Raw genomic sequence first — 56,285 nt, forward strand, 5'->3', positions numbered from 1 at the left:
AGGATGACTGGCGCGATCGAGGCATAGAGCCCGGCTTCCGGCGGCAATCCCGCCAGAAGCGCATAGGCCAGCGACTGAGGGATCAGCATGATCGTCACGATCACTGCCGCCAGCAGGTCGCCCGTCAGGGCGTGACGGTCATAGGTCCGGCCCCATTGCAGGATCGGAAGATAGCGGGCGAGCGATATGGCGGACATGGGACGAGACTTTTCTGGGTTCTTCATGGTCCAAGAGAGGCGGCTTCAATGCGTCTGCAGAAAGGGGCAGACTGTGCCGGGTTCATCCCTGGATCGCGGCAAAGAGGCTCTGCGCCCGGGCGCCCGTACGGCAATAGGCCAGAACCTTGCCTTGAGCCGTGGCCACGGCGGTGTCGAAAGCGACAACGTCAACCCTGGTTGCTTGACCTGGCGTGACCGGAATGTGGAACGCTTCAAGCCCTGCGACCTGGGCGGCGGCTTTGATCTCGGCAAAGCTTGGCTGGCCTGCATCCTCGTGATCGGGGCGGTTGCAGATCACTGTTGTAAAGCCCGCGGCCTTCAGGTCGGCGAGTTGTACAGGCGCAATCTGCGGGCTGACCGCGAAATCCGGCGTGATGTGTTTGATGTCCTGCATTTTCTTGTCCTTGAATGGAGGTCAGAGGTCAAAGCGCGTTGATGGGTACTTTGAGCATTGGCCGGCCGTCCTTGTCGGTCGGCACCTCGCCTGCGCGCATGTTCACCTGGAGCGACGGGATGATGAGTTTTGGCATCGCCAGCGTTGCGTCGCGTTCGGTGCGCAAATTCACGAACTGCTCCTTGGTGGCTCCTTTGCCGACATGGATGTTGTGTTCTTTTTCCGCGGCCACCGTGGTTTGCCACTGGATGTCGCGGCCATTGGGACCGTAGTCGTGGCACATGAACAGGCGCATCTCGTTTGGCAAAGCCAGCACCTTCTGGATGCTGTCGTAAAGTGTGGCGGCATCGCCGCCAGGGAAATCGGCGCGCGCCGATCCGCCATCGGGCATGAACAGTGTATCTCCCACGAAAGCCGCGTCACCCATGACATGAACCATGCAGGCCGGCGTATGGCCGGGGGTGTAGATTGCCACCGCCTCCATGTTGCCGATCTTGTAGGTGTCGCCATCCTCGAATAGGGCGTCGAACTGGCTGCCGTCGCGCTGGAACTCGGTGCCTTCGTTGAAAATCTTGCCGAACGTGTCCTGAACGACCATGATCTTGTCGCCGATGCCAATCTTGCCGCCGAGAGCGCTCTGAATGTAGGGCGCGGCGGAAAGGTGGTCGGCATGCACATGGGTCTCGATGATCCACTCCAGCTTCAGGCCGTGCTTGCGGATATGGTCGATGATGGCGTCGGCATGGTCATAGGTGATCCGGCCCGCCGCATAGTCGATGTCCATGACGGAATCGATCACGGCACAGGCGTTCGAGGACGGGTCTTTCACCACATAGCTGATGGTATTGGTTGTCGGGTCGAAGAATGCCTCGACCTGTGGTTTGACGGACATGTTGATCGGATAATCTGTCACGGCAGTCTCCTTTCTGGTTCAGGTTTCGCGGCGCAGCACGCGGGCTGCGCGCGCACCGCTCAGGGCCATTAGGCCCTTGGCGCCAAAGATGCCGGCGATCAGCGCCGCCACGAAGGCGACGACCTCGATCCGGCCAGTTCCCAAGGCGGGGAGCGCGGCCCCCGGGCAGAACCCGGCGATGCCCCAGCCCACGCCGAACACGGCCGAGCCGACGAGCAGACGGGCGTCGATGCGCAGATTGTCGGGCAAGTGGAATTTCGCGTCGATGATCGGCGAGGTCCTGCGCAAGACAATGCGATAACCAAGGAAGGCGATGATAACCGCCCCTCCCATGACGAAGATGAGGCTTGGGTCCCAGTTGCCTGTCACATCGAAGAAGTTGAGCACCTTGGCTGGGTTGGCCATGCCCGAAATCGAAATGCCCACGCCAAAGACAAGGCCGATGAGATAGGACGTCAGAAGTCGCATGTGTCAGGCCCCCAGAACATGACGGATGACATAGACGGTCACCCCGGTGGTCAGCATGAAGGTCAATGTTGCCGCAATGGACCGGCGCGACAGGCGCGCCACCCCGCAAACCCCGTGTCCCGAGGTGCAGCCGGATCCGTAGGTCACGCCGATCCCGACCAGCACGCCGCCCACCAGAAGCATCGGCATGGACACGGTTACCTCGACTGCGGGCATCTGCCCGGTCACAGCCAGCGTAACAAGCGGCCCGCTGATCATCCCGGCCAGCAATCCAAGCCGCCAACCGGTATCTGGATGCGCGGACGGCGTCAGAACACCTGCCAGGACGCCGGTGGCTCCCATGATCCGGCCAAGGGTCAGCATCAGCAGCACCGAGGCCAGCCCGATCAGAATGCCGCCTGAGAGGGATTGCCACGGGGTGAAAAGGGTTTCGATGGTGGTCAGTTCCGGCACGTCGTGGCCCCCAGCACCGCGTAGAGTGGGCAGAAGCGGAACATGGCAGTCGCCAGCATCACAATGCCCACGACCACAGCGCCATATTCTAGTGCAACGCTGTCAAAGACGTCCCAACTGCTGAACAACGCCGCAGCGATCAGCCCCACGCCGAGGACAAGACGAAGAGCCCGGTCTATGGTTCCTACATTGGCAATCATTGTCCTGATCTCCTGTTGAATACGGGACCTGTCTATGCCCTTTCGATCCGCCGTTCAGTGACGATGTCACCAAGCGGAAGTGAATGGCGGGACTTGCAGGCTGACGGGGCGGCGAAAGGGGCGATACCGAGGCTGCGCTTGCCTGTCTCCGCTGTGCTGGTATCAAGTTCCTTGGTAATCTTGGCGGAGCATTGGTCGCGGCTTGGCGTGGTGGTCGGCTCGCGGGCCTTGCCGGGCGATCAGATTGGGTGCGAACTCGGGCGTGGGAGAGCCCGGCTGGCGCCCGCGCGGGTACTGCTTCCAAGTCGTCCGGAGGCCATTTTGACCCTCAGGCAGCCCGTGTTCTTCACCGGTGTGCGCCTAGCCCTCTCTGGCCTTTTTGAGTTCTAGCGTTGGAGCCCTGAGCATCAGCGATAGCTACTGTTCACGAGAAACCATGAGATCTATCCCGCATCCAGGGCGGCTAGTCTTTCTAACCCGGCAATATCCACCAGATCGATCGTCCCGCGCGACTGCCGAATCCATCCCCGTCGCTGAAACTCGCCTAACTGGCGCGAGACAACCTCGCGCGCGGTGCCCAGTTCGGCTGCCATCTGCTGATGCGTGGCTTTGATCTGTCTTGCGCCACGTTCCAGATCGATCAGCTTCTGCGCCAGCCGGATATCGACGCGCTGGAACGCGATGTCTTCGATGACCTGAAACAGATCGGTGATCCTTTTGGAATAGGCGGTGAATATGAAACTGCGGAAAGCGACCGACTGGGAGACCAGGTCATCGAAGACCGCGCGCGGGATGGCCACGGCGCGCACGTCGGTTTCAGCGATGCCCTGGGCGGAATAGTCTTCGTGGGCCAACAGGCAGGCGGTCGTCAGTACGCAGCTTTGTCCAGCCTCGACCCGATAAAGGACTATCTCGCGGCCACCTTCCGAGACCTGCTGCACCCGCACCCTGCCTTCCAGCAGCAGAAGCAGGTTCTCGGGTGACTTGCCAGGACCGAAGATTACAGTGCCTTGCGGGACCGCAATTATGGCGCTCTTTCGGGTCAGCGCGTCGCGTACGGCCGGCTCGATACGGGACAAGCCCGGAAACTGCTTGATCCAGTCAGTCAAAAGTATCGCTCCCACATTCCAGGGTCCGGGTCCAGGTTACCCTGTTTAGACAGATACGTATGAAGAAAGATCAGCTCTCAGGCAGGCGCATCCTCCTTTTCAGGAGCATTGCGGTGAAGTTTGCACACACTCCGAACTGCCAAGAGCGGGAATTTGGTGTTGATTGCCAGCAGCGCGATTGGGAATTTTCGGAGTTCAATGGAGATTACCGTCGCATCGCCACGGTGCCCCATCTCCAGGCGATAATCGAAGCCCACTCCACCGAATTGATTGAGCCGGTCGCAAGACGCAGGCGTCAGGCGACCACACGATCAAGGACGCCATGGCCGGCCTGCTTTCGAACGAGATTTCGATTGGGCCCTCGTCGAGCCTTCTAGGTATCGACCGGATGACACCCCTGGGCGGTTTGCCAAATAATCATCCGCCCGCAAGTGCTTTCTCGACATCCGCCTGCGAATGCCCTGTCAGGTCTTTCGCAATCTCGCCCAGAAGGATGGCAGACAGCGCCTTGTGGTAATGTTTGCGCATTTCGCCAAGAGCGCGGGGCGCTGCCACGATCACCACATGCTCGATCTCACCGCTCAGCGCCTGCTGATTGAGATGCTGGACAATTCCCGCTGAAAACTGATCCTCTCCAGCCTGACCATGGTCGGGGTTGGCAGCGCTTGCTTGCCGTCCCATGCTCGTACCTGCGTCTGCAGCGACAGCTTGGTGGGGCATTGCGACAAGCTTCAGACCTGCCTCGTCCCCTGTGTTGCGAAACAGATTGATCTTTTCGCCATCGGCGACGGCAACGACTGTACCTTTGGGCAGCAACATGTGCGGTTCTCCTGGTTAGGCGAGTTGCGTACTTGGAAACGGGAAAGTGCCGCTCAGGGGAGCAGCCTCAGGCGACGCTGATCGGAGGAAAAAGCCTCAGCCGGCAAATAGCGGCATCGGACACAACAATTTAACTCTAGCACGCCTGGGATCCCCGTGCTCGGATGAATGCCCGATTTCGCCGAAACAGCAATCCGGCACCCGATTTGGGACGATTGCCGGGAATGGCTGAATCAGGACCATTGCCTGCTCACAGGCTGGCTACGCGCGCAGCTTTGCAGGGCGACTTGATGAGCATAGCCGAGATGCGGATGATGGAGGCGATGAACTGGGCGCTTGTATGGTCCGTTAAGCTCGTTAGGTGCTTCACTCGTCGGCCTGGCGTCCGACGCTGCCACTCCGGTTCAGCGTTTCCAAAGTCGCTCAAGCCGCTCGAACCGCGGTGGCGCGATGCTGCAGAGTGGAAGCTATCGACATTTTCCTTGATCCAGATCAGCGACAAGTCACTGCAGGGAGCTCAATCTCTTCAAGAGCACCCGGATAGCGCGGTGCGAAAGGATGTCAGATGACAAAGTTCTTCGCCAATGCCGCAGTCGTGATTGCAATTGGAGCCGCATTCGTCTCGCCGTCTAATGCCCAATCCCAACAAGGCATGATGGGAATGATGGGCGGCGGGTGCCCGACCGTTGGCATGATGGGACACGGACGCATGGGCCAGGGCGGATGGGGCGAAGGCAGGTTTGGCGGCCTGATGGGTCGCCAGCCGAAGATGGGCGCCATGGTCGAAGGGCGCCTAGCTTACCTCAGGGGTGAACTGAACATCACCTCAGATCAGCAGCCGGCATGGGACGCCTATGCGACTGCGGTGACGGAGCGCGTCGAACTCATGCAGGGCATGCATGAGGGCATAGCGAAGACCATGGAAACGGGGACTGCGCCGGAGCGCATGGATGCAAGAATCTCCGGCATGGAAGCCATGCTGGAGTCAATGAAAGCCATGAAGCCCGCGACGGAGGGGCTCTATTCTGCGCTGAAAGATGAGCAGAAAGCGGTTGCCGATGAACTGATTGGCGGCGATTGCGGTGCCTTCTGACTGAGGGGGAAAGCTCATTGAGCTTCACTTTCGGCAAGCCGTTTAGCGTTGCCGATGGAAAGAGCGATTGAGCATGTGACTGCCGCCTTTGCTGCCAAGGGGCTTCGGCATTCTGACGACGATCGAAGTTGCGGCGACGTCGGGGAGAAGCCAGGCGTCGAAGCCTCTCAGTTCGTCGGCTCGGTGCGCTCTGGACGAACTATAGGAGAGGGGTGTCGGGTATCGGGCTCGCCCGGATTTGGCCATTCACTCAGACTGCCGTACCGCTCAGCGCGCCAATGCCAGCAGTCAACGCCATCGCAAAGTCGCCCCAGAAAGAAACCCGCAACATTGCCTTCATGACGTTGGCTCCGCCTGCCTTAGCGCCGATTGCGCCCAGCAACGCAAAGGAACAGCAGTGAAGCAGCAGACACGGCCCAGACCAGAAGCAGCGGGCGCCACAAGCACCATCATCGCTAGCGGCATCGCAGCTCCGACCGCAATGTAGCTGCTGACGTGAGGGCTGCCTGAATCGGTTCGCCATCAAACTGGCCGGCGACTTGATGTGCAAGGTCAGTCGTCAAGCCGCGCTTGATGTCGAACTGCGCCAACTCCAGCTTGCGCACGCCGTCGAGAGCACTTCTGATCTCTGGAAACAGATCTCGGTATATAGCTGCCCTCGACGTATTGGCGACCATGCCTGACCCACCGTGACCGGGGCCGCAGATAGATTATGTTCAGGTCGCGCATCCGGATAAGCTATATAGATGGGCATAGATGAGGTTGAGGCCGGGTGTCGTGCCCAAGTGACTGAGTAGCCTAATGGCTTGACATGCTAAGGCTCTAGCGGCTCGCGCGGCAAAGGATTTCTGCCGACCGAAAGATAATTCGCTGCCTGCAAGTAGCGGTGGAGCAGCCCAATTTCCCCATGGCGTGCGCCCGATCGTTGTCGTCTAGCTTTCCCATGCGCATTTTTTTCCCCGGTCGTCAGAAACTTGGCAATCGCTAAGGAAGAGGTCGCTCCCCGCCATGAGTCAGGTCAAAGAGCGTCGTTGGAACCCCAGACGACAGGGAGGCACCTTCACATTTCTTTACACTTCCCCGTCACTCGAGAAACGTTGGTCCTCCAGTCTGGCGTTATCGCGGCTGCAAGTGCCGCCTAACCAAGGAAGCGATCATGGACAACGACAAGCAGGATATGCAGGCCTCATCGGCTCCGAACACCGCAACTGGGTCGCGTGGCTGGGGACGGCGCATCGTTATCGGCGGCCTTGCTGCCGCAGCAGTCGCTGGCATTGGACTTGCTGTGGCCAACAGTGGCGAGTTCGGAGATGGGCACGGAATGCTGCATTTTGGCAAGGGACACCAGATGATGGATGCTTCTATGGGCCGCGGTGGCTTCTCGGAGCGCCGGATGGAGCATATGATGGAAGATATCGATGCCACACCGGAACAGTCGAAGAAGCTGAAGGAGCTCTTCGGTTCTGCCCGAGATGAGATCGCTCCGATGCTCGACGACTTCAGGGACACGCGCAACGCCGCAGCCGACATTCTGGGCGCGCCGACTATCGACCGATCTGCGATCGAAAAGTTGCGCAGTGAGCGCGTTGCCGCGATCGATGCCGCCTCGCGGAAAATGACGGCCACTCTTGTCGATGCGGCAGAAATCCTGACGCCAGAACAAAGGGCAAAGATTCTGGAGCGTTTCAACGCGCGCGGAGGCCACGGCCGGTGGTAGGATTTCAACTGCAAGGTTGAAATCCGGAGAGTCCCGGCCATGGCGGAACAGGTGCTGATCATCGATGACGACACACGCCTGTCCGCCATGATCGCGGACTATCTCTCGGGAAATGGCTACATCGTCCACACTGCGGCAACCGGGCATGCCGGCCTCGCTGATGTGCAACGGCGTTCGCCAGACGCGGTAATTCTCGACGTCATGCTGCCCGACCTGGACGGCTTCGAGGCCTGCCGCCGCATGCGCGCCGTATCTGACGTGGCCATTCTTATGCTCACGGCGAAAGGGGATGAGACGGACCGGATTATCGGGCTGGAGTTGGGCGCAGACGACTACTTGCCAAAGCCGTTTAATCCGCGCGAACTGCTGGCGCGTCTCAAGGCTATACTGCGGCGGCGCCGTGGCGGCGATCTGACCGCATCACGCATCCTTCGGTCCGGGCGGCTCGAGATAGATCCCGGTTCTCGTTCAGTCCGTATCGATGGCCGCGATTGTCCGATGACCAGCTATCAATTCGACCTTCTCGTTGCATTGGCGGAGAATGCCGGACGTGTGCTGTCGCGCGAGCAACTGATGGACCTTGTCAAAGGCGAGGAACTCGAAGCGTTCGATCGGTCGATCGATGTGCATATTTCTCGGATCAGGGCGGCAATCGAGGATAGTCCCAAACACCCGCGTCGCATCGTAACCGTGCGCGGCGCCGGCTATGTTTTCGCTCGCTTTCAGGACGATCAGAAATAAGTCGGGGCGAAACTGTGGTGCGCAACAGCCTCTTCCTCAAGGTCTACCTCACGCTGCTGGCCAGCTTGGCCGTAGTCGCATTCACGAGTGCGTTCTTTGTCCGGCTGGGGCTGGACGAGCTGGACCGGGGATGGGGCGGCCGGCGTGACAAATTCATCGCCACAATGTTACCAGTGACCGACGATCCGGCTATGCTCAAGATCACGCTTGACCGGCTTGCGGACGCCTTCGCAGCCGACTTGGCGCTATACAACCCGCATGACCAATTGATTGCCAGTGCTGGAGAACCGTTCAAATTCGACGCGCCCGGCTCGCGTCAGTCGCACGATGGCAAACGGCCGTTTGCAATTCGACTGGCGGATGGACGGGTCATACAGGCCCGCATGCCCCTGGGTCCGGGTGGACGAAATCCCCTTGGCTATCTGGCAGTCATCGCCGGTGTCATCGGCCTTGCAGCCTATCCTGTGGTTCGTCATCTGACGCGGCGGTTGGAGCGTCTGCGCCGCGGCGTGGAAATTTGGGGGGCAGGCGAGCTTGGAACCCGGGTTGCGGCGAGTGGCAGCGATGAAGTCGCAGTAGTCGCGCGGAGTTTCAACATTGCGGCCGATCGCATCGAACGTCTGGTCGACGCGCACCGATCCCTGCTCGCCAATGCCAGCCATGAACTGCGTTCGCCGTTGGCAAGGCTTCGCATGGCCATAGATCTCTACGAGCGTTCGGCCGATCAGGCAACGAAGCGAGAGATCGTGCAAAGCCTCTCGGAACTCGACAGCCTGGTCGAGGAAATCCTGTTGGCCAGCCGGCTCGACCATGTCCAAAAACTGGACCATGTGGAAGCCGTCGACATGCTTGCACTTGCAGCCGAAGAAGGTGCGCGCAACGACGTTGCGGTCACCGGCTCGACCGCCATGATCTCGGGCGATGTGCGGTTGTTGAGGCGCCTGGTTCGCAATTTGATGCAGAATGCGTTGTGCCATGGGGCTCCGCCGGTGATCGCCGAGGTCGAGACCGATGGGGCAATCGTGCGCCTGTGCGTCAAAGACCATGGCGAGGGCATTGCAGACGGCGAGGGCACACGGGTCTTCGAACCGTTCTACCGTCCGACGGGACGAAGCGAGAGCAAGGGCGGTTGGGGGCTTGGACTATCCTTGGTCCGCCAGATCGCTACTCACCACCGAGGGTCCGTACGCTATGAAAGGGTGCCGGAGGGTGGGGCCTGTTTCATCGTGGAATTCCCTGCGTCGAGTGTGGCGCAGCCAGTCGCAAGACCAGCGCCGACGAGCGGTTGATCTGTCCCGTCAGCCCCGAACTTCCAGTGCTTAGCCCATCAACCGGGATGTCTTTGCTGCGCTTGTGTGCGTCGAAACAGGTGCGGTCCCGTGTCCGTAAGACACGCTCACTCATTGCGTTTCCCAGGATGCGTCGACTGGCAAGACGGCGTTCACTGCTGGCAGGGGCACTTGTGGCGGTATCAGTTGGTCGCTTGACAAAGATCAAGGCCGAACTGGTGAGGAGGCCGTATATCACAAGCGTTCGGCGGCGCTGAAACAACGGTTTGTAGCGTGCGCGAGGGCATCACAGCGGGAGGAATGCATGGCGCATGTTGTCGTTCTCGGTGCCGGGCTTGGCGGCACGATCATGGCCTATGGGCTTCGCAAAGGTCTTGGGAAAGAACACAAGGTTTCGGTTGTTTCCAATGGAGACCGCTATTCGTTCGTGCCTTCCAACCCTTGGGTTGCGGTCGGTTGGCGCGATAGGGAATCGATCGAAGTCGACCTTGCGCCGGTGTTTGCACGCCACGACATCGCGCTGCATCCACAAGGCGCCAAGCGGCTGAAACCGGCAGAGCGTCGCATCGAACTCAACGACGGATCTTCTGTTGCCTACGACTATCTGGTGATTGCTACGGGTCCCGAACTGGCTTTCGATGAGATCGACGGGCTCGGACCTGACCACAACTCGCAGTCCATCTGTCACATCGACCATGCCCTCAAGACAAAGAAGGCGTTCGATGCGTTGGTCGACAATCCAGGCCCAGTGGTCATCGGCGCTGTGCAGGGCGCTTCGTGCTTCGGTCCTGCCTACGAATTTGCATTCATCCTCGAAAAGGCGCTGCGCAAGGCCAAGGTTCGCGATCGGGTGCCGATGACTTTCGTCACCTCGGAGCCGTATATTGGTCACCTTGGCCTGGACGGTGTCGGCGACACCAAGGGACTTCTCGAAAGCGAGTTGCGTCAGCATCACATCAAGTGGATCTGCAATGCCAAGGTTGACCGCGTCGAGCCGGGTAAGATGTTCGTCTCGGAAATCGCCGACGACGGGTCCTTGAAGAAGGCGTACGAACTTCCGCAAGTCTTTTCAATGATGCTTCCGGCGTTTCGCGGTGTTGCGGCCGTATTTGGCATCGAAGGCCTAACCAATGCTCGCGGCTTCATTGTCGTCGACGAACATCAGCGCAGCACCTCCTACCCGGATATTTTCGCAATCGGCGTGTGCGTCGCCATCGCGCCTCTCGGAAAGACGCCGGTCCCGACCGGCGTTCCAAAAACGGGCTTCATGATCGAATCCATGGTGACTGCTGCAGCCCGGAACATTGGCCGCTTGGTTACGGGCGCCGAGCCGGATGCTCAAGCAACATGGAACGCGGTTTGCTTGGCCGACCTGGGCGATTCCGGCGTTGCTTTCGTCGCCCAGCCGCAAATCCCGCCGCGCAATGTCAATTGGTCGTCCTCCGGCAAATGGGTTCACACAGCGAAGGTCGGCTTCGAGAGGTATTTCCTGCACAAGGTCCGGACAGGCAAGGCCGAGCCGTTTTACGAGCGTCTCGCCTTGCAGGTGATGGGCGTCGACAAGCTGAAGGAAATCAAGATCGATGACGGCGCGGCTACGCCGCATGTCTAAGTGCTCGATGCTTTGCCGAGCAGGACATGCGGCGGCACGTTCCGGCTCCGTATCCAAGAGTTATGCAGGCCTTTTCCAGACAGATGGAGGTTACCAATGACGCTTGACCGTTCCGTTCTCGCATTTGCCGGCATCATGGTGCTGCTTTCGGTGGTGCTGACGATTTGGGTTTCGCCCTTGTTCGTTTGGCTCACGGTCTTTGTTGGCCTGAATCTGGTGCAATCCGCGTTCACTGGATTCTGCCCGGCAGCGGCCGTCTTCAAGATGCTCGGCGTCAAGCCGGGCCGCGCCTTTTAAGGTTTGCCGAAATGCGATCCTTGCCACTGTTCGCCGGGCTGCTCGCGTGTGGCCCGGCATTGGCTGGAACCGTGACGCTCGCTCCCACCCCGGTGATCGAGTGGAAGGCGGTCTATGGCCGGGTCGAGGCACGCGACACGATTCCTGCGCGTGCCCGCATTGGTGGGGTAATCGTCGAGCTCAATGTGAGCGAGGGCGATAATATCAAGGCCGGGCAGAAGATCGCTACCGTTCGCGATGACAAGATCGCTTTTCAGATCGCCGCGATCGACGCGCAAATTCGCGCGCTTGAGGCGCAACTTGTCACGGCAAGATCCGAGTTGGCCCGCGGCCAGACCCTGGTCGATAGGGGCGTGATGACCGCGCAGCGTCTCGACCAGCTTCGGACCGATGCGGATGTTACACAAAACCAACTGGCTGCGAGCGAGGCGCAACGATCGGTCATCGTTCAGCAAGGCGCTGAGGGAGAAGTATTCGCGCCCGGCGCTGGCCGCGTGCTCACCGTGCCGGTGACGCGGGGCGCCGTCATCATGGCCGGCGAAGTGGTGGCCACGATAGGCGGTGGCGGCGTTTTCCTGCGCCTGGCGATGCCTGAACGCCATGCTCCGCTGCTGAAAGAGGGGGCCTCGATCCGTATTAGTGCGAACGGCGCGGACTCGACCGGCCGTCTCGCAAAAATTTACCCGCAGATCGAGAATGGCCGCGTTCTCGCCGACGTCGAGGTCGAAAAGCTGGAAACGGCTTTTATCGGCGCCCGTGTGCTCGTCGAGGTTCCGGTTGGCGAGCGCTCAGCGCTGCTCGTACCGGTCGCATCCGTTGAAGCCCGGTCGGGCATCGATTTTGTCCGTGTCATGGTTGGTGGCGTCGAGATTGATCGGGCGCTTGTGCTGGGCGAGCGGATCGCACGTTCTGACGGGGACTATGTCGAGGTCCTGACTGGACTCGCCGTCGGCGATGTCGTGGTCACGCCATGAAGCTCCCGACTAGTTTTGGTATTGCGGGGGGCTTGACGCGAGCTTTCATCGCCTCGCCACTGACGCCGCTGTTGCTGGTCGCTGCCTTCGCGTTCGGACTCATAGCTCTGTTGACATTGCCACGTGAGGAAGAGCCGCAGATTTCGGTTCCGATGGTTGATATCCTTGTGCGCGCTGACGGCCTGAAGGCCGATGATGCCGTCAAGCTGATCACCGAACCGTTGGAAATGATCGTCAAAGGAATAGATGGCGTGGAGCACGTCTATTCGCAAACTGACGACGATCAAGTGATGGTAACCGCACGCTTCATCGTCGGAACTTCATCCGACGCCGCGGTGTTGCGTGTCCATGACAAGGTCCGCGCGAACTTGGACCGCATTCCGTTCGGCGTCCCCGAACCGCGCATCGTCGGCCGCGGCATTGACGATGTTGCGATCGTCACGCTGACGCTTTCGTCCAACCCACTCATGGCCGATCGCATAACAGCGAACGATTTGACGCGCATCGCACGCGAATTGCGCACCGAGATTGCCAAGATCGACGATGTCGGCCTGACTTATCTCGTCGGCGAAACGGCAGAGATCATACGGGTGGCGCCGCGTCCCGAAAAGCTCGCCCTCTACGGCGTCACGCTGCAGCAGCTTGCCGCGAAGGTTTCCGGAGCCAACAAGGCCATTCCTGCTGGAGGGGCCAGGGATGATGGTGAGCAGATCGCCGTCATTGCCGGCGAGACGCTGAGTTCACCAAACCAGATCGGCAATCTGTTGGTGACGACGCGTGATAACCGTCCAGTCTATGTCCGTGACGTGGCCGACGTTGCCTTCGCAACCGACACGGGGGAAATTCTGGTATCGACGGTCCTACGATCGAAAAATGGAGTTTCGCGCGTTCCTTCGGTCACGTTGGCCATTGCCAAACGTGCGGGTTCGAATGCGGTGACAGTTGCGGAATCGATCCTGCACCGGGTCGAAATGCTCAAAGGAAGTCTCATTTCGGGCGAGGTGTCGGTCGAAGTCACACGCAATTATGGCGAGACCGCCAACGAAAAGGCGAACGAGCTGCTTTATCATCTCGGGCTCGCCACGGTCTCGATCATCCTTCTTGTCTGGCTGGCCATCGGGTGGCGTGAAGCCGTAGTCGTCGCTGTCGTTATTCCCGTAACGATCCTGCTTACCCTCTTCGCTTCGTGGTGGATGGGCTATACGCTCAACCGCATATCGCTTTTTGCCCTCATCTTCTCGATCGGCATTCTCGTCGACGACGCAATCGTCGTCATCGAAAACATCGCGCGCCACTGGGGCATGGGCGACGGCCGCGAACGCAAGGATGCTGCAATTGAGGCGGTTGCGGAGGTCGGCAATCCGACCATCGTCGCGACACTTACCGTCGTCGCTGCGCTTCTGCCGATGCTTTTCGTGTCGGGGATGATGGGACCCTATATGAGCCCGATTCCTGCAAATGCGTCGGCAGCGATGATCTTTTCGTTCTTCGTCGCTGTCACGGTAACACCTTGGTTGATGCTCAGGATCGCCGGTAGGGCAACCCCGATCAGTCACCACCAGGGGCATGGCGGGCTGCTTGGCCGCACCTATGCCGCCGTGGCGCGTCCGATCCTGTCGTCGAAAATCGCAAGCTGGTCGTTTCTGCTTGCAGTCGGCATTCTTACCCTCGGTTCCCTTGCGTTGTTCTACACCAGGGATGTGACCGTCAAGCTGCTTCCCTTCGACAATAAGTCAGAGCTATCGGTCACGATCGACCTGCCCGAGGGCTCCTCCGTCGAAGCAACCGACGGGGTTGCGCAGGAGGTCGCGCGCATAGTTCTGGCCCTGGAGGAGGTGATGTCGGTCCAGACGCATGCCGGGGCTGCGGCACCTTTCAATTTCAACGGCCTGGTTCGCCATTCCTTCTATCGGACGGAGCCGCAACAGGGCGATGTCGCCATAAACCTTCTGCCCAAAGCGGAGCGCATCCGCTCCAGCCATCAGATCGCGCTCGAGATTCGAGAGCGCATCAAGGCCGTGTCCATGCCGTCGGGCACCAGCCTAAAGGTCGTCGAACCGCCGCCTGGGCCACCCGTCATGGCAACGCTTCTGGCAGAAGTCTACGGACCCGATGGCGAGACCCGGCGAAAAGTCGCGGAGAAGGTCGAGATGGCCTTTCGGTCGGTTCCATTCATCGTCGACATCGACAATTCCTATGGGCAGCCCGCGCGTCGCCTGCGTATGCGGATTTCAACCGACGACGCAGAGTTCTTCCATGTCGAAGAGAGCGACGTCTTCGACACGATCGCGATCCTCAACGGCGGCACGACGGTCGGCTATTCCCATCGCGGAGGCGGCCGGCAACCAATCCCCATCCGCATCGAACGGCCGAAGGGCGATAGGGTTGTCGACGAGCAGTTCTTGGCGACGCCGCTTCCAGCCAACGTACTGCCTGGTGATCGCGGCGTTGTCGAACTCGGCGACGTTGTGCGGGTTGCAGAAGAACGTGCGTCGTTTCCGGTATTCAGGCACAATGGCCGCGCTGCCGAAATGGTAACGGCTGAACTCGCTGGAACTTTCGAAGCCCCCCTTTACGGCATGCTTGCGGTGCGGGAGGCCATCGATGTGCAGGACTGGACGGGGCTTCCGAAGCCCGTCATCTCGCTGCATGGCCAACCGCAGGATGAGGGTTCCTCGACGCTCCTTTGGGATGGCGAATGGGAGGTTACCTGGGTGACCTTCCGCGACATGGGCGCAGCATTTGTGGTCGCGCTGCTTGCCATATACATTTTGGTCGTTGCGCAGTTCGGCTCCTTCAAGCTGCCGCTTGTGATCCTGACACCGATACCGCTGACCTTCATCGGCATACTGGGTGGCCATTGGCTGCTTTCCGCGCCGTTCTCGGCGCCCTCTATGATCGGGTTCATCGCGCTCGCCGGCATCATCGTGCGTAACTCAATCTTGCTTGTCGATTTTATCCGTCATGCCAACACCGGCGAACTGCCTCTGACCGAGATACTGATTGAAGCTGGTTCAATTCGTTTCAAACCGATCCTACTCACCGCGCTCGCAGCCATGATTGGCGCGGCGGTAATTCTGTCGGATCCGATCTTCCAAGGGCTCGCCATCTCTCTGCTGTTCGGTCTTGCTTCGTCGACATTGCTCACGGTGCTCGTCATCCCGGCGATCTACAGGGTGCTGAGGACGTAGATGAGAAATGAACAAATGACCCTGGCAAGTCCCGCTGAAAGAACTCCAACAGACATGCAAGGTCGGGGAGGGTAATGCGCATCCGCTCGAACAAGATACCGGGCCGCCTGGCAAATCTGATCCTGCTGGCTGCGTTCGTCACCGCACTTGTTGCCAGTGGGTTCTTCGCGATTCGCCTGACCGTCCATGCGGTCTATTGGTCATCGCACCGCGACGAGCCGATCGAACCATGGATGACAGTGGGCTATGTGGCCCACTCCTACAATCTGGAGCCGAAAGCGCTGTTCAGTGCGCTTGATCTTCCGACAGGTGTTTCGGACAGGCGGACCCTTGGCGACATAGCATCGGCCAAGGGCGTTTCGTTTGAGGCGCTCAAATCCACCATCGAGGCGAGCATAGGCAGGAGCCGGCAGCAATCGAACGGCGGTCTGTCCGATAGAATGAGCGGCAGCTAGGCCCATGAGCGATGCGGCGATGGCTTTTCTCGCGGACTATGGTGCCTTTGCGTTGTTCGCCATCCTTGCTCTCGGTAGCCTCGGCGTACCGCTTCCTTCGTCGCTCGCCCTGCTCGTGGCCGGTTCGCTGGTGGCGCGCGACCAGTTGGATTTGGTCTCCATCTTCGCGTGGGGGATTGCCGGCGCTGTGTTGGGTGATCAGGTGGGCTACCTGATTGGCCGCCTGGGAAGCGAGGGGCTGGCCGAAAGGCTAGCCGAGAGGCTGCATATGGCCGACACCCTTAGCCATGCGCGGACAGCAACTGTCCGATGGGGTGCAATCAGTGTCTTCCTTACCAGGTGGCTGCTTAGCCCGCTCGGTCCGGGAGTCAACATTGTTGCCGGTATGATGGCCTATCCTTGGTCACGCTTTACCGTCTGGGGTGTCTTCGGCGAAGCTGTCTGGGTGTTCCAATTTGTTGGGTTGGGAATACTTTTCAGTCGCAGCATTCTGGCTGTTGCCGACATCCTCGGCGATTTGACGTGGTTCCTTGTGTTTGCGGTAGTTGCCGGTTTGCTTGGCCTGAAGATTCTATATCAAAGGCGGATTGGCTCGGCTTCGTTGCAGTCGCATTAGGCTCTTGGCGAGGTTATCCTCGCCGGCCGGAGCCTGTCGGATTACCGGTGGCCCCCAAACGGTCTGCTGTCATTCGTCGGTTGCGCCGAGCCCTGACAACCGAACGATCGTGAGGCATCGAGCGAGACGGTCTGGAACGCTCGGCTGCGGGACTAGTTGTTTGGTCGAACTGACAGCCAAATCTTGGGCAGATGTTCCGGCCTGGCCATCGCAAGTCCGAGGGCCAGCGCCTCTTGCAGGTCAGTTGTGTATTTCGCGCTTCCTTCGAAGCCACCGAAATAATTGACCCGGATGACGCCGCCTCGCTTGCTGATTGCTACGCCCACCGCACGCAGGCGTTCCTGCACTTCGCGATACTTCATTGGCTGTCCCCGCCCGAATGTCCCGGAGCCGCAGCAGCGGTTCGCTTCAATCCTAGAAACGCATCAACGGCAACGCTTTGACTTGGGTCAACAGCGTGGGATCAGTTGGGTCGCGCCGGGTGCCGACTTGTCAGGACTGAAACTTGGACATCTGTCTGGCAATGGACAGTTCCTCGTTCGTGGCTATCACACGAACCTCCACCTTGCTGTCGGGATGGCTGATCACGTCGCCGTCGCGCGATGGATCGAGTTTGACCCCCAACCACTGGAGTCGCCGGCAAATCGCCTGCCGTATTTCTGTTGCGTGTTCGCCGACCCCTCCAGTGAAAACCAGATGCTCGATGCCTTCGATCGAACTGGCAAGAGCCGCAATGGCCCGTGAAATGCTGAACACGAACAAGTCGATGGCCTCGGTCGCCCGTGGATCGCTGCTGGAAAGCAGGGCGCGCATGTCGCCCGATATGCCCGACACGCCGAGTAGGCCCGATCGACGATACAGCAGGTCCTCGACCTCGGTGACCCCCAGCCCTTGCGCTTTTTGCAGATAGAGCAGGATGCCGGGATCAATCGAACCACAGCGTGTGGCCATCATCACCCCATCCAGTGCGGTGAAACCCATGGTCGTGTCCTGGCTCTTCCCGTCGACCATGGCGCAAAGACTGCAGCCGCTGCCCAGATGGGCAACAATAGTCCTCTTCTGCAAAAGCCGAGGTGAGATCTCGCCCAGATGGTGGGAAACATATTCATAGGACAAGCCGTGAAAGCCGTAGCGACGCACGCCATCGCTTTCTAACTGACGGGGAAGCGCATATCGGGTGGCGGGCGGCCGCATCGAGGAATGAAAAGCCGTGTCGAAACAGCCAATCTGCACGAGGCCCGGCTGTAGATCAGCCAACGCCCTGACGGGGGCGAGGCTCGCGGGCTGGTGCAACGGGGCGATGGGGGTGAGTTCGTCAAGCGCGGCGATAACGTCCGTCGACAGGCGAATTGGTGTCACAAAGCGGCTTCCGCCATGAACTATGCGGTGGCCGACCAACTCCAGCGGCCGGCCGTCTAAGAACGGTTGGAGAAACTCGATAAGTCCCTCCAGCAACGATGCCGTTGATCTCGCGGCAACAGGTCGGCCGTCGACGAGAACTTGGCCCGACGAGTGCTTTGCCGAAAAACGGGGAGATCCGCCAATGCCATCGAACACGCCGCGTAACAACTGGTCCGGGCCAGCAGGCGACTGCGTGAACAGCCCGAATTTCAAGCTGGAAGATCCTGCGTTCAGTGCCAGGAGAGCCATGTGGTTCTTCCTTTCTCAGCTCCGCCATGACCAGTTGCGCACCTCGGGCATGTCTTCTCCATGATCTCTGACGTACTGCCAGTGTTGTGAGAGACAGTTCTCGAAATAGGCTCGCGCTTCTGCAGCCTTGGGCCCAAGGTTGCGCACGCGGTCGATCGCCTCGATGGCGAGATGATAGCGGTCCATCTTGTTGAGCACGGTCATGTCGAAAGGCGTAGTGGTGGTACCTTCTTCCTGGAAGCCGCGAACGTGGATGTTCTCGTGGTTGTTGCGGCGATAGGTCAACCGATGGATCAGATAAGGGTAGCCGTGATAGGCGAAGACGACCGGTCGGTCCGCAGTGAACAATGCGTCAAAAGCTGTATCTGTGAGGCCGTGGGGATGCTGACTGATCGACTGTAACGTCATGAGATCCACGACGTTGACGACACGAATCTTCAGGTCTGGCAGGGCTTCTCGCAGCAGGCCCACTGCGGCAAGTGTCTCCAGCGTGGGTACATCGCCGGCGCAGGCCATCACAACATCGGGGCCGCTGTCGTCTTCGGAGCCGGCCCAATGCCAGATGCCTGCTCCAGCTTGGCAGTGGGCGATCGCGTCGGCCATGTTCAGCCATTGTTGCTGGGGCTGCTTTCCAGCCACGATCACATTGATCCGGTTAAAAGTGCGCAGGCAATGGTCAGTCACCCAAAGCAGGGTGTTGGCATCGGGAGGCAAATAGATGCGGACTATGTCTGACTTCTTGTTGGCCACGAGGTCGACGAAGCCCGGATCCTGATGGCTGAAGCCGTTGTGATCCTGCCGCCAGACGTGCGAGGTCAGAAGATAGTTGAGCGAAGCGATCGGTTGCCGCCAAGGCAATTCTCGTGAAACCTTTAGCCATTTGGCATGCTGGTTGAACATCGAGTCAACAATGTGAATGAAGGCTTCGTAGCAAGAGAACAGTCCATGCCGCCCCGTCAGTAGATAGCCTTCCAGCCAGCCCTGGCAGAGATTTTCGCTCAAAACCTCCATGACACGCCCATCGCGGGCAAGGTGCTCGTCATAAGGCTCGATGTCGGCCATCCACACCCGGTCGGTGGATGCGAACACTGGATCAAGCCGATTGGAAGCAGTCTCGTCGGGTCCCATGATGCGGAAGTTCCGAGCCTCGGCGTTCAGCTCGACGATTTCCTTGAGCATCCGTCCCATTGTCCGCGTCGCCTCCCCGTTGACGGAACCGGGTGATGGCACATCGATCGCAAACGACCTGAAGTCGGGCATGACAAGGTCGCGCTTGAGGCCACCGCCGTTGGCGTGAGGGTTGGCTCCCATCCTTCTGATCCCCTTAGGAGCCAATGCCGCCAGCTCCGCGCGCAGCCTTCCCTGATCGTCGAATAGATTGTCAGGGTCATAGCTCCGCATCCATTGTTCCAGGATGTGAAGATGCTCCTCGTTTTGGCGTGGATCAGTGATCGGGACCTGATGAGACCGCCAGAACCCTTCGGTCTTCTTGCCGTCTATCTCTTTGGGACCAGTCCAGCCCTTGGGACTGCGCAATACGATCATCGGCCAGCGGGGGCGTTCGGCGCGACCCTCCCGCCTTGCTGCCGTCTGGATCGCCTCGATGCGATCACATGCAGTGTCGAGCGCCATGGCCATCTTGCCATGCATTTCGACAGGGTCTTCACCCTCGACGAAGATGGGTTCGTGCCCGTAACCTGTCAGAAGGTCATGCAGCTCGGACTTGTCGATGCGGGCAAGCACCGTCGGATTGGCGATCTTGTAGCCATTGAGGTGCAGGATCGGCAGGACGGCGCCGTCATGGACAGGGCTCAAGAACTTGTTCGAGTGCCATGAGGCTGCAAGCGTGCCAGTCTCAGCTTCGCCGTCGCCTATCACGCAGGCTACGACGAGATCGCGATTGTCGAAGGCAGCCCCATACGCGTGAACCAGTGCATAGCCCAGTTCTCCGCCTTCGTGGATGGAGCCGGGAGTTTCAGGCGCAGCGTGGCTGGGGATGCCGCCGGGGAAGGAAAACTGCCGGAAGAGCGCGCGCATGCCGTCGGTGTCGCGGCCGATCTCGGGGTAAATCTCGGAATAGCTGCCCTCGAGATATGTATTGGCCACCATTCCCGGTCCGCCATGGCCTGGCCCGCAGACATAGATCATGTCGAGGTCGCGGTTCCTGATGAGGCGGTTCAGATGTGCGTAGATGAAGTTGAGTCCGGGTGTGGTGCCCCAGTGGCCAAGCAGGCGTGGCTTGATGTGCTCGGGCTTCAGCGGTTCCCGCAGCAGAGGGTTGTCCAGCAGATAAATCTGCCCAACCGACAGATAGTTCGCCGCCTGCCAATACCGATGAAGCAGATGGAGTTCTTCGGAATCGACGAATGCGTCGTCGATTTCGGCGAGTGACTTCTTGGCGCTCTGCATTCCGCGTTCCTTCCCAAGATGGAAATGTCTTCGGGAGCGTAGTCAATGTGACTCAGCATGCGTTGAGCCATGTCAATTGTATGTCGAGTTGGAGTGCACTCTTCCGATTGTCGAGGGGAGACTGTGTGACCGCCTGCTATTGGCCACGCCTGGATGGCTTAGCTGTGTGCCGCCAAGAACAGCAAACCGACCGTCAGCGCGCCAAGGCAGACGAGCAACACGCCGGCAGCCGCCATGTCCTTAACAACGCGAATCTCCGGATGTACTTCCGGATGCAGATGATCGACGAGGGCCTCAAGAGCCGAGTTGAACAGTTCCGCGGCCAGCACAACGGCAATCGCCAGCCCAATGACGGCCAGCCAGATACCAGAAATGCCGAGCAGGGCAGCGCCTAGGACAACGATCAGGCCAATCAGCGCTTGAGTGCGGAAACTGCGCTCACGTCGCCAGCCGTCTTGCAGTCCCTGAATGGCAAAACCAAAACGATGGAGAAATGCCTTGTTCTTCATTGTCGTGTCCTTGGAGGCAATCGTCCCGGGGCGGGCGCATCGCCACTATAAGCCAAGCTAGCCTGGGACCACTTCAGCGATCTTGCCGTCGACAAGATGGATGCGGCGATCCATGCGGGCTGCCATTTCGAGGTCGTGCGTAACCGCCACGATGGACTTGCCGCGTTCACGTACGAGGTGCTGGAGTATCTCGAAAACTTGCTCGGAGCTTTTGCTATCCAGGCTTCCCGTCGGTTCATCGGCAAGGATGATCGGCGGGTCGTTTGCGAGCGATCGCGCCACGGCGACCCGTTGTCGCTGGCCGCCCGACAGTTGGTCAGGCCGTTTGTCGAGATGCTCGGCAAGCCCCAGGGATATGAGCAACTCGCTGGCCCGCTCGCGTATCTGGCTTCGTTCGAGGCGGCGCAGCTTGCGCATTGGAATCTCCACGTTCTCTCGCGCGGTGAACTCTGGCAGGAGAAAATGGAACTGGAAGACGAAACCCATCATCGAAAGCCGTGTACGGGAGCGCTCCTTCTCGTCCATGGGTCCGGTGTCGCGTCCACCGATCTTCAGTGTGCCACTGGTGGGGCTGTCAAGGAGCCCGAGCAAGTAGAGCAGAGAAGACTTACCGGACCCAGACGGTCCAGTAACGGCCACGAATTCCTTTTCGCCGATGCTCAGCGTGACATCTTTGACGAGCGTTACCGGAACTGTTTCCGGCAAAATACGCGTCAGTCGTTCGGTCTCGATCAGCGGGCTCATGATGCGCCCCGGATTATGTCGACAGGATTGAGACGGGCCGCACGGCGGGCGGGCAAGTATCCAGCGACCGCTGCAGAGCCCAGTGCAAAAGCTGAAGCGCTCAAATAGTGCAGAATGCTCCACGTGATTGGCAGCCGGGTCATTTCCTGACCGGTCGCGGCGATTTCGAAGCGAACCTGCGATAGAGCGTAGGTCATTGCAAGGCCGAGGAGCCAACCGAACGCGCAGCCGGCAGCGCCGATTGCCAAGCCTTCCATCAGGAACATGCGACGCATGTCGGCTTCGGGGAAGCCGAGCGACTTCATGATGGCGATGTCACGCGCCTTCTCATGCGTGATGGTGGAGATGATGTTGTAAATGCCGAATCCGGCGACCAGCATGATCGCACCTACCACCGTGTACATGATGACGTTGCGGACAACGAGGGCCTCGAGGATGGATTCGTTCGCTTCCTGCCAAGCAACAGCCTTGTAGCCAAGCTCAGTCTCAGCCCGGTGCGCCACCGCAGGTGCGCTGTCCGGATTGTCGAGCTTAATTCGTATCTCGTTGATGGCGTTCGGGCGCGCTGACAAGATTTGAGCATTCTTCAGCAGAACGTAGGCCTCGCCTTCGTCACGAATCGTTGTCCCGGTATGGAACAGGCCCACAATTCTGAACGCGCGGGTAAGCCCGTCTGAGGAAACGGCCGTTATCGTGTCTCCAAAGCTGGCACCTAGCCGAGAAGCCATGGTGTCTCCGATCACCACGTTGTTGCCGCCCGCCGCGAGCGCTGCGAAGCTGCCTTCAACGAACTCCTCGATGATCGGCGAAACAGCGGATTCTCGCATCGGATCGATCCCGATGACCGCGGCGCCAGCTTCTCGATTGGCATAGCGGATAACACCTTGCGTCTTCAGGCTCGTCGAGAAGCGACCGGGAACCCAGGTGTCGAGCCAGGCTGCTGCAGCCGTCGGATTGATGATCCCACGCCGATCATCACGTGGCCTCAGCCCGGAAATGGCGGCAGTGGCAAAAACGTCCTCCGCAGGCTGCCGGGGGGCTGTGCGCATTTCGTCGGTGATGGCAACGTGAGGCATGGTATTGATGAGCTGCCTGACGAAATCGTCCTGCCCACCCTGCATCAATGCGGCCATGGCAATTGAGAAGCCCACGCCAACAGCAACACCCAGGATGGCCACAACTGTCTGTCGCCCGCGTCCGGCGATATGCGTGACCGCAATGTCGAGAATGAGGGGCATGATCTACTCCTCTGGGCCAGAGATGATCACACGGCTACCGTCGGCGAGGTCGGCAGGATAGGGAGTGACGACGAGGGCCTTTTCGTCGAGGCCAGCCAGAACCTCGGTGCTGCCCGTGCCGCGGATGCCGATACGAATATCGCGCCGTCGTGACCTGCCGTCCTCGACTACGAAGACATGGTTCTGGTCAACCGCAGCAGAGGGAATGAGCAGGGCATTCTTCGAGACTTGGACGACGATGTTGATGTCTGTCGACATCCCGATGCGCAGCGGTGTTTCATCGGGCAGCCGAAAGCGGACGCGATAGGTCTTCGTCGCCGGATCGCCTTTTGGCGTAATGCTGTCGACTTGAGCCTCGAGTTTTTGCTTCGGAAAGGCATCGGCTCTAAGAAGGGCGCGTTGACCAACTTCGACGCGGGGAATGTCCTCTTCGTTGACATCTGCGACCACGAGCAGTGGTTTTGGCTCCCCGACCCAAAACAAAACCGTACCTAGCTCGGCGACCTCGCCCACTTCACCATCTTGCCTGAGAACGATCCCCGGACTGGGCGCTCGCAGAACATAAGTCTCGAGCCGGGCTTTCCGCCCAGCGACCAGGGCTTCAATTTGCAGAAGCTCGCTTTGGGAGCGATCGAGCGCTTGTCGGCTGGCAGCGTTCCGTTCGGCAAGTACGGACAAGCGCCGAAAATCCTCTTGGGCCAGCGAGCGTCGTGCCTCAAGTTCGGCCAGTGCCGCGCGCTCTTCGCTATCATCCAGACGAGCCAGAACGTCGCCTTGTGAGACCCGGGACCCTTCGCAGTTGCATTGTTCGACGATACGTTCGCGAACCACCGGGGCCACTTTCGCCCAGGTCCGTGGTTCGACTGTACCGCTTGCATAGACGATTTCGGCCGCGTCTCCGCGCGACATCGTCGCAACCGACACGCTTGGGGGGCGCCAGAAATGCCAGGCGGCAGCTCCTGCCACCGCACCGATAGCAACAAGGCTGTATATGTATCGTGCCAGCCGCACAGCATTTGCTCCTGCTAGGTCTTATGTCGCTGCCAGAAGGGAGGTTCGCTCGCCCGGTTGCTTCGCCCGCCTTCAGAAAACGGACTTTGTTCCATGCGCGCCTTGACCCCGGTCAAAGCGAGGTGGCGAGCACCGACTTATTCTCTTGCGACCATCAAGAACCACTCCGAAAGGAATGCGCCATGAAACGCAAGAAAACGTGGATTTTGGTAGCGGATGGTGCTCGTGCTCGCATCATTCGTCAAATGGAGGGCGACAACGAGGACGCAGCCTTGTTGGACGATCTGGTTTTCGAGGTGAATCACAAAACACTGCGCGAGATCATGTCGGACAGACCCGGACGCAGCTTTGCGTCCAAGGGAAGACGGCGCTCCGCGATGGAGTACGCGTCTGACCCAGTCCAAGAGCAAGAGGTGCAGTTCGCGATTACGCTCATTGAAGAATTGGGACGGCGCTACGCCGACCATGAATTCGATCATCTTGCGATCGTCGCCGAGCCACGCATGCTCGGGACACTGCGTCAGAACCTACCCGGAGTTCTGGTTTCCACACTGGTGAAAGAGGTCGCAAAAGATCTCACCAAACTGCCGAAGCTCCAGCTTATGCAAGCCCTGAACAAGCTCGATATCCAGGTTTGTTGAAATGCGGATCCATGCGAACAAACAAGCGAGGAGATGCGTCAGACAGCATGTGACATGCTGGACCAAGCGAGCGAATGCCGATCACAGGAGGCAATCACATGTACCGTTCCGTGGAGGCGCGAGTGCCCGCGAGCCTTCACGCCCTTAACCAGGGACAGAGAGCCAGAAAGCGAAAACCCGGACATCTATATGTCCGGGCTTTTTTCCCTATCGATCTAGGCGAGCCAACTTTGAGTGTCGGATGAGCCATCCATCTTGTTGCTGAGCAAGATACGGTGACGCGTCAGGGCATTTTCAACTTTGGGTGGCCGCCCAAGAGGCAGCTCTCAGGCATCCTCAAGCTGCGCACTCTTCGCAGCTTCCCTTACTTCTCATCGAGGAGCGGCCGTTTCGCCGCTCCAGGAACACAACATTGGCTTTCAGGCACACAACTTTGGGTGTCTGCCCACTGCTGGCCAGCCTCAGCTGCACCCTGATGTCGCGCCGCAGGTGTCGCACTTTTCGCAGGTGCCGTTTCGGACCATGGTGAAGTTCTGGCACTCGGAGCAGGAGTTGCCGGTGTAGCCCTGCAGCATCGACTTGGCGCGGCGGTCGGCGGCGACTTTCTTGGCGTCGGAGGCTTCCTGGGCGGCGGCGTCGGTGAACAGCGACGTCGTCACCGTTTCCTCCGTCTCCTCAACGGTGATTTCCTCGGCCAGTTCCTTGGCGCGCTCCTCGTAGTCGCGCTTGTAGGCGGTCGATTCCTCAGCTGAGATCGCAGCCTTTGGCGACAGCGACAGCACGTTGGAACCGGAGAAGGCGGTCACCGGTGTGGCGCGCGCCGGGGCGGTGGTGGCCGAACCCTTGGGGTCGTTGCCGGCGCCGGCCGAGACGACCTTGAGCGGCGAGGCACCGCGGGTCAGGCCCTTGGAGAAGGGCAGGGCCTTGCCTTCGGTGATGCCCTTGCCAAGTGCGGTCTTGTCGAAGTCCGACTGGTCGACATGGGCGAGGTCGTGGCGGCCGAGGTAGCTGACGGCGAGCTCGCGGAAGACGTAGTCGAGGATAGAGGTGGCGTTCTTGATGGCATCGTTGCCGATGACCATGCCGGCCGGCTCGAACTTGGTAAAGGTGAAGGCTTCGACATATTCGTCGAGCGGCACGCCGTACTGCAGGCCGAGCGAGATCGCGATGGCGAAGTTGTTCATCATCGCACGGAAGGCAGCGCCTTCCTTGTGCATGTCGATGAAGATTTCGCCCAAGCGGCCGTCGTCGAACTCGCCGGTGCGCAGATAGACCTTGTGGCCGCCGACGACAGCCTTCTGGGTGTAGCCCTTGCGGCGGTTCGGCAGCTTCTCGCGGTCGCGGTAGAGACGCTCGATGACGCGCTCGACGATCTTTTCGGTGACCTGTACCGCCTTGGCGGCGGCAGGTGCTGCGATCAGCGCCTCGACGACCTCGTCTTCATCCTCGTCCTCGTCAGCGATCAGCGAGGCATTCAGCGGCTGCGACAGCTTCGAGCCGTCGCGGTAGAGCGCGTTGGCCTTCAGCGCCAGCTTCCATGACAGCATGTAGGCGCTCTTGCAGTCCTCGACCGTCGCCTCGTTGGGCATGTTGATGGTCTTGGAGATGGCGCCCGAGATGAAGGGCTGGGCTGCCGCCATCATGCGGATGTGGCTGTCGACCGAGAGATAACGCTTGCCGATCTTGCCGCAGGGATTGGCGCAGTCGAACACGGCAAGGTGCTCGTCCTTGAGGAAGGGCGCGCCTTCGAGCGTCATCGCACCGCAGACATGGATGTTGGCGGCTTCGATGTCCTTCCTGGAGAAGCCGATGGCCGGCAGGATTTCGAACGAGAAATCGTTGAGCTGCGCGTCGGTGAAGCCAAAAGTCTCCTTCACCCAGTCGGCACCCAGCGTCCACTGGTTGAACACGAACTTGATGTCGAAGGCGCTCTTCAGCGCCGCATTCAGCGCTTCGATCTTCTCGTCGGTGAAGCCCTTGGCCTTCAACGAGCCGGGGTTGATGCCGGGTGCCTGGTTGAGATTGCCGTGGCCGACGGCATAAGCCTCGATCTCGGCGATCTGGGCCTCGGTGTAGCCGAGCGTGCGCAGCGCTTCCGGTACTGCGCGATTGATGATCTTGAAGTAGCCGCCGCCGGCGAGCTTCTTGAACTTGACCAGTGCGAAGTCAGGTTCGATGCCTGTCGTGTCGCAATCCATGACCAGGCCGATCGTGCCGGTCGGCGCGATCACGGTTGCCTGGGCGTTGCGGTAGCCGTGCTTTTCGCCCAGCTCGATGGCGAGGTCCCAGGCAGCGCGGGCGTGGCTGACCAGCTCCTGCTGCTTGACGTCGCTTGCCACCAGCGGCACCGGATTGACCGACAGCTTCTCGTAGCCGTCCTTGTCGCCATAGGCGGCGCGGCGGTGGTTGCGCATGACACGCAGCATGTTGTCGGCGTTGCGGTCGTAATCGGCAAAGGCGCCGAGCTCGGAGGCCATCTCGGCCGAGGTGGCATAGGCAATGCCGGTCATGATCGCGGTCAGAGCTGCGCCGATGGCGCGGCCTTCGTCGCTGTCATACGGAATGCCCGAGGTCATCAGCAGGCCGCCGATATTGGCATAACCCAGACCAAGCGTACGGTACTCGTAGGACAGCTTGGCGATTTCCTTGGACGGGAACTGCGCCATCATGACCGAGATTTCGAGCACCATGGTCCACAGCCGCACGGTGTGCTCGTAGGCGGCGATGTCGATGCTGCCGTCGGCGTTGCGGTAGGGCAAAAGGTTGATCGACGCCAGGTTGCAGGCGGTATCGTCGAGGAACATGTATTCCGAGCACGGATTGGAGCCGCGGATCGGGCCGGCAGCCGGGCTGGTGTGCCAGTCGTTCATCGTGGTGTTGAAGTGCAGGCCCGGATCGGCCGAAGCCCAGGCGGCGTAGCCGATCTTTTCCCACAGGTCGCGCGCCTTGAGCGTCTTCATCACCTTGCCGTCCTTGCGGGCGGTCAGGTGCCAGTCGCCATCGGTTTCCACGGCGCGCAGGAAGTCGTCCTTGAGCGAGACCGAGTTGTTGGAGTTCTGGCCCGAAACGGTGAGGTAGGCTTCCGAATCCCAGTCGGTGTCGTAGGTCTTGAACTCGATCGAGGTGTAGCCCTGCTTGGCGAACTGGATGACGCGGTAGATGTAGTTTTCCGGCACCGCGTTCTTCTTGGCGGCCTTGATCTCGCGCTTGAGCGCGGTGTTGATCGCCGGATCGAAGCAATCGTCATCCTGGCCTTCGCAGTTGACGCAGGCAGCCATGATCTTGGCGAGGTGCTGCTTGACGATCTTGGAGCCGGTGACGAGTGCTGCGACCTTCTGCTCTTCCTTCACCTTCCAGTCGATATAGGCCTCGATGTCGGGGTGGTCGGCGTCGACGACGACCATCTTGGCGGCGCGGCGGGTGGTGCCGCCTGACTTGATGGCGCCAGCGGCACGATCGCCGATCTTGAGGAAGCTCATCAGGCCCGACGAACGGCCGCCACCGGACAGCTTTTCGCCTTCGCCGCGCAGCATCGAGAAGTTGGAGCCGGTGCCCGAGCCATATTTGAACAGCCGTGCCTCACGCACCCACAGGTCCATGATGCCGCCCTCGTTGACGAGGTCGTCCTGGACGCCCTGGATGAAGCAGGCATGCGGCTGCGGATGTTCGTAGGACGACTTCGACTTGGTCAGCTTGCCGGTGAAGGGGTCGACATAGAAGTGGCCCTGGCCGGGACCGTCAATGCCATAGGCCCAGTGCAGGCCGGTGTTGAACCACTGCGGCGAGTTCGGCGCGACGCGTTGGGTGGCGAGCATGTAGGCCAGTTCGTCCTTGAAGGCGCGGGCGTCGCCTTCGGACTTGAAATAGCCACCCTTCCAGCCCCAGTAGGTCCAGGTGCCGGCGAGGCGGTCAAAGACCTGACGGGCATCGGTCTCGGAGCCATAGCGTTCGTTCTCGGGCAGCTTTTCCAGTTCGGCTTCGTCGGGGATGGAGCGCCACAGGAAGGAGGGGACGTCGTTCTCCTCGACCTTCTTCAGGCGGGCGGGCACCCCGGCCTTGCGGAAATATTTCTGCGCCAGGATGTCGGCAGCGACCTGGCTGAACTGCGCCGGCACGTCGATGTTGTCGAGGCGGAACACCACCGAACCGTCGGGGTTCTTGATCTCGGATAGGGCCTTGCGGAACTCGATCTCCGCATAGGCCGATTGTCCATCCTTGGTGAAACGCCGCTCGATGCGCATCGGTCGATTTCCTTTTGTCTATATATAGCGTCTTTCGCGGGAGATTTCCCGTTGCTGATGCGAAAGACGCAAGCCCGTTGATCCGGCTGCCTGGACAGCCGGTTGCCTTTTCCCGGACTAGCCGCCGCCTGGCTGGATAATCTCCTTGCGGAGACTGCTTTCCTCAAGCCTGCGGCCCGCACCGGGCCCGTCGAACTGAAACTTTGATTGCGATTCCCTCATGGAGGGACAACTCACACTATCTAGCGTTCAGGCTGCCTGCAAACACTAAATATAGTGTTAACAGAAGATTTCCGCCAGTCCCCAATTTTTACCCGCAAACCTCTTGGACACCCCGGAACCGCGCGCGAAACCACCCCGTCTGTGGGGGTGCAAATGCGAGCGGGAACTCACTAAATCTGGAGAAAAGGACCGGCCTCAGAACTTTCCGGTCACGTGCTCAACAAGCGCGCTTGAGTCATAAAAAGCGACTCGGCCGTTAACGTCAAGAAGTCGTTTATGCAGTTTTTGTGACCCCAACATCTTGTGTGTCACTTGTGTGGATAACGGGGAGAACCGGCCGCGTGAACGAAGCCGGCGAAAGGGCGGTCAGGGCGGGCCGCGAACCCAGGACTGCGCGGGCGCAAGCCCGTTTCAGGCGGCGAATTTTCCGTGCGCGGCACCGAAGGACGAGATCAGCCGGCAAAGATCGGGTTCGTTGACCATGCGCGCGGCTTCACTGGGCGAGACCCACTTGCGCGTGCGCTGGCGCCGCTCCTTCCACTTCTCGGCGACCTTGCGCACCTCGAGCGGATAGACGAGCACCTCGCAGGCGACCTGCTCACCGTTGGAAAGCTCCTTGAGATAGAAATAGCGGCCGGCTTCGTGGGTGTCGACCGATCCGCTGAGGCCGGCTTCTTCGCTCGCCTCGCGCGCTGCGGTCTCGCACAGCCGTTCGGACGGTTCCGGCCAGCCCTTGGGCAGCACCCAGCGTCCGGTGTCGCGGCTGGTGATGAGCATGACCTCGATGCCGGTTGCGGTGCGGTGCCAGGGCAGGGCGGCGACCTGCATTCGGCACGGCGTCGCACCGAACAGGCGGCGAATCCGCTCAAGAAGGTGATTGTGGTAGCTTGGCTTCATAAGCATCGGCAGTCCCACCCAGCCAGAAGACTCATATGCCGCGTAACGAATTGTACGGTTAATCCTCCGTAACAAAAGTAAATAGATTGATAATGAAGGCGCCCGGCACGCATCGGCCCGAAAATCGAAATCGATTTTCGGAAAACACGATGCGAACCCTTGGATAGTCAGAGCGTCCTTTGCGCGTCCGAACAGGACGCGCGGCGCTCTAACGGCCGGGCCGCTCGAGACTTCGGAGACAGGCGTCGCGGCTCAGCCCATGTGGTCTTCGGCGATCGGCTTCTGGTAGGTGAAGCCGAGATCCCAGGGGAAATAGATCCAGGTGTCCTGCGACACCTCGGTCACGAAGGTGTCGACCAGCGGCCGGCCTTTGGGCTTGGCGTAGACGGTGGCGAAATGCGCCTTGGGCATCATCGCGCGCACGATCGCGGCGGTCTTGCCGGTGTCGGTCAGGTCGTCGACGATCAGCACGTTCTCGCCTTCGCCTTCGAGCAGCGAGGGCGTGATCTCCTTCAGCACCTGCAGCTGACCCTGCGAGGTGTAGTCGTGATAGGAGGCGATGCAGATCGTCTCGATCAGGCGGATGCCGAGTTCGCGCGAGATGATGGCCGCGGGCACCAGGCCGCCGCGGGTGATGCAGACGATCGCCTTCCACTGCGGGTTGACGCCGGCGAGACGCCAGGCGAGCGCACGCGCGTCGCGATGGAACTGGTCCCAGGATACGGGAAAGGCTTTTTCGGGAAGGGACATTTGACGCGCACTCCGGCTCGGCGCGCCATATGGCGCGGAAATATGGGAATGCAGGCGGAATTAGCCGGAAAGCCCCGTCCTTGGCAAGGGCGGGGCGGCAGGAGTTGTGCGGTAATCTTACCGCGACAGCAGGATAGCCGTGTCGCCGGCCTGCAGGACGTTGCGGGTGACGCCGCCGAACAGGAATTCGCGGATCCAGGAATGGCTGTAGGCGCCCATCACCAGGAGGTCCGCGCCGGTTTCGACAACCTTGTTGTGGATGACGGCATCGACCGTGTGGCCGCGCGATTCCTGAACACTGACCGACACTTTGGCGCCATGGCGGGCAAAGGCGGAGGCGATCTCCGCACCTGCCGCGTCCATGCTCTGGGCTGCTGTTTCGACCGGATCGATGACCAGGATTTCGGTGGCGTCGGCCTCGATGATGAAGGGCAGGGCGTCAAAGGCAGCGCGGGTGGCTTCGCGGCTGCCGTTCCAGGCGATCAGAATGCGGCGGAATGTCGAGATCAGCGGCGCGGCATGCGGCACGACAAGCACCGGCCGGCCGGCCTCGTAGATCAAAGAGTCTATATCGGCGGCAACAGAGTCCTTCGCATCCGGAGATGCCTGGGCGACGATGACGATGTCGGCGCAACGTGCGCTTTCGACGCCCGACAGCGCGCTGTCGCCGGAAAAGCTCTCGAAACTGCGCCATTCGAACGACACGCCCGACGTCTCGATGCGCGACAGGAATGCCTTCTGCACCTTTTCGGCGCGCTCCTTGCACAGGTCGGCATTGGCCTGGATGAATTCGGTGTCGGGAAATCCGACAGCCGTCGTGTAGGGCATGGCCAGCGCCTCGGCGTGGACGCCGATCAGGTGGCTTTCGTGCCGGTCGGCAAACGGGATCGCCACGTCGAGAACGCGGCTGACGTCGCGTTCGCTCTGGATGATGGCAACGATTGTCTTGAACGGCATGGAACCCTCCTTTGTGCGCAGAAATCTGCTCAGCAAAGAAACACTATCATGCGGCTACTTGTTCCCATGTGACCTGGATCAAGTGTTTGGGATCAAGTCGTTGTGGCGGCTTTGGCAGCAGCTGCGATGTCGGCGAGCATGGCCTCGATGGCGATACGGGCGGCGTCCATGGCTTGCTCGGAGCGGGAGCGCACGACGAGTTCGGTCCAGAAGCTGCCGTCGAGATATTTCGGGTAGGAGCCGATAATGGTGTCGGGATGCGCCTTCTGGATCTCGCCGAGCGGGCCGCCGATGGTGCCTTCGCCATAGGGACACTGCACCGTCGTCGACAGCAGCTTGGCGCCGGTCCTGAGGGTGGGCATGACATTGTCGAGCATCGCCTGGAAAATCGACGGCACGCCGGCCATGACGTGGACGTTGCCGATGCGGAAGCCGGGCGCCACCGAGACCGGGTTCTCGATCAGCTCGGCGCCGCGCGGGGTGCGCGCCATGCGCTTGCGCGCTTCGGAGAATTCGAGGCCGCGCGAGGCGTAGTTGGCCTCCAGCATGGCATAGGCGCGCGGCTCGTATTCGCAGGGCACGCCGAATGCCTTGGAGATCGAGTCGGCGGTGATGTCGTCATGCGTCGGTCCGATGCCGCCCGTGGTGAAGACGTAGTCGTAGCGGGCGCGCAACGCATTGACCGCGGCGACGATCTCGTCCTCGTCGTCGGCTACAATGCGCACTTCCCGGAGGTCGATGCCGGCGGCGGTCATCATGTCGGCGAGGTGGCCGATATTCTTGTCCTTGGTGCGGCCGGACAGGATCTCGTCGCCGATGACGACCATTGCTGCGGTGACGATGTCGGCCATGTCGAATGCTCCGTTCAAAGGCAACAGTGAGATACAGCCGAGAGCACAAGCGGGCAATGGTCGCTGTTTGGTGAACGATGCGTCACGTATTGGCACGCTTTCATTGAACGCCCATTGCATTACATCTCTCCCCAGCCGCCGACCCAAGACGGCGCAACGAGATTTCCCGTTTGGAGAGATGAAATGGCTAAGATTCTTGTTCTCTACTATTCGAGCTGGGGCCACATGGAGCAGATGGCCAAGGCCGCTGCCGAAGGCGCCCGCGCCGCCGGCGCCGACGTGACCATCAAGCGTGTTCCCGAGCTTGTGCCCGAGGCAGTCGCCAAGGCCGCCTACTACAAGCTCGATCAGGAAGCGCCGATCGCCGACCCGCTCGAACTGGCCGACTATGACGGCATCATCATCGGCACCGCCACCCGCTACGGCACAATGGCCTCGCAGATGAAGAACTTCCTCGACCAGACCGGCCCGCTCTGGGCCAAGGGCGCGCTGCTCGACAAGGTCGGCTCGGTGATGGTGTCGACCGCGACCCAGCATGGCGGCGCCGAACTGGCGCTCATCAACGCCCAGATCCACCTGCAGCACCACGGCATGGTGATCGTGCCGCTGTCCTATGCCTATCAGGGCCAGATGGGCAATGACGTCGTCCGCGGCGGCGCACCTTACGGCATGACCACCACCTCGGACGGCGACGGTTCGCGCCAGCCTTCGGCACAGGAACTCGAAGGCGCCCACTTCCAGGGCAGGCGCGTGGCCGAGATCGCCATCCGCCTGCATGGCAAGGGTTCGAACGCCGTCAAGGAAGTTGCATAACAGAGACGTTGCTTAGCAACGAACTTGCTTAACAGCTTCGGATCGTTATGATTTTTGTGAACGGGCGGCCGCTGGGCCGCCCGTTTTGCATTGGTGTGTTTGAGCCCGCGCTCCTGGGCGGCTAGACTGCCGGCATTGCTTCCAGGAGGTTCGATGGCGACGACGATTCTCGGCTGGGTGGCCAGCATCGCCTTCCTAGCCATTGCCCTTGTCGGCGGCTATTTCGTGCTGGCGACACGCAGGATATCGGCACAGGCAGAACGCGCCGTGCCGGCCAGCGGCAAGTTCCTGCAACTGGGCCGCCACAACATTCATTATGCCGACGAAGGGCAGGGCCGGCCGATCCTGTTCATCCACGGCCTCGGCGCGCAACTGCACCATTTCCGCCATCCGCTGTTTCCCGAACTCGCCGAATTCAGATGCATCGCACTCGATCGGCCGGGCTCGGGCTATTCCATCCGGCCGGCCGGCTTTTCCGGCAGCCTGGTCGAGCAGGCCGAACTGGTCGCGCGCTTCATCGAAAGACTTGGGCTGGAGCGGCCGCTTGTCGTCGGCCATTCGCTTGGCGGTGCGGTCGCATTCACGCTGGCGCAAAACCATCCTCAGGCGGTGTCGGGTCTGGTGCTGCTGTCGCCGCTGACACATCTGGAGAACGAACTGCGGCCGGAATTCCGCTCGCTCTACATCAAGTCGCGGCTGAAGCGCCATCTGGTGGCGGAGACGATTGCCATACCGACGAGCCTGAAATACGCGCCGCAGACCTTGGCCTTCCTGTTTTCGCCGCAGGCGGCACCGAAGGATTATGGCACGTCAGGCGGCGGTTTTGCCGGGCTGCGGCCGAGCCATTTCTACGCGTCCTCAGCCGACATGGTGGCGATCGAGCGGGATCTCGGCGCCATCGAGGCGCGTTATGGCGAGCTCGACCTGCCGGTCGCGGTGATGTTCGGCAACGCCGACCGTGTGCTCGACTACCGGCTGCACGGTGAACCCCTGATCGGCAGGATCAAGGGCCTGGAGCTCGACCTGGTCGAAGGCCTCGGCCACATGCCGCAATTCGTCGAGCCGCAACGGGTGGCGGCGATGATCCGGCGCATTGCTGCCAAGGCATTCGCCTCGGAACGGGCCGAAGGTCAGTAGCCGCAGGAATTGCTCATCCATTTGCGGTGGGCCCAGCCTTCAAAACCGTCGACGCCGACGAAGTACCAGCTGCCGCGCCTGTCAGTGATCTCGACGGTGTCACCGTTGAACAGCTGATGGATCATGGGCGCCGTGGCGCTCGGGCCGGCGCGCACGGCAAGGAAGCCGGTGCCGCGGGCCAGGCTGTAGGTAAGCGACAGGCCGTGAACGGTGCCTTCGCATATTGCGCCTGCGCCGGTGTCGCGACGCCGATGGATAGCGTTGCCGCAACGGTGGCAAGCACTGCGGCCGAGAGCGCCGCCTTGGTTGAAAATGCTGGTTTGCCTGCAAATACTGACATGAGCGACACTGTTCGGCCTCCGCCGAGCAACCGGCGTCTCGCCGGATGCCGGTGAGTATCGCTGACATGGCAAAACGTTCAGGCAGTTCGTTGCAAACGGCTAGTCGGAGACTTCGGTGTCCGGCCTGTCGTCGCCTTTGGCGAGTTCGTCGTGCCAGCGGCCCTCCGCATCCTCGTACTGGATGCCGTCGGTCGAGCCGGCGACGCGCTGTTCGGCTGCCGCAGTCTCGGCGGCCTGCAGGGCGTGATTGTGGGTGGGGAAGGTCTCGGAAAACGTGTCGCCGACCTTGTAGGCCCAGCCACCATCGTGCTGGACGATCTCATAGACGAGCTTGGCCATGGGTTTCCTCGTTGGGTGGGTTGTCGTTGTGCATCAGCGCCTCAAGGGGCCGTGCTGCCGCGAGTGTCCGCGCGCGACAGTGAGAAGAGCCTCACGACCGTCCCGGCCTATCCGGTGGGCATGGCAAATACGGTGAGCGGTAGGCGACCCAGTGCCGGGCGCAATGGTGCTTGCTGTCAGGCGACAACGGCCGGTCGTCTGGCGCGGAGGCGCAACAGATACACAGCGCGCAATTGATTCATATGCGACCATGCCCGCTCAAACGTTGCCGGGCGCAAATGGTTGCAAGCCGTCAAACGGCGTTTTGGACGGTGCTATCTGGTCCGGTTCAGAGAGGGACGATGGAAAACACGACCCAGGCGCCGCAAACGGCGGCGGCAAGTCCAAGGCAGGCGCTACGGTGTTTTTCCCAGAAGTATGGCGCACGTTCCCAATTGTAGTGCATGTACTCGGCTCCCCACTCACAACGCCCCCACGCGGTGAAGTTGTATTTCACTCTGAAACAATCCGCAATTTTCCGGTGTGGTTGTGCGGTGACGAAAGAGTGTGAGCGTGGCAATTATGTCACGCTAATATGTGGGCGGATATGCCTCGCGATCGAGGCTCGATTCGCGTGCGCTGGGCAATGGAGCGATGTTTGGTGCGGACGGCGGGGATCGAACCCGCATAGCCGAGGCTGAGAGATTTTAAGTCTCTTGCGTCTACCAGTTTCGCCACGTCCGCTTGGCTCGCATTTCAACTGCGCAGGCGATTCCGTCAACTGGCCTTGTGCCGCCACCGGACCGTGACGGGCAATTGGTGCCCTGAATGGGGGCTGCCGCGCCATCCAGCTCGGGTCTGGATCGCGTCCCGCCGCGTGGGAACGATCAACTCCAGCAGGTGCTTGCCTTATGCGTCCGGTGTTCCGAGAAGCGCTTGTGGCTACTTCGTTCCGTTGAAATCGAGCAGTGGGGACACCGCTGCAGCATCCTTTTTCACCGACTTGCGGGGCGTCTTTCTGGCCGGCTTCTTGCCCGCCTCCTTCGTCGCGACATTTGCCGCTTCCTGCGGTACTGCGGCCGGCAAGGCCGCCTTTGCAGGCGTGGGTTTTGCTGCGGCCGGGGCCGCCTTTTCTGTGAACTTGATTGCCATGCTGTCCGCCATTTCATCGCGCCGCGAGTCAGCGGCCTTGGCCCTCCATACACGATTTGTTCCGCTTGGGGGCAATGAAGGACATGGTCGATGCGACGAACGGCGGCGAGCCGGCGCAGCGGTCGATGGCGATCGCTTGTTGCGGTCGCCTGCAAAGGCAGAACGGGCGCTGCGGTTGAAAGTCTACTTCCGGTCGATGAACTCCAGCACCGATCTGTTGTACTCGTCCGGTGCCTGCAGCATGGCGAAGTGGCTGGCGTTGGGCAGGATGATCAGCTCGGCGCCGGGAATGATCGAGGCCATGTATTCGGTGTGCTTGCGCGTCACCGCCTCGTCATGGTCGCCGAGAACGATGGCCGTCGGCGCCGTTATCGTCGCCAGCTGTTCCTTGGTCCAATTCGGCTGCGTCTTCCACATCTCGCTGATCTGGCCGACGAAGGCGTCGTATTCGGTCGGCGTCTTGGACATCCTGGCATAGTCCCTGCCGGAGCGCTCGATATAGGCGCCGAAGGTCTTGTTGGTCTCGACACCGGGATCGACACCATCGGTGGTGACGTTGGCAGCATGTGCGTAGAGCCGCGTCAGGCGCTCCGGGTGCTTCATGGCGATGTCGATACCAATGATGCCGCCGTCGCTCCACCCGACGATCGCGGTCTTGTCGATCTTGAGATGGTCGAGCAGCGCAAGATAATCTGAGGCCATCAACTCATAGCCGAAGGGTTCGGTGGTGCGTGTCGAGCGGCCATGGCCGCGGCTGTCGGCGACGATCACCTTGTGGGTCTTGGAGAACTCGGCAACCTGGCTTGCCCAGATGTCGGCATGGCCGAGACCGCCATGGATCAGCAGCACCGGGTCGCCCGAGCCGTACACGACATAATACATGTCGATGCCGTTGACCTTGGCATAGCCGGTTTCGGTGGAGGCCGGCATGGCGGCCGGTTCCGGCAAGGTCAGCCAACGCTCTTCAGCGCCCACTGCAGCAATGGAAAACAGTGAAACAAAAGCAACAACAACGGCAGTCCAGAAAGAACGCATGCCCGCCTCCGCCCATCTTGTGCGGCAAGTGACTGCCAATGCGCTGGAAAAGTCAACGGGCGGAAGATCCGCCCGTTGGTTTTGCTGCAAGTTGCTGGTTTTTGATCAGCCTTCTTCCTCGACGAAGACCTCGTCTCGCTTCTTGCGAACGGCCGGCAGCAGCACGACGATCAACACGCCCGCGGCTATCGCCAGCAGCAGGGCGCTGATCGGGCGGGTGAAGAAGGTCGTCGGGTCGCCGCGCGACAGGATCATGGCGCGGCGCAGGTTTTCCTCGAGCAGAGGTCCGAGCACGAAGCCGAGCAGCAGCGGCGCCGGCTCGCAGCGCAGCTTGACCAGCACGTAGCCGATGAAGCCGAAGAAGGCGACCGCATAGAGGTCGAAGACGTTGGAGTTGACGCTGTAGACGCCGATTGCACAGAACGCCATGATGATCGGGAACAGCACGTAGTAAGGCACTGTCAGTAGCTTCACCCACAGGCCGATCAGCGGCAGGTTGAGGATGATCAGCATCAAATTGCCGATCCACATCGAGGCGATGATGCCCCAGAACAGCGCCGGCTGCTCGGTAGCCACATTGGGGCCGGGCACGATGCCCTGGATGATCATCGCACCGATCATCAGCGCCATGACGGGGTTGGCCGGGATACCGAGCGTCAGCATCGGGATGAACGAGGTCTGGGCACCGGCATTGTTGGCCGATTCCGGACCGGCGACGCCGGCGACCGCACCCTTTCCGAACTCTTCCGGGTTCTTGGAGACGCGCTTCTCCACCGTGTAGGAGGCAAACGCCGCAAGGATCGCGCCGCCGCCGGGCAGGATGCCGAGTGCGGAGCCGATTGCCGTGCCGCGCAGGATGGGTGCTGCCATCGCCTTGAAGTCCTCGCGTGTCGGCATCAGGCCTGACACCTTGGCCATCAGCACTTCGCGGGTCTTTTCGCTTTCGAGGTTGCGCAGAATCTCGGCGATGCCGAAAACGCCGACGGCGACCGCGACGAAGTTGAGCCCGTCGGCATATTCGCGGATGCCCAGCGTGAAGCGTGGCGTTCCGGTGTAGATGTCGGTGCCGACGAGGCCGAGCAGCAGGCCGAGAACGACCATCGCCAGTGCCTTGACGATCGAGCCATGGGCAAGGGCGATGGATGAGACCAGGCCGACGACCATCAGCGAGAAGTATTCTGAGGCACCGAACTGCAGCGCGATCGCCGTCAGTGGCGGCGCGAAGATAGCAACCAGGAAGGTCGACACCGTGCCGGCGAAGAACGAGCCGATGGCGGCGATCGCCAGCGCCGCACCCGCACGTCCACGCCGGGCCATCTGGTAGCCGTCGATCGCGGTGACGGCGGACGAGGATTCGCCCGGCATGTTGATCAGGATAGCCGTGGTCGAGCCGCCATATTGCGCGCCGTAATAGATGCCGGCGAGCATGATCAGCGAGGAGACGGGGTCGCCGATCTGGAAGGTGATCGGCAACAGCATGGCGATCGTTGCGGTGGCGCCGATGCCGGGCAGCACGCCGATGAGCGTGCCGAGCAGCACGCCGATCAGGCAGAAGCCGAGATTGTAGAGCGTCGAGGCGGTGGAGAAGCCAAGCGCGAGATTGTCGAAGAGTTCCATCTCATACCCCTCAGAACGGCAGCCAGGGGCCGAAGCGCTGGAATGGCAGGCCGAGTGCGTAGCTGAACACGACGACCGAAAACAGAGTCACGCCGGCGGCGAGCAAGACAGCAGCCAGCGGCTTCATCCGGGTCGAGGCGAAGGCAGCGATCAGGCAGGTGATGAAGATCGACGGCACGAAGCCGAGGCCGCGCACGGTGAGGCCGAAGAATATCGGCGCAGGCAGGATGAAGGCCAAGCCGCGCCAGGCGATCGGGCCGATCGGCTCGCCGGCTATGCGGGTGGCCTGGACGATGACGATGCCCCCGAGCAGGATCAGTACCAGAGCAAGCACGAGCGGGAAGTAACCCGGTCCCATGCGGAAAGTGGTGCCGAGGTCGAGGCCGAGCGACTGGATGGCGAAGAAGGCGCCGGTTGCGACGAAGATCGCGCCGCAGGCTCCATTGGTTGGGTCGATGGCGAGGTTTTTCATGCGAGGCCCTCTGCTGGCGCCTGACGTTCTGTGGCTGCCTTGTTCTGTTCCCCGTCCGCCTGCCTTGGCCTGGTCACGCCTGAGGGCGACAAGGGAGCATCGAACGCGCGCATGATCGCGCGGCGTCGGCAATTGGCAAGGGGGTGCAGCGAATGGGCTTCTCCGTCGGGAGAAGGGGCAGCCGGAGAAGGGCCGCGCCGGAGCGCGGCCCGGGTCGTGGCTTAGTCGGCGAACTGGCCGGCAGCCTCGATGATCGGCTTCCAGCGCGCGATTTCGCCTTCGAGCTTGGCCTTCAGTGCTGCCGGGGTCGCGTCCGCCTCGGACGACGGGATGGTGCCGAGCTCGGCGAAGCGGGCAACGACGTTGGGGTCCTTGAGGGCCACCTGCAGCGACTTCGACAGGCGTTCGGTCACCTCGGCAGGTGTGCCCTTGGGCGCGTAGACGCCGTGCCAGATGCCGACTTCCATGCCCTCAAGACCGCCTTCCTTGGTGGTCGGCACGTCCTTCAGCACGTCGAGGCGGGCAGGCGAGGTGACGGCATAGGCCTTGATCGTGCCGGCCTGGATCTGCTTGGTGGTGTTGGTGGTCTGGTCGCACATGATGTCGACCTGGCCGCCGAGCAGATCGGTCATGGCAGGGCCGGTACCCTTGTAGGGCACGGTGACCAGTGGCGTGCCGATGGCGCTCATGAACAGCATGCCGCACAGATGGGATGCTGCACCGATGCCGGCGTTGGCGACGGTGACGGTGTCCTTGTTGGCCTTGGCGTATTCGACGAGACCCTTGAGATCGGTCGGCGCGAGGTCCTTTTTGGCGACGATGGTCATCGGCACTTCGGTGACCAGGCCGACATATTCGAAGGCGTTCAGCGTATCATAGGCGAGCTTGCGGTACAGCGTTGCACTGGTGGCCATGCCGATGTGGTGCAGCAGCAGCGTGTAGCCATCCGGATCGGCGGAGGCGACGCGGCCGGCGCCGAGCGTGCCGCCGGCACCGCCGACGTTTTCGACGATGACCTGCTGGCCGAGATCCTTGGACATCGATTCAGCGACGAGACGGGTGACGGTGTCGGTCGGGCCGCCGGCGGCGAAGGGCACGACGACGGTGATGGTGCGTTCGGGATAGCCCGCGGCATTGGCAGCAAGCGGGAAAATGGCAACGGCGGCTGCCGTCGCCAGCGAGGCGATAAGTTTCTTCACGGAATCCTCCCAGATATCGGAACTCGACCTCCGCCTTGACCACAGCTCCTCCGGGGCCGGCGTCGGATGGCCGATTGGGCGGCAGCCGGAGCCGTTCCGCAATGTCACGCAGCCACGGTTGACGCATAAAATGCCATGTCGACCTCGATGGTGGGTGGAAAAGGTAACATCGGCCTTTCCCGGTGTGTGGAATTCCACACACCAAGCGGCAGCTACTGCTCGGAGGCATCCGCCATGCCGACCTGATTCTTGTCGAGACCATAGCGCTGCATCTTCTCGTAGAGCGTCTTGCGCGAGATGCCGAGCTGCTCGTAGACCGGCTTGAGGCTGCCGCCATGAGCGACGAGGGCTGCCTGGATGACGTTCTTCTCGAAGCCGGCGACGCGCTCGGCCAGGCGCTCGTCGCCGTCGCTGGAGCCCTCTTCGGTGGACTGCAGCCCGAGGCCGAGCACGAAACGGTCAGCGGCGTTGCGCAATTCGCGCACATTGCCGGGCCAGTCGCGCCGGGCGATGTCGGCGACGATGCGGGGCGGCACCTCCATCGCCTCGCGGCGGTAGCGCCCGCTTGCTTCGCGCACCAGCTGCAGGAAAAGCAGCGGCACGTCCTCGCGGCGCGCCGTGAGCGCGGGCATGCGCAAGGTCACGACGTTGAGCCGGTAGAGCAGGTCGGCGCGGAAGCGTCCGGCAGCAACCTCGGCGTCGAGGTCGGCCTTGCTGGTGGCGATGAAGCGCACGTCGAGCGGTATCGGCTCGTTGGAGCCGAGGCGAAAGATGATGCGGTCCTGGATGACGCGCAACAGCTTGGCCTGCAGGTCTGCCGGCATCGAGCCGATCTCGTCGAGAAGCACCGTGCCGCCACGGGCATGCTCGAACTTGCCGTAGCGTGGGCGCAGCGCGCCGGGGAAGGCGCCGGCCTCGTGACCGAACAGCTCGCTCTCGATCAGGGTTTCGGGCAGGGCGGCACAATTGATGGCGACAAAGGGTTTGGTGGCGCGGCTGCTGATGTCGTGCAGCGCACGCGCTGCCACTTCCTTGCCGGTGCCGGTGTCGCCGATGATCAGCGCGTCGGCATCGGTTCCGGCAATGGCGCGCAGCTTGTAGCGCAACTCGACCATGATGTTGCTGCGGCCGGGCAGGCGGGCCTCAAGGTCGTCGTTCTTGCCGGCTGCGGCGCGCAGCTCCCGGTTCTCGAGTACGAGCTTGCGCCGGTCGATGGCGCGCGCCGCCATTTCGGCAATGTGCTGGGAGGTGAAGGGTTTCTCGATGAAGTCGTAGGCGCCCTCGCGCATGGCGCGCACGGCAAGCTGGACATCGCCATGGCCGGTGACCAGGATGACGGGAATGTCGGGGTCGACCTCGTGGATGCGTCCCATCAGCGTCATGCCGTCCATTCCGGGCATGCGGATGTCCGAGACGACGACGCCGTTGAAGCCCTGGGTGATGAAGTCGAGGGCGCGCTCGCCGCTAGGGCTGTCCTGGACGGCGAGGCCGGCGAGGTCGAGCGACTGCGCGGTCGATCGGCGCAGCTCGTCCTCGTCGTCGACCAGAAGCACGACCGGCGGCTTCATTCCGCGGCCTCGCGCATGGCGGAGCGCATCGCATCGAGCTCGATCGTGAACAAGGCCCCGCCCTCAGCATGATTCATGACACCAAGACTCCCACCGAAGTCTTTGATGATATTGTATGAAATCGAGAGCCCGAGACCAAGGCCCTTGCCCACGCCCTTGGTCGAGAAGAACGGGTCGAAGATGCGTTCGGCGATGGCCTTGGGCACGCCGGGTCCATGGTCGCGTACAGTGATGGTGACCTTGCCGGCCTTGCGCCTGGCCATCAGTTCGATGCGGCGGTCGGGCAGGCCTTCGACGGCGTCGGCGGCATTGGTGACGATGTTGACCAGTACCTGCTGCAGGCGCACCGAGCCTGCCTTGACCGTCAACGGGCTCGGCCCGAGGTCGACGGACAGTGTCGCATCCGCTGCCTTGAGACGCCAGCCGACGATTTCCTGGGTGTCGTGGACGACCTCCTGCAGCGACACCGGGCCGAGCTTCTGGTTCGGCTTGCGGGCGAAATTGCGCAGATGCCTGCTGATCGAGGCCATGCGGTCGGTGAGGCTCGAAATACGCGAGACGTTGTCGCGGGCCTCGGCGACGCGCTCGCGGTCGATCAGGATCGCGGCATTGTCGGCATAGGTCTTCACCGCAGCCAACGGCTGGTTGAACTCGTGCGACAGTGCCGCCGACATCTGGCCGAGGGCCGCGAGCTTGCCTGCCTGGATGAGGTCGGCCTGGGTCTGGCGCAACTGTTGCTCGGTGGCGCGGCGCTCGGCGACCTCGGTTTCCAGCCGTGTGTTGACCAGTGCCAGGTCGGCTGTGCGCTCCTCGACGCGGCGTTCGAGCTCCTGTTGCGCCGACTGCTGCATCTGCATGCGTTCGTCGAGCCGAGCACGGCGCTGCAGGACGATGGCACCGGCGAGTGCCGCTAGGCCGAGCGCCAGCAGGGCAAGCACGACAGCCGTCAGCGACTGGGCGCGGGCGGAACCCGTGTCGGCCAGCACATGCACCGTCCAGCCAGCCTCGGGCATCTCCTCTGCAACCTCGAGGAACTCGCGGGTGTTGCCGCGTTCGCTGATCGCCAGCAATTCGCGGCCGTCGGCCATGAAGCGCGACACGGGCAGGTTGCGCAGGATCGCATCGGAATAGCGACGCGAGGCGGTGGTGCGCGCCAGCATCTCTGAAGTCAGCGGCTTCATGCTCGAATAGAGCCAGAGCGGGCGGCTGCTCATGAAGATGATGCCTTCGGGGTCTGTAACCGTCAGCTCGAAGTCGCCGCCGCGCCAGGAGGCCTCGATCTCCTCGATATGGACCTTGAGCACGACGACGCCGGCGACGCGCTCGCCGAGTATTACCGGCGCCGAGAAGTAGTAGCCGCGCATATTGGACATGACACCGAGCGCAAAGAAGCGGCCGATGCCGCCGCGGATGGCATCCTGGTAGTAGGGGCGGTAGGAATAGTTCTCGCCGACGAAGGTGGTGGGCAGGTCGTAATTGCTGGCCGAGATCGTGTCGCCGCCCGGCTTGATCAGATAGATGTCGGACGATTCGAGCAGACCGTTGATCGACTTGAGGTAGCGGTTGGCCACGTCGCGCAGCGCCTGGTCGTCGGGCGAGGCGAGCAGCAGCTGGATGTCGTCATTGTCGGCGATCAGCTGCGGCAGCGACTTGTAGCGGCTGATCTGGCCGGTGAGAGCCGAGACGGCAAGCCGGAGCGTCGTCTGTCCACGCGCCTCGGCTTCATCCATGTAGGCGCGCGTGGCGAGCCGGCCGCCCAGCACCACGATCGCAAGCGCCAGCGCTGCCAGGGCAAGCCCCGGCCACAACAAGCGGCGACCGTTAAGAAAATGCTGCATGACGCGGCCCGAACCGTTTCTGCCGCCAAGTATAGCGGGGCGGTGATGCCGCACAACCAAGGCTCTGTTTTCCGTCGCGGCTTTCGCTACAGTCGTTGCGAAAGAACACAGGATTCCTTGCAATGCCCAACACGACCGCCTTCGCCAAGCCGCGCCCCTGGACCGAGACCGCACCTGCACTGGTCGACGTCGCGATGGGCCGCAAGCCGGCCGACCTCGTCATCCGCAACGGTCGCTGGGTGAACGTGCATTCGGGCGAGATCATCCCCGGCACCGACCTAGCCATATCAGCCGGCCGCTTCGCATATTGCGGGCCCGACGCCAGCCACGCCATCGGCCAGGGCACCAAGGTCGTCGACGCCGGCGGGCGCTATCTCGTGCCGGGCCTGTGCGACGCGCATATGCATGTCGAGAGCGGCATGGTCACCGTCACCGAGTTTTCCCGCGCCGTCATTCCGCACGGCACCACCTCGATGTTCATCGACCCGCACGAGATCGCCAATGTGCTCGGCCTCAAGGGCGTCAGGCTGATGCATGACGAGGCGCTGGCCATGCCGATCAACGTCCATGTGCAGATGCCGTCCTGCGTGCCGTCGGCGCCGGGGCTGGAAAATGCCGGTGCGGTGCTGACAGTCGAGGACGTTGCCGAGGCGATGAGCTGGGAGAACATCGTCGGCCTGGGCGAAGTGATGAACTTCCCCGGTGTCGCCGCCAACAACCCGGTTATGACAGGCGAGATCGCCGAGACGGTGAAGGCCGGCAAAACCGTCGGCGGCCACTATGCTTCGCCCGACCTCGGCCTGCCGTTTCACGGCTATGTCGCCGGCGGGCCAGAGGACGACCATGAGGGCACCCGCGCCGAGGACGCTATCGCCCGCGTCCGTCAGGGCATGAAGGCGATGCTCCGTCTCGGCTCTGCCTGGTACGACGTTGCCAGCCAGATCAAGGCTGTGACCGAGATGGGCATCGACCCGCGCAACTTCATCCTCTGCACTGACGACAGCCATTCCGGCACGCTCGTTCATGACGGGCACATGGACCGCGTCGTTCGCCACGCCATCCAGCAGGGGTTGAAGCCGGTGACCGCGATCCAGATGGCGACGATCAACACCGCCCAGCATTTCCGCCTAGAGCGCGAGATCGGTTCGATCGCGCCGGGCAGGCTGGCCGACGTGCTGATCGTCTCGGATCTGGCCGAAATGAAGATCGACGAGGTTTATGCCCGCGGTGTGCGCGTCGCCAAGGCTCGCAGGCTCGACATCGACATTCCGGCCTATGCCTATCCCACTGAGGCCAAGAACACGGTCAAGCTTGGCAAGCAGCTCGGCGCGCTCGATTTCGACATCAAGGCACCCGAGGGCGCCAACGAGGTGCGCGTTCGTGTCATCGGCGTCATCGAGAACCAGGCACCGACGCGCGCGCTGGAGGCCGACCTGCCGGTCGAGGATGGGCTGGTCGGCATGGACCGCCGCAACGACGTCTGCCAGATCGCGCTTGTCGAGCGCCACCGGTCCACGGGGCAGGTGACCAACGCCTTCGTCTCGGGCTTCGGCTACGTGAAGGACTGCGCGCTGGCGTCGACTGTCGCCCATGACAGCCACCACATGATCGTCGTCGGCACCAACAAGGCCGACATGGCGCTTGCCGCCAACCGGCTCGGGCAGGTCGGCGGCGGCGTGGTGCTGTTCTCCCAGGGCAAGGAGCTAGCGCTGGTCGAGATGCCGATCGCCGGCCTGATGTCGGACGAGCGCGCCGAGATCGTCGCCGCCAAAGCCGACAAGCTTGTGCAGGCGATGCGCGACATGGGCTGCAGCCTCAACAACGCCTACATGCAGCACTCGCTGCTGGCGCTGGTGGTGATCCCCGAACTGCGTATCTCTGATGTCGGCCTGGTCGACGTCAGGACCTTCGAGAAGGTCGATCTGTTCGTCTGAGCTGGAGCGCCACGAGCAACGACAAAAGAAAGGGCGCCCGAGGCGCCCTTTTTCATTCCGGAGGTAAGCGGCCTTACTGCAGCCCGCCGAGCATGTTGATGCGGTCAGTGACCTCGCGGTCGCTGGCAAAGCCGTCGTCGGCGCGCAGGCGCTGGCCGAGCAGCTTCACCATCTGCGGGTTGTCGGCAAATTTGGTGTGGTTGAAGCTGTCCGCACCCTTTGCATCCGACAGGTCGACGACGATGACGCCGTATTCGGCGAGGTCGGCGGCGTTCTTGTAATCGCCGAGGCGCGGCTTGGAGCCGGCCAGGATGCCCGACAGCTTGAGTGCGCGGTCGTCGCCCGAGGTCATCAGGAAGAACGGCTTGGTCGGCTTGCCGTAGCGGCGCATCTGGCTCTTGAACACGTCGACGTCGATGTCGGGCGAGGCGAGAACCACGTCGCCGAGCTTGCCGCCAAGGTCACGGTCGCCGGTCAGCGCCAGCTGGCGCAGCGCTTCCATGGTCACCCAGGTGCCCATCGAATGCGCGACGATGTCGATGCGGCGCGCACCCGACTGGGCGAGCATGCGCAAAGTCACCTCGAGCTGGTCACGTGCGGCCGCAGCACTTTCCCTGTCATAGACATAGTCGGTCGTGCTGCCGCCGGACGCCCATGAAAACAATACCGGCGTGCCGGTATAGCCCGAGTCATGCGCGATCTGGGTAGCGCGGTAGACGCCGGCGTCGAAGGAGGTGTTGTAGCCGTGCACGAAAAGCATGGCGCGGCCGCCACGCGCGGCGATGTCGGCACTCAGCGCCTTTGAGAATTCGGGCTGCGTCTGGTAGCCGACCGCGTTGGTGGCGGTGAAGAATTTGGTCGGATCCGGGTCCTTGCGGCCGCGCAGTTCGATCTGGCCGGTTTTGTGGACCTTGGGAACGGTCACGTCGACGCGGGCGAAGTTCAGCGTCGCCGAACGGTCGCGGTCGAAGACCTCCTTGTTGTCGGCGGCGTACTGGCGCGTCGAGGCGACGAAGATCGCATGGTTGCCGGCGATCTCCTGGACCGGGACATTGACCACGGCCCCCGTCAAAAGCGCGCCGGACGGCTGCCCGATGCAACCGGACAACAGGAGGGCGGCGATGACAAGGCAGTACTTCGACGGCGACACTTTGGCGATCTCTCTGACGGGCAGTGCATTCAGCATGCCTTCCTCCCGATCGGCTGATAGTGGCGGAAGTAAGTCGGGTCCAGCCGAAAGTAACAGCTTCGGCGGAAGTCGGCGGAGGAGTGTTGCCGGATTGCCGAAATTGTGGCGGAAACAAGGGCTTCCGCACCAGAGTTCACAGAGTTAGCGACCCCAGAAAGTTGGCGTGAAGATCACGAGCACGGCGAGGATTTCAAGGCGGCCGAGCAGCATTGCGGCCGAGCAGATCCACTTGGCGGCATCGGGCAGCGAGGCGAAGTTGCCGACGGGGCCGATGATCGGGCCGAGACCGGGGCCGACATTGGTGAGGGCGGTAAGCACGCCCGTCATCGACGTCACGAGATCGAGGCCGGTGGCTGCCATCAGGATCGTCCCGATGCCCCAGATGACGAAGAAGGACGCGATGAACAGGACCACCGCGCTTTGCATTTCAGGTGGCACGGAGCGGTCGCCATAGCGCACCGGCGTCACCGTGTTGGGATAGATCAGGCGGCGCAGGCCGTTGGCCAGAAGTTCGAACAGGATCAGGAAACGGTAGGCCTTGATACCGCCGGTGGTGGAGCCGGAGCAGCCGCCGAGAAAGGTGGCGACGAAAATGCAGGCGACGGCAAACGGCCCCCAGAGCGTGTAGTCGTCGGAAGCGAAACCGGTCGTCGAGATGATCGACATGAAGTTGAAGGCGGTGTGGCTGAGGGTCATGAAGAACGGCATGCCGGTGCGGACGCTGAGATAGACTGCGACCGCCACCGCAAAGACGACGCAGTAGCCGGCAAAGATCCGGATCTGCGGGTCGCGCAGCGCGTCGAGCCGGCCGCGAACGGCAAACAGGATCATGATCGAAAACGGCAGCGAGCCGATGAACATGAAGGTGGTTCCGATCCACAGGATCGCAGGCTCGCCTGCATAACGTATGAAGGACGTGTCGCTGGTCGACATGCCGCCCGTGGCGAGCGTTGCCATGGCGTGATTGACTGCATCGAAGCCAGTCATGCCTGCGGCAGCGTAGGCGAAAGCGCAGGTGACGACGAGCGTGGTGTAGATGCCGATCAGGCTGACCGTGAAGGTCTGGAAACGCTCGAAGGGGCGGTCTTCAATGTCGGAGGATTCGATCTTGAAGTAGGAAACGCCGCCGATATTGAGGAACGGCAGCAGGAACAGGCCGAGCGCAATGACGCCGAGGCCGCCCATGTAGTTGAGCAGCGAGCGCCAGATCAGAACGCCTGGAGGCGCGGTGTCGAGCCCGCTGATGACGGTCGAGCCTGTCGTGGTGATGCCCGAGACCGATTCAAAAAAGGCATCTGTGACGCTGAGCTGCAGTGACGACGTCATGAACGGCACGGCCCCCGCGATCGCCAGCGTGAGCCAGAGGAAATTGACCAGCAGGAAGCCGAAGCGGGTGTTGGCGGGAGGCGTGCGCCCCTGTGTCGCAAGCGCTATGGCCAGCGACAGGCCGCCCATGAACAAGGCGGTGAAGGCGAAGGAGCGCCAGTCGTCATTGCCGTAATAGAGGTCGACGGCCGCCGGAAGGAGCATTGCAACGGACAGGTAGATGGCAAAGACGGCTGCGATGTGGATCGCGGCGCGGACGGCAATTCTGTTCACCGAGACGTATCCCCAAATGTATCGCGGCGAGCCAATCTGTCGGCCTGGACCTGGTGGCGGGAGCCGGACAGTGGCTTCACGGCGCCGAATATGCAATAGCGCAGGGACGCGGGCCACAGCATTTGCCCGGTCGATTTCAGGAGTGCCTTCGCCATGACCAGTTTTGCCGAAAGGGTTTCGCTGGCAGCCGGGGCAGTCAGGCAGCTGTTTCCCGAGACGCCGCTGCAGGAGAACGACTATCTCTCGCGCAAGACTGGCGCACGCGTGCTGTTGAAGCGCGAAGACCTGACGCCGGTGCGCTCCTACAAGATCCGCGGCGCGTTGAACTTCTTCCGCAAGACGCTTGCCGCCGGCAATGAGGCCGAGCTGTTCGTCTGTGCGTCGGCCGGCAATCACGCCCAGGGTTTTGCCTTCGTCTGCCGGCATTTCGCCAAGCGGGGCGTGGTGTTCATGCCGGTGACGACGCCACAGCAGAAGATCGACAAGACGCGGCTGTTCGGTGGCGAGTTCGTCGAGATCAAGCTCGTCGGCGATTTCTTCGACGACTGCTATCGCGCCGCCCTGGAGTTTTGCGAAAGCTCGGGCGGCCACATGGTGCCGCCTTTCGACCACAAGGACATCATCGAAGGCCAGGCGACAGTGGCGCTCGAGATCGCCGCCCAGATGCCGAATGGGCGTGCACCCGACATGGTGCTGCTGCCGGTCGGCGGCGGCGGATTGTCGGCCGGCGTGACGCGCTATTTCGCCGAGACGGGTGCTGCACCACGCTTCGTCTTCTGCGAGCCGGCGGGTGCGCCCAGCCTGCGCGACAGCCTCGCCACCGGCAAACGGGTCAAGCTCGCCAAGGTCGACAATTTCGTCGACGGTGCGGCCGTCGGCGAGCTCGGTCGCGAGCCGCTGCGCCTGCTCAAGGATTTTCCGGCCGACAGCGTCCATCTGGTTCCGGAGAACCGCCTCTGTGCCACGATGATCGAGATGCTCAATATCGAGGGCGTGGTGCTGGAACCTGCCGGTGCCTTGGCGATCGACACGCTCAAGGACTTTTCCAAGAAAGAGCTCAAGGGCAAGACCGTGGTGGCGGTGGTGTCGGGCGGTAATTTCGACTTCGAGCGCCTGCCCGACGTCAAGGAGCGGGCGCTGCGCTTCGAGGGGTTGAAGAAATACTTCATCATCCGCTTCCCCCAGCGGCCCGGCGCGCTGCGTGATTTCCTCGAGCTCATGGGCCCGGACGACGACATCACGCGTTTCGAATATCTCAAGAAGTCGGCACGCAATTTCGGCTCGGTGCTGATCGGCATCGAAACCAAGGACCGGCGCAACTTCGACCTGCTCAAGGCGCGTTTCGATGTCGAGGGCGTGCAGTACCAGGACATCACCGACAACGAGACGCTGGGCGGCTTCATCATATGAGCGTGTTCGTCGCGCTGTTTTCCGGCATCAATGTCGGCGGCAACCGCCTCGTCAGGATGGCTGAACTCAGGACATTCTTCGAAGAGCTCGGCTTTGCCGACGTTGCGACCTACATCCAGAGCGGCAACGTGGTGTTCGGAGCCGAGGCTTCCGAAGCCGGTCCACTGACCGAGCGCATCGAGGCGGCGTTCGAAAAGCGCTGGGGCTTTCGCTCGCGGATCATGGTGCGCGACCTCGGCTGGCTCGAGGCGCTGGTGGCAAGCAATCCTTATCCCGAAGTGGCAGATGATCCGACCAGGCTGCATGCGAGCGCGCTGGAGCGTGAGCCGACCGCCGAAGAGATCGCGCGGCTGGCGGAGCGCTGCACCGGTCCTGAAAGCTTCGCGGTCAAGGGCGACGTTCTCTACCTTCACGCCCCCGATGGTCTCGGCAAGTCAAAGTTCGCCGAGGTGCTGCCGCGCACCCTGAAGGTGCCGGGCACGATGCGCAACTGGCGCACCGTGCTGACCTTGCTCGACATGGCCCGGAAGGCCTGAGCCTCCCCGACGTGTTCTGCTGTCGAAATCGGTCCCGGTTTCGGGCTGGCGCTGTTACCAGCTGCCGATATTGGGCATCGACAGCCAGGGTTCCGCCGGGGTCTGGCGCTCACCCTTCTGCAGCAGTTCGATCGAGATGCCGTCGGGCGACTTGATGAAGGCCATGTTGCCGTCGCGGGGCGGGCGATTGATGGTGACACCCTTGTTCATCAGGTCTTGGCAGGTGGCGTAGATGTCGTCGACCTCATAAGCGAGGTGGCCGAAATTGCGGCCGCCCTGATAGTCTTCCGTGTCCCAGTTGAAAGTCAGTTCGAGCAGCGGCGTCTGGCGCTCGCTGCCGGCGCCGACGTCTTCGTCGGCGGCGAGGAAGATCAGCGTGTAGCGACCCTTTTCGTTGGTGGAGCGACGGATCTCCTTCATGCCGAACTTGTTGCAGTAGAAGTCCAGTGAGGCGTCGACGTCTTTGACGCGGACCATGGTGTGCAGATAGCGCATCGCTGTTCCTTGGGTTGGGGTTCGGCGCGATACATAGGGCGCGGCCCGCACGCTCGGCAACCATGGCAGTGCGTTTTCTGCGGAACTGGCGCGAAGCTTGTGGCTATCCGGGGGGCAAGTCGAAAAATGGCCGGTCGGCCCTTGCGTAAGACCAAAACGGAAGTGTTAATCTTATCTCAAGAATCAGTAATGGCGTTTGCAAGGAAAGGGGGCGTTCTGATGGGGGAAAAGGCCTCTCTCGTGGTGCAGAACGGCACTGGCCGTGACGCTTTCGAGCTCGACGACAGCCACGACGGTGTCGGTCTGGTCGAGCTTTCGGGCGCCATCAAATGGTTTGACGTGGCCAAGGGCTACGGCTTCATTCTTCCCGACAACGGAATTGGCAGCGACGTGCTGCTGCATGTCACCTGCCTGCGCCGCGACGGCTTCCAGACGGCGCTCGAAGGCGCCCGCGTCGTTTGCCTCGTCAAGCAGGGCGACCGCGGCCTGCAGGCCTTCCGCGTGCTCTCCATCGACAATTCGACCGCAGTGCACCCCGCCGAAATGCAGGAACAGCGCACCCATGTCTCGGTCACGCCGGAAAGCGGGCTCGAGCGCGCGCTGGTCAAGTGGTTCAACCGTACCAAGGGTTTTGGCTTCCTGACGCGCGGTGAAGGCACCGAGGACATCTTCGTCCACATGGAAACGCTGCGTCGCTTCGGCGTCACCGAGCTTCGGCCGGGGCAGGTGGTGCTGGTTCGTTTCGGCAAGGGCGACAAAGGCCTTATGGCTGCCGAAATTCACCCCGATCTAGGGACCTTGCCGGTTTCGCACTAGGTTTCAGGTGAAGCCGGCCTGCAAATGGCGGCTTTCTGCGCTTCCGGCGCTCACGGACCTGAATGTCAGCTCTGCTCCGGTTCTCGAAATCCACCATTTTCGGATCGGCCTGACCAGAAACGCGAACGCGCCCCGAAGATGGATTTGATGATCAAACGTAAATCGCTGCTGGCCGGAGCCCTCGGCGCTGCATTGTTTGCGGCGCCGGCTTTTGTCGTTTCATTGGTTGCCACCGGGGCCAGCATTGCCCAGGAGGCGATGAAGCTGCCGGTCGATGCCGAGCCACTGATCGCTGCCACCGCCAGGGGCGACGTGCCGTTCCGTATCGAGATTGCTGACGAACCGGGCGAACGCTCGATGGGACTGATGTTCCGCAAGGACCTTGCCGACGACCAGGGCATGCTGTTCGTGTTCGAGCAGACCCAGCCGGTCGGCTTCTGGATGAAGAACACGCCATTGCCGCTCGACCTGGTCTTTATCGGTCCCGACGGCAAGGTGCTCGACGTCCTGCCGGGCACGCCATTTTCGGAAGCGGTCATCGCACCCGATCAGCCGGCGCGCTTCGTGCTCGAACTCAAGGCCGGCACGGCAGCCAGGTCAGGCATTGCCGACGGCGTCAGGCTCAGGCATCGCGCAATCACGGCTGCCGCCGGCAATCCGGGCTGACGCCAGACCTGGGCCAAAGACCATTCGGAGCAACGATGGCTATCGATCATTTTTCCCATGAAGGTTTCGACCTGGCGTTTCTCGACCTGCCGCCGGCGGGCGCCGGCAGCGGCGAGCCGGTGCTGATGATCCATGGCTTTGCCTCCAGCCACTTCGTGAACTGGGTGTCGCCGGGCTGGTTCAAGACGCTGACCGAAGCCGGATACCGCGCCATCGCCTTCGATCATCGCGGCCATGGCGGCTCGACCAAGAGTTACAACGAGGCCGACTACACGCCGAGCAAGATGGCCAGCGATGCGGTGGCCCTGCTCGACCATCTCGGCATCGAGCGTGCCCATGTCATGGGCTATTCGATGGGCGCGCGCGTCTCGGCGTTCATGGCGCTGGAGGCGCCCGACCGGGTGGCGACGCTGGTGTTTGGCGGGCTCGGCATCGGCATGGTCGACGGTGTCGGCGACTGGGACCCGATCGCCGCCGCACTGCTGGCTGAGGACCCTGCTGCGATCACACAGCCGCGGGCCAGGATGTTCCGCGCCTTCGCCGACCAGACGCGCAGCGACAAAAAGGCACTCGCCGCCTGCATTTCGACCTCACGCGAACTGGTGACCGACAACGACATCAGGCGCATCATGCAGCCGACCTTGGTCGCCGTCGGCACCAAGGACGATATCGCCGGCTCTCCCGAGGAACTGGCACGCCTGATGCCGCATGGCGAAAGCTTCGATATCGAAGGCCGCGACCACATGTTGGCCGTCGGCGACAGGACGTTCAAGAAGCGCGTTCTGGAGTTTTATGCCGAGCACCCGCTCTGAGCGTCAGCCGCCAAGTTTTGTCAGCGAGCGCTCCATGTTGGCTCGTGCTTCGGCTTCGAACCGCGTCACGAAGATGTCGGTATGGAAAATACGAGGCCGCGCCAGGAAATTGCGCAGCACCGCACCGCGACCGGCGCACCAGTCGGTGTCGCTGACCCAGCCATATTCGCGCCTGACGGCGTCTTCATAGGCGTCGAAGATGTCAGCCGGGGCACCGAGGATCGACAGATCCATGTCGAGCAAAAGGGCTGCGTCGACCTTGGCTGCCGCATCTTCGAAGGCAGGCACCTCATGGCTGGCGGTGGCCTCGATCATCCTGACGATGCCGGCGAGGCGAGCGGCGTCGACCCGCCCATTGAGCCGGTCGGCGGCCAGCGCTGCACTTTGCGCCTCATTGTCCTTGGCGCGGCTGTCATAGATCGCGTCATGGAACCAGATCGCCGCCTCGACCGCCTCGGCATCGGCGAACTGGGCGCGGTACTCCGTCAGCAGCCCCAGCAAAGCCTCGATGTGGCGGATGCCGTGGTAATGGCGGTCGTCGGCCTGATAGAGGGCGGTCAGTTCCGCCTTGGTGGCGTCGTCGATCAAAGACATGTCACCGCCCCTTGAACACGGGTGTGCGCCGGCCGGCAAAGGCGGCGCGGCCCTCGACATAGTCGTCGCTGAGAAAGGTGGCGTCGCCGGCGGCCCGGGCGAGGGCCGTGTCGCCTGCGTCACGGCTCAACACCGCGCGGATTGCCGCCTTGGAGGCGCGCACCGACAGGGGCGCATTCTCGGCAATTGTCCTGCTGATCTCGCCGACGCGGGCATCGAAAAGCTCGGGGTCGACGGTTTCGAGCAGGAACCCTGCAGAGAGGGCTGCCTGCGCATCGATGCGGCCGGCGGTGTAGGTGAGATATCTCGCCATCTGCGGTCCGGCGGCCCAGACGATGTCGCCCATCGCGTCCTGCGGGTAGGCGAGGCCAAGGCGTGCCGCGGGCACGGCAAACAGGGCGTCCGGCGTGGCGATGCGCAGGTCGCAGGCCGCCGCCAGGCCGAAGCCGCCGCCGAAGCAGATGCCGCGGATCGCCGCGATGACGGGAATGGCGCTGTTGCGCAGGGCGGCGAAGGCCGCCGAATTTGTCGCCTCATAGGCGCGTGCACTGTTGGCATCGCCGCGCAATGTATCGAATTCGGAGATGTCGGCGCCGGCGGAAAAGTCCTGGCCCGTGCCGCTGAGGACGATGACACGGATGTCAGGATTGGACGACAACAGGAGGACATGACGGGCCAGGTCGACCCACATCGCCTGGGTGACGGCGTTCTTGCGCGACGGGCGATTGATGACGATCGTGGCAACGCCACCGGCCGTTGTGACCAGCAAGGGTTCAGTTTCCATGACGCCTTGAATATCCGCGAACCAAATCCACTTGATCGAGCACTAAGGAAAATTGAGTTCAATCGTGCTAACATCTGGCTTATATGTCCCGCGCGGGAATGCACAAGCCGGCAGTGAACGGAGACCGTCGATGAACACCATATCCGCAGCGCGCCCAAGCTCGGTGAAGCCGGTCGATCCGATCTGGCGATCGGTGCGCGACGAAGCGACCGATGCGGTTGCGGGCGACCCGCTGCTGGCGGCATTTCTTTATGCCACGATCCTGAACCAGGACACGCTCGAGGAAGCGGTGATCCACCGTCTGGCCGAGCGCCTGGCGCATCAGGATCTCGGCGCCGACCTGATCCGCCAGACCTTCTATGCCATGCTGGAAGATCGGCCGGAGTGGAGCGACACGGTGCGCACCGACATCCAGGCCTATTACGATCGCGATCCCGCCTGCGACCGCTATCTGATGCCCGTGCTCTACTTCAAGGGCTTCCACGCCATCCAGACGCATCGCCTGGCGCACTGGCTGTGGAACCGCGGCCGCAAGGATTTCGCGCTCTATCTGCAGAGCCGCTCGTCCTCGGTTTTCCAGACCGACATCAACCCGGCCGCGCGCATGGGCAAGGGCATCTTCATCGATCATGCCACCGGTCTCGTCGTCGGTGAAACCGCCGTCGTCGAGGACGACGTCTCGATCCTGCATGGCGTGACGCTGGGCGGCACCGGCAAGGCCGGGGGCGACCGCCACCCAAAGATTCGCTACGGCGTGCTGATCGGCGCCGGCGCCAAGATCCTCGGCAACATCGAGGTCGGCCACTGCTCCAAGATCGCCGCGGGTTCGGTGGTGCTGTCGCCGGTGCCGCACAACAAGACGGTGGCGGGTGTTCCGGCGCGCGTCGTCGGCGAAACCGGCTGCGACCGACCGTCGAGCCAGATGGACCAGCTGCTGCCGTCGCAGACCATGGATCACGTCGTCAGCTTCGATATCTGAGATTGCGTGCCGGCGCCCGTGACGGGCGCTGGCGCGATTTGCGCGGGGGTAAGCCAAGCCTTGCCTTTACAGCGCCATGGTTGGCGTGTCAGAAGCGCGTCTCTTAACGACAAGCCGGAGAAGCCAGTTGAAGCCGGAAGAAATCCGAAAACTCGACGCCTATTTCAAGCGCCAGTTCCAGAACCCCAACCTTCAGGTCAAGGCACGTCCGCGCAAGGACGACTCGGCTGAGGTCTATATCGGCGACGAATTCCTCGGCATCGTTTTCAAGGACGAGGACGACGGCGACTACAATTTCTCGA

55 protein-coding genes, 1 tRNA gene and 1 pseudogene (2 of these 57 running past the window's edge) are annotated in these 56,285 nt (G+C 61.8%); 21 read left to right on the forward strand and 36 right to left on the reverse strand.

Annotated features, from left to right (window positions below; all coding sequences use genetic code 11):
* From IG197_RS26910 to IG197_RS26945, 8 genes are all read right to left on the reverse strand, one after another.
* Positions 1-197: the 5' end (the start) of a SulP family inorganic anion transporter gene (locus tag IG197_RS26910; protein ID WP_192315956.1), read on the reverse strand. Its footprint begins 1,588 nt before the window's first position; only the first 197 of its 1,785 coding nucleotides appear in the window; it begins with the start codon at positions 195-197; the stop codon falls past the left edge of the window.
* A gap of 82 nt (positions 198-279) precedes the next feature.
* Entirely contained in the window at positions 280-612 is a 333-nt protein-coding gene (locus IG197_RS26915; RefSeq protein ID WP_192315958.1) for a TIGR01244 family sulfur transferase, read from the reverse strand.
* 28 nt (positions 613-640) lie between these two features.
* Positions 641-1,504 (reverse strand): MBL fold metallo-hydrolase, encoded by an 864-nt coding sequence (locus IG197_RS26920; protein WP_371746568.1) that lies wholly within the window; start codon positions 1,502-1,504, stop codon positions 641-643.
* A gap of 39 nt (positions 1,505-1,543) precedes the next feature.
* Positions 1,544-1,993 (reverse strand): DUF6691 family protein, encoded by a 450-nt coding sequence (locus tag IG197_RS26925; protein WP_192315962.1) that lies wholly within the window; start codon positions 1,991-1,993, stop codon positions 1,544-1,546.
* Positions 1,994-1,996: 3 nt separating this feature from the next.
* Positions 1,997-2,446: a YeeE/YedE family protein gene (locus tag IG197_RS26930; RefSeq protein WP_192315964.1), complete on the reverse strand. Its 450-nt coding sequence runs from the start codon at positions 2,444-2,446 to the stop codon at positions 1,997-1,999.
* On the reverse strand, positions 2,434-2,646 hold the full coding sequence (locus IG197_RS26935) for a DUF2892 domain-containing protein (RefSeq protein ID WP_192315966.1): 213 nt from the start codon (positions 2,644-2,646) through the stop codon (positions 2,434-2,436). Before IG197_RS26935 ends, IG197_RS26930 begins: the two co-directional genes overlap by 13 nt.
* Before the next feature lie 443 nt (positions 2,647-3,089).
* Positions 3,090-3,755, reverse strand: a complete 666-nt coding sequence (locus IG197_RS26940; protein WP_083948565.1) for a Crp/Fnr family transcriptional regulator — start codon at positions 3,753-3,755, stop codon at positions 3,090-3,092.
* Between the two features lie 417 nt (positions 3,756-4,172).
* On the reverse strand, positions 4,173-4,574 hold the full coding sequence (locus IG197_RS26945; RefSeq protein ID WP_192315974.1) for a host attachment protein: 402 nt from the start codon (positions 4,572-4,574) through the stop codon (positions 4,173-4,175).
* A 565-nt stretch (positions 4,575-5,139) separates the two neighbouring features.
* Here IG197_RS26945 and IG197_RS26950 point away from each other — a divergent pair.
* Positions 5,140-5,667 carry a Spy/CpxP family protein refolding chaperone gene (locus tag IG197_RS26950; RefSeq protein ID WP_192315976.1) on the forward strand — a complete coding sequence of 176 codons (528 nt, stop codon included), beginning with the start codon at positions 5,140-5,142 and terminating at the stop codon, positions 5,665-5,667.
* Between the two features lie 250 nt (positions 5,668-5,917).
* Here the strand turns inward: IG197_RS26950 and IG197_RS36335 are convergent.
* Positions 5,918-6,338, reverse strand: a pseudogene (locus tag IG197_RS36335) (VIT1/CCC1 transporter family protein); the annotation flags it as partial.
* A 485-nt stretch (positions 6,339-6,823) separates the two neighbouring features.
* On the opposite strand from IG197_RS36335, the gene IG197_RS26965 reads away from it, so the two are divergent.
* The 9 genes from IG197_RS26965 to IG197_RS27005 all read left to right on the forward strand — a co-directional run bounded on the left by IG197_RS26965 (position 6,824) and on the right by IG197_RS27005 (position 16,559).
* A complete protein-coding gene (locus IG197_RS26965) occupies positions 6,824-7,384 on the forward strand; it encodes a Spy/CpxP family protein refolding chaperone (RefSeq protein ID WP_182573975.1) in 561 nt (186 codons plus the stop codon).
* Between the two features lie 39 nt (positions 7,385-7,423).
* Positions 7,424-8,125, forward strand: a complete 702-nt coding sequence (locus IG197_RS26970) for a response regulator (RefSeq protein ID WP_067961451.1) — start codon at positions 7,424-7,426, stop codon at positions 8,123-8,125.
* 17 nt (positions 8,126-8,142) lie between these two features.
* Positions 8,143-9,414, forward strand: a complete 1,272-nt coding sequence (locus IG197_RS26975; RefSeq protein ID WP_192315978.1) for a HAMP domain-containing sensor histidine kinase — start codon at positions 8,143-8,145, stop codon at positions 9,412-9,414.
* A gap of 304 nt (positions 9,415-9,718) precedes the next feature.
* Positions 9,719-11,026 (forward strand): NAD(P)/FAD-dependent oxidoreductase, encoded by a 1,308-nt coding sequence (locus tag IG197_RS26980; RefSeq protein ID WP_192315980.1) that lies wholly within the window; start codon positions 9,719-9,721, stop codon positions 11,024-11,026.
* A gap of 96 nt (positions 11,027-11,122) precedes the next feature.
* Positions 11,123-11,323 (forward strand): DUF2892 domain-containing protein, encoded by a 201-nt coding sequence (locus IG197_RS26985; protein ID WP_067961455.1) that lies wholly within the window; start codon positions 11,123-11,125, stop codon positions 11,321-11,323.
* 11 nt (positions 11,324-11,334) lie between these two features.
* Entirely contained in the window at positions 11,335-12,297 is a 963-nt protein-coding gene (locus IG197_RS26990; RefSeq protein ID WP_192315982.1) for an efflux RND transporter periplasmic adaptor subunit, read from the forward strand.
* Positions 12,294-15,488 carry an efflux RND transporter permease subunit gene (locus IG197_RS26995; RefSeq protein ID WP_192315984.1) on the forward strand — a complete coding sequence of 1,065 codons (3,195 nt, stop codon included), beginning with the start codon at positions 12,294-12,296 and terminating at the stop codon, positions 15,486-15,488. The genes IG197_RS26990 and IG197_RS26995 overlap by 4 nt, the downstream gene beginning before the upstream one ends.
* A gap of 74 nt (positions 15,489-15,562) precedes the next feature.
* Positions 15,563-15,943 carry a hypothetical protein gene (locus IG197_RS27000; protein WP_154384016.1) on the forward strand — a complete coding sequence of 127 codons (381 nt, stop codon included), beginning with the start codon at positions 15,563-15,565 and terminating at the stop codon, positions 15,941-15,943.
* Positions 15,944-15,947: 4 nt separating this feature from the next.
* Positions 15,948-16,559 (forward strand): DedA family protein, encoded by a 612-nt coding sequence (locus tag IG197_RS27005; RefSeq protein ID WP_192315986.1) that lies wholly within the window; start codon positions 15,948-15,950, stop codon positions 16,557-16,559.
* 152 nt (positions 16,560-16,711) lie between these two features.
* Here the strand turns inward: IG197_RS27005 and IG197_RS27010 are convergent, their stop codons facing one another.
* The 7 genes from IG197_RS27010 to IG197_RS27040 all read right to left on the reverse strand — a co-directional run bounded on the left by IG197_RS27010 (position 16,712) and on the right by IG197_RS27040 (position 24,120).
* The gene (locus IG197_RS27010; RefSeq protein WP_192315988.1) at positions 16,712-16,921 is read right to left on the reverse strand and encodes a hypothetical protein; all 210 of its coding nucleotides are present in this window, start codon (positions 16,919-16,921) and stop codon (positions 16,712-16,714) included.
* 130 nt (positions 16,922-17,051) lie between these two features.
* Positions 17,052-18,209: an acetate/propionate family kinase gene (locus IG197_RS27015; protein ID WP_192315990.1), complete on the reverse strand. Its 1,158-nt coding sequence runs from the start codon at positions 18,207-18,209 to the stop codon at positions 17,052-17,054.
* A gap of 15 nt (positions 18,210-18,224) precedes the next feature.
* Positions 18,225-20,618 carry a phosphoketolase gene (locus tag IG197_RS27020; protein WP_192315992.1) on the reverse strand — a complete coding sequence of 798 codons (2,394 nt, stop codon included), beginning with the start codon at positions 20,616-20,618 and terminating at the stop codon, positions 18,225-18,227.
* Between the two features lie 158 nt (positions 20,619-20,776).
* Positions 20,777-21,127, reverse strand: a complete 351-nt coding sequence (locus IG197_RS27025) for a diacylglycerol kinase (protein WP_067961469.1) — start codon at positions 21,125-21,127, stop codon at positions 20,777-20,779.
* A 57-nt stretch (positions 21,128-21,184) separates the two neighbouring features.
* Positions 21,185-21,871 (reverse strand): ABC transporter ATP-binding protein, encoded by a 687-nt coding sequence (locus tag IG197_RS27030; protein ID WP_067961471.1) that lies wholly within the window; start codon positions 21,869-21,871, stop codon positions 21,185-21,187.
* A complete protein-coding gene (locus IG197_RS27035; protein ID WP_192315994.1) occupies positions 21,868-23,109 on the reverse strand; it encodes an ABC transporter permease in 1,242 nt (413 codons plus the stop codon). Before IG197_RS27035 ends, IG197_RS27030 begins: the two co-directional genes overlap by 4 nt.
* Before the next feature lie 3 nt (positions 23,110-23,112).
* Positions 23,113-24,120, reverse strand: coding sequence for an efflux RND transporter periplasmic adaptor subunit (locus IG197_RS27040; RefSeq protein ID WP_192315996.1), 1,008 nt, complete (start codon positions 24,118-24,120; stop codon positions 23,113-23,115).
* A 182-nt stretch (positions 24,121-24,302) separates the two neighbouring features.
* Here IG197_RS27040 and IG197_RS27045 point away from each other — a divergent pair, with 182 nt between their 5' ends.
* On the forward strand, positions 24,303-24,761 hold the full coding sequence (locus IG197_RS27045) for a host attachment protein (protein ID WP_185910110.1): 459 nt from the start codon (positions 24,303-24,305) through the stop codon (positions 24,759-24,761).
* 461 nt (positions 24,762-25,222) lie between these two features.
* Here the strand turns inward: IG197_RS27045 and IG197_RS27050 are convergent, their stop codons facing one another.
* From IG197_RS27050 to IG197_RS27070, 5 genes are all read right to left on the reverse strand, one after another.
* Positions 25,223-29,002: a vitamin B12-dependent ribonucleotide reductase gene (locus IG197_RS27050; protein ID WP_192315998.1), complete on the reverse strand. Its 3,780-nt coding sequence runs from the start codon at positions 29,000-29,002 to the stop codon at positions 25,223-25,225.
* A gap of 633 nt (positions 29,003-29,635) precedes the next feature.
* Entirely contained in the window at positions 29,636-30,127 is a 492-nt protein-coding gene (locus IG197_RS27055; RefSeq protein ID WP_067966450.1) for an NUDIX hydrolase, read from the reverse strand.
* Between the two features lie 246 nt (positions 30,128-30,373).
* Positions 30,374-30,871 carry a xanthine phosphoribosyltransferase gene (gene gpt, locus IG197_RS27060; RefSeq protein WP_055970685.1) on the reverse strand — a complete coding sequence of 166 codons (498 nt, stop codon included), beginning with the start codon at positions 30,869-30,871 and terminating at the stop codon, positions 30,374-30,376.
* A gap of 117 nt (positions 30,872-30,988) precedes the next feature.
* Positions 30,989-31,828, reverse strand: coding sequence for a universal stress protein (locus IG197_RS27065; RefSeq protein ID WP_067961480.1), 840 nt, complete (start codon positions 31,826-31,828; stop codon positions 30,989-30,991).
* 92 nt (positions 31,829-31,920) lie between these two features.
* Positions 31,921-32,679 carry a competence/damage-inducible protein A gene (locus tag IG197_RS27070; protein WP_192315999.1) on the reverse strand — a complete coding sequence of 253 codons (759 nt, stop codon included), beginning with the start codon at positions 32,677-32,679 and terminating at the stop codon, positions 31,921-31,923.
* A gap of 183 nt (positions 32,680-32,862) precedes the next feature.
* Here IG197_RS27070 and wrbA point away from each other — a divergent pair, with 183 nt between their 5' ends.
* Positions 32,863-33,492 (forward strand): NAD(P)H:quinone oxidoreductase type IV, encoded by a 630-nt coding sequence (gene wrbA, locus IG197_RS27075; RefSeq protein ID WP_192316001.1) that lies wholly within the window; start codon positions 32,863-32,865, stop codon positions 33,490-33,492.
* Positions 33,493-33,645: 153 nt separating this feature from the next.
* Positions 33,646-34,629 carry an alpha/beta fold hydrolase gene (locus tag IG197_RS27080; protein ID WP_192316003.1) on the forward strand — a complete coding sequence of 328 codons (984 nt, stop codon included), beginning with the start codon at positions 33,646-33,648 and terminating at the stop codon, positions 34,627-34,629.
* Here IG197_RS27080 and IG197_RS36340 read toward each other — a convergent pair.
* From IG197_RS36340 to IG197_RS27130, 10 genes are all read right to left on the reverse strand, one after another.
* Positions 34,623-34,754, reverse strand: a complete 132-nt coding sequence (locus IG197_RS36340) for an SH3 domain-containing protein (protein WP_246765258.1) — start codon at positions 34,752-34,754, stop codon at positions 34,623-34,625. The genes IG197_RS27080 and IG197_RS36340 overlap by 7 nt on opposite strands.
* 315 nt (positions 34,755-35,069) lie before the next feature.
* On the reverse strand, positions 35,070-35,309 hold the full coding sequence (locus tag IG197_RS27090; protein ID WP_182574111.1) for a DUF2188 domain-containing protein: 240 nt from the start codon (positions 35,307-35,309) through the stop codon (positions 35,070-35,072).
* Between the two features lie 638 nt (positions 35,310-35,947).
* A tRNA-Leu gene (locus IG197_RS27095) sits at positions 35,948-36,032 on the reverse strand.
* A gap of 198 nt (positions 36,033-36,230) precedes the next feature.
* Positions 36,231-36,440: a hypothetical protein gene (locus IG197_RS27100; protein WP_067961490.1), complete on the reverse strand. Its 210-nt coding sequence runs from the start codon at positions 36,438-36,440 to the stop codon at positions 36,231-36,233.
* 183 nt (positions 36,441-36,623) lie between these two features.
* Positions 36,624-37,475 (reverse strand): alpha/beta fold hydrolase, encoded by an 852-nt coding sequence (locus tag IG197_RS27105; protein WP_192316005.1) that lies wholly within the window; start codon positions 37,473-37,475, stop codon positions 36,624-36,626.
* Between the two features lie 105 nt (positions 37,476-37,580).
* Positions 37,581-39,092, reverse strand: coding sequence for a tripartite tricarboxylate transporter permease (locus IG197_RS27110; protein ID WP_067961494.1), 1,512 nt, complete (start codon positions 39,090-39,092; stop codon positions 37,581-37,583).
* 10 nt (positions 39,093-39,102) lie between these two features.
* Positions 39,103-39,564 carry a tripartite tricarboxylate transporter TctB family protein gene (locus IG197_RS27115; RefSeq protein WP_067961496.1) on the reverse strand — a complete coding sequence of 154 codons (462 nt, stop codon included), beginning with the start codon at positions 39,562-39,564 and terminating at the stop codon, positions 39,103-39,105.
* Between the two features lie 221 nt (positions 39,565-39,785).
* A complete protein-coding gene (locus IG197_RS27120) occupies positions 39,786-40,763 on the reverse strand; it encodes a tripartite tricarboxylate transporter substrate-binding protein (protein ID WP_192316006.1) in 978 nt (325 codons plus the stop codon).
* A 212-nt stretch (positions 40,764-40,975) separates the two neighbouring features.
* Positions 40,976-42,331: a sigma-54 dependent transcriptional regulator gene (locus IG197_RS27125; protein WP_192316008.1), complete on the reverse strand. Its 1,356-nt coding sequence runs from the start codon at positions 42,329-42,331 to the stop codon at positions 40,976-40,978.
* Entirely contained in the window at positions 42,328-44,169 is a 1,842-nt protein-coding gene (locus tag IG197_RS27130; RefSeq protein ID WP_246765259.1) for a sensor histidine kinase, read from the reverse strand. The genes IG197_RS27125 and IG197_RS27130 overlap by 4 nt, the downstream gene beginning before the upstream one ends.
* A 122-nt stretch (positions 44,170-44,291) precedes the next feature.
* On the opposite strand from IG197_RS27130, the gene ade reads away from it, so the two are divergent.
* Positions 44,292-46,103, forward strand: coding sequence for an adenine deaminase (gene ade, locus IG197_RS27135; protein ID WP_192316010.1), 1,812 nt, complete (start codon positions 44,292-44,294; stop codon positions 46,101-46,103).
* Positions 46,104-46,176: 73 nt separating this feature from the next.
* Here ade and IG197_RS27140 read toward each other — a convergent pair whose 3' ends face one another.
* Both IG197_RS27140 and IG197_RS27145 read right to left on the reverse strand, forming a co-directional pair.
* Positions 46,177-47,289, reverse strand: coding sequence for an alpha/beta hydrolase (locus IG197_RS27140; RefSeq protein ID WP_246765260.1), 1,113 nt, complete (start codon positions 47,287-47,289; stop codon positions 46,177-46,179).
* A gap of 144 nt (positions 47,290-47,433) precedes the next feature.
* The gene (locus tag IG197_RS27145) at positions 47,434-48,891 is read right to left on the reverse strand and encodes a TrkH family potassium uptake protein (protein WP_192316012.1); all 1,458 of its coding nucleotides are present in this window, start codon (positions 48,889-48,891) and stop codon (positions 47,434-47,436) included.
* A 153-nt stretch (positions 48,892-49,044) separates the two neighbouring features.
* On the opposite strand from IG197_RS27145, the gene ilvA reads away from it, so the two are divergent.
* Entirely contained in the window at positions 49,045-50,301 is a 1,257-nt protein-coding gene (ilvA, locus tag IG197_RS27150; RefSeq protein WP_154384025.1) for a threonine ammonia-lyase IlvA, read from the forward strand.
* Positions 50,298-50,837, forward strand: a complete 540-nt coding sequence (locus IG197_RS27155; RefSeq protein WP_192316014.1) for a DUF1697 domain-containing protein — start codon at positions 50,298-50,300, stop codon at positions 50,835-50,837. Before ilvA ends, IG197_RS27155 begins: the two co-directional genes overlap by 4 nt.
* Positions 50,838-50,891: 54 nt before the next feature.
* On the opposite strand, the gene gloA is transcribed toward IG197_RS27155, so the two are convergent.
* Positions 50,892-51,332, reverse strand: coding sequence for a lactoylglutathione lyase (gene gloA, locus IG197_RS27160; RefSeq protein ID WP_067961516.1), 441 nt, complete (start codon positions 51,330-51,332; stop codon positions 50,892-50,894).
* Between the two features lie 219 nt (positions 51,333-51,551).
* Here gloA and IG197_RS27165 point away from each other — a divergent pair, with 219 nt between their 5' ends.
* The 3 genes from IG197_RS27165 (at position 51,552) to IG197_RS27175 (ending at position 53,626) form a co-directional block, all read left to right on the forward strand.
* The gene (locus IG197_RS27165) at positions 51,552-52,148 is read left to right on the forward strand and encodes a cold-shock protein (RefSeq protein WP_067961518.1); all 597 of its coding nucleotides are present in this window, start codon (positions 51,552-51,554) and stop codon (positions 52,146-52,148) included.
* Positions 52,149-52,295: 147 nt separating this feature from the next.
* Positions 52,296-52,814, forward strand: a complete 519-nt coding sequence (locus tag IG197_RS27170; protein WP_192316016.1) for a DUF192 domain-containing protein — start codon at positions 52,296-52,298, stop codon at positions 52,812-52,814.
* Between the two features lie 41 nt (positions 52,815-52,855).
* Complete coding sequence (locus IG197_RS27175) at positions 52,856-53,626, forward strand: alpha/beta fold hydrolase (RefSeq protein WP_169808381.1); 771 nt, start codon at positions 52,856-52,858, stop codon at positions 53,624-53,626.
* Positions 53,627-53,629: 3 nt separating this feature from the next.
* Here IG197_RS27175 and IG197_RS27180 read toward each other — a convergent pair whose 3' ends face one another.
* Together IG197_RS27180 and IG197_RS27185 are read right to left on the reverse strand one after the other, a co-directional pair.
* Positions 53,630-54,220, reverse strand: a complete 591-nt coding sequence (locus IG197_RS27180; protein WP_192316018.1) for a hypothetical protein — start codon at positions 54,218-54,220, stop codon at positions 53,630-53,632.
* A 1-nt stretch (position 54,221) separates the two neighbouring features.
* Entirely contained in the window at positions 54,222-55,004 is a 783-nt protein-coding gene (locus tag IG197_RS27185; protein ID WP_192316020.1) for an enoyl-CoA hydratase-related protein, read from the reverse strand.
* A gap of 130 nt (positions 55,005-55,134) precedes the next feature.
* Here IG197_RS27185 and cysE point away from each other — a divergent pair, with 130 nt between their 5' ends.
* Positions 55,135-55,983 (forward strand): serine O-acetyltransferase, encoded by an 849-nt coding sequence (gene cysE, locus IG197_RS27190; protein ID WP_067961524.1) that lies wholly within the window; start codon positions 55,135-55,137, stop codon positions 55,981-55,983.
* A 127-nt stretch (positions 55,984-56,110) separates the two neighbouring features.
* A protein-coding gene (locus IG197_RS27195) for a DUF3126 family protein (protein WP_067961526.1) crosses the window boundary here: on the forward strand, positions 56,111-56,285 show its 5' portion. Its footprint extends 29 nt past the window's final position; 175 of the gene's 204 nt are visible here — the first part of the coding sequence; it begins with the start codon at positions 56,111-56,113; the stop codon falls past the right edge of the window.

The organism is Aminobacter sp. SR38 (assembly GCF_014843375.1).
GTDB classification, from domain to species: Bacteria; Pseudomonadota; Alphaproteobacteria; order Rhizobiales; family Rhizobiaceae; genus Aminobacter; species Aminobacter ciceronei.

Bases quoted from the DNA above. Each gene is read 5' to 3' on its own strand.
- wrbA (WP_192316001.1), top strand. From the start codon at position 32,863: ATGGCTAAGATTCTTGTTCTCTACTATTCGAGCTGGGGCCACATGGAG.
- IG197_RS27030 (WP_067961471.1), bottom strand. From the start codon at position 21,871: ATGAGCCCGCTGATCGAGACCGAACGACTGACGCGTATTTTGCCGGAA.
- IG197_RS27020 (WP_192315992.1), bottom strand. From the start codon at position 20,618: ATGCAGAGCGCCAAGAAGTCACTCGCCGAAATCGACGACGCATTCGTC.
- IG197_RS27065 (WP_067961480.1), bottom strand. From the start codon at position 31,828: ATGCCGTTCAAGACAATCGTTGCCATCATCCAGAGCGAACGCGACGTC.
- ilvA (WP_154384025.1), top strand. From the start codon at position 49,045: ATGACCAGTTTTGCCGAAAGGGTTTCGCTGGCAGCCGGGGCAGTCAGG.
- IG197_RS26920 (WP_371746568.1), bottom strand. From the start codon at position 1,504: ATGTCCGTCAAACCACAGGTCGAGGCATTCTTCGACCCGACAACCAAT.
- IG197_RS27100 (WP_067961490.1), bottom strand. From the start codon at position 36,440: ATGGCAATCAAGTTCACAGAAAAGGCGGCCCCGGCCGCAGCAAAACCC.
- gpt (WP_055970685.1), bottom strand. From the start codon at position 30,871: ATGTCCCTTCCCGAAAAAGCCTTTCCCGTATCCTGGGACCAGTTCCAT.
- IG197_RS26980 (WP_192315980.1), top strand. From the start codon at position 9,719: ATGGCGCATGTTGTCGTTCTCGGTGCCGGGCTTGGCGGCACGATCATG.
- IG197_RS27010 (WP_192315988.1), bottom strand. From the start codon at position 16,921: ATGAAGTATCGCGAAGTGCAGGAACGCCTGCGTGCGGTGGGCGTAGCA.
- cysE (WP_067961524.1), top strand. From the start codon at position 55,135: ATGAACACCATATCCGCAGCGCGCCCAAGCTCGGTGAAGCCGGTCGAT.
- IG197_RS27055 (WP_067966450.1), bottom strand. From the start codon at position 30,127: ATGCTTATGAAGCCAAGCTACCACAATCACCTTCTTGAGCGGATTCGC.
- IG197_RS27025 (WP_067961469.1), bottom strand. From the start codon at position 21,127: ATGAAGAACAAGGCATTTCTCCATCGTTTTGGTTTTGCCATTCAGGGA.
- IG197_RS27005 (WP_192315986.1), top strand. From the start codon at position 15,948: ATGAGCGATGCGGCGATGGCTTTTCTCGCGGACTATGGTGCCTTTGCG.
- IG197_RS27185 (WP_192316020.1), bottom strand. From the start codon at position 55,004: ATGGAAACTGAACCCTTGCTGGTCACAACGGCCGGTGGCGTTGCCACG.
- IG197_RS27090 (WP_182574111.1), bottom strand. From the start codon at position 35,309: ATGGCCAAGCTCGTCTATGAGATCGTCCAGCACGATGGTGGCTGGGCC.
- IG197_RS27180 (WP_192316018.1), bottom strand. From the start codon at position 54,220: ATGTCTTTGATCGACGACGCCACCAAGGCGGAACTGACCGCCCTCTAT.
- IG197_RS27045 (WP_185910110.1), top strand. From the start codon at position 24,303: ATGAAACGCAAGAAAACGTGGATTTTGGTAGCGGATGGTGCTCGTGCT.
- IG197_RS26965 (WP_182573975.1), top strand. From the start codon at position 6,824: ATGGACAACGACAAGCAGGATATGCAGGCCTCATCGGCTCCGAACACC.
- IG197_RS27080 (WP_192316003.1), top strand. From the start codon at position 33,646: ATGGCGACGACGATTCTCGGCTGGGTGGCCAGCATCGCCTTCCTAGCC.
- IG197_RS27125 (WP_192316008.1), bottom strand. From the start codon at position 42,331: ATGAAGCCGCCGGTCGTGCTTCTGGTCGACGACGAGGACGAGCTGCGC.
- IG197_RS26970 (WP_067961451.1), top strand. From the start codon at position 7,424: ATGGCGGAACAGGTGCTGATCATCGATGACGACACACGCCTGTCCGCC.
- IG197_RS27170 (WP_192316016.1), top strand. From the start codon at position 52,296: ATGATCAAACGTAAATCGCTGCTGGCCGGAGCCCTCGGCGCTGCATTG.
- IG197_RS26935 (WP_192315966.1), bottom strand. From the start codon at position 2,646: ATGATTGCCAATGTAGGAACCATAGACCGGGCTCTTCGTCTTGTCCTC.
- IG197_RS27130 (WP_246765259.1), bottom strand. From the start codon at position 44,169: ATGCAGCATTTTCTTAACGGTCGCCGCTTGTTGTGGCCGGGGCTTGCC.
- IG197_RS36340 (WP_246765258.1), bottom strand. From the start codon at position 34,754: ATGATCCATCAGCTGTTCAACGGTGACACCGTCGAGATCACTGACAGG.
- IG197_RS26985 (WP_067961455.1), top strand. From the start codon at position 11,123: ATGACGCTTGACCGTTCCGTTCTCGCATTTGCCGGCATCATGGTGCTG.
- IG197_RS27070 (WP_192315999.1), bottom strand. From the start codon at position 32,679: ATGGCCGACATCGTCACCGCAGCAATGGTCGTCATCGGCGACGAGATC.
- IG197_RS26995 (WP_192315984.1), top strand. From the start codon at position 12,294: ATGAAGCTCCCGACTAGTTTTGGTATTGCGGGGGGCTTGACGCGAGCT.
- IG197_RS27050 (WP_192315998.1), bottom strand. From the start codon at position 29,002: ATGCGCATCGAGCGGCGTTTCACCAAGGATGGACAATCGGCCTATGCG.
- IG197_RS27165 (WP_067961518.1), top strand. From the start codon at position 51,552: ATGGGGGAAAAGGCCTCTCTCGTGGTGCAGAACGGCACTGGCCGTGAC.
- IG197_RS27110 (WP_067961494.1), bottom strand. From the start codon at position 39,092: ATGGAACTCTTCGACAATCTCGCGCTTGGCTTCTCCACCGCCTCGACG.
- IG197_RS27035 (WP_192315994.1), bottom strand. From the start codon at position 23,109: ATGCCCCTCATTCTCGACATTGCGGTCACGCATATCGCCGGACGCGGG.
- gloA (WP_067961516.1), bottom strand. From the start codon at position 51,332: ATGCGCTATCTGCACACCATGGTCCGCGTCAAAGACGTCGACGCCTCA.
- IG197_RS27155 (WP_192316014.1), top strand. From the start codon at position 50,298: ATGAGCGTGTTCGTCGCGCTGTTTTCCGGCATCAATGTCGGCGGCAAC.
- IG197_RS26925 (WP_192315962.1), bottom strand. From the start codon at position 1,993: ATGCGACTTCTGACGTCCTATCTCATCGGCCTTGTCTTTGGCGTGGGC.
- IG197_RS26950 (WP_192315976.1), top strand. From the start codon at position 5,140: ATGACAAAGTTCTTCGCCAATGCCGCAGTCGTGATTGCAATTGGAGCC.
- IG197_RS26945 (WP_192315974.1), bottom strand. From the start codon at position 4,574: ATGTTGCTGCCCAAAGGTACAGTCGTTGCCGTCGCCGATGGCGAAAAG.
- IG197_RS27115 (WP_067961496.1), bottom strand. From the start codon at position 39,564: ATGAAAAACCTCGCCATCGACCCAACCAATGGAGCCTGCGGCGCGATC.
- IG197_RS27015 (WP_192315990.1), bottom strand. From the start codon at position 18,209: ATGGCTCTCCTGGCACTGAACGCAGGATCTTCCAGCTTGAAATTCGGG.
- IG197_RS27000 (WP_154384016.1), top strand. From the start codon at position 15,563: ATGCGCATCCGCTCGAACAAGATACCGGGCCGCCTGGCAAATCTGATC.
- ade (WP_192316010.1), top strand. From the start codon at position 44,292: ATGCCCAACACGACCGCCTTCGCCAAGCCGCGCCCCTGGACCGAGACC.
- IG197_RS27140 (WP_246765260.1), bottom strand. From the start codon at position 47,289: ATGCTGAATGCACTGCCCGTCAGAGAGATCGCCAAAGTGTCGCCGTCG.
- IG197_RS26915 (WP_192315958.1), bottom strand. From the start codon at position 612: ATGCAGGACATCAAACACATCACGCCGGATTTCGCGGTCAGCCCGCAG.
- IG197_RS26990 (WP_192315982.1), top strand. From the start codon at position 11,335: ATGCGATCCTTGCCACTGTTCGCCGGGCTGCTCGCGTGTGGCCCGGCA.
- IG197_RS27105 (WP_192316005.1), bottom strand. From the start codon at position 37,475: ATGCGTTCTTTCTGGACTGCCGTTGTTGTTGCTTTTGTTTCACTGTTT.